This is a genomic window from uncultured Chloroflexus sp. (genome assembly GCF_937951745.1).
Classification (GTDB): domain Bacteria; phylum Chloroflexota; class Chloroflexia; order Chloroflexales; family Chloroflexaceae; genus Chloroflexus.
Genome location: NZ_CALFBQ010000084.1, coordinates 1 through 53363 on the forward strand (window position 1 = coordinate 1; position 53363 = coordinate 53363).

A 53363-nucleotide genomic window follows, 5' to 3' on the forward strand; every position below is an offset into this window, starting at 1 on the left:
TTGGCGCAGACGACCGGTGTCGATCACCCAATTGGCGCGGTCTTCGGGCAAGATGAAGTCGAGTTCGACCATCTGCCAATCGGCGATGGCGTCGGTGGTGGCAAAATCGGCCACGAACAGGGGGCCTGAGGCGAGGAAGGCAGGGATCGTCGGATTCGGGCCAACGGTGGGGGCGGGTGGTTCGGGGGGATACTGCAAAATCGGGCCACCCTCTTCGGCTTGGCTGGGACGGAGGGCAAAAACGAATGCCGTCACCACAGCAATCGCTACGGCGACCAGCGCCAACAGCGGCGTCAGAGTCATTTTGCGAGCCATTGAAACCTCCTCAGAAACGGGTCGTGCATGTGTCCCAAACGAAGAAGCAACCTTACTACGCCCCACGCAAAGCTGCCCGATACAGGGCAGCCAAATCGGCAGCAATCTGCTGCGAGGAAAACTGGCGGGCTAAGGCAACCGCGCGCGTGCTGTGGGCTTCCCATGTCGCCCGATCACGCAGCAACGCCACAATCGCCTCGCCAATGGCCGGGCCAGAACGAGGCTGAACAACCATGCCAGCTTGGGCGGCAGTGACGTAGGCACTAGCGCCGGTGGTAGAGGTCACAACCGGTGGCGTACCAGCAGCGCAGGCTTCAATTACCACCCGGCTAAACGACTCGGCGACCGACGGCACGACCACCACATCGGCCCCGGCGAGATAGGTCAACGCATCGTGATGCGGAATAGCCCCCGTGAGCAATACGTCGGCTGCCACTCCTAACTCAGCGGCGCGGCGGCGCAGGTAGGCGCCATAATCGCCAAACTGCGGTGTTGAGCGATTAGGCCCCACAATCAAGACCTGCGGCGCCAAGCCAGCTGCTCGCATCGTTGGCACCGCCTCGACCAGATACGCAATCCCCTTAAACGGATGCAGACGGTTCAAGCTCACGATAATCGGGCGCTGCGGATCGAGCTGATAACGGGCAACGAGCATCGCCCGGCTACGCGCACGAACATCCGCTAACGCCTCACCGGCTGGTGGAAAGCTATCGGCGGTAATGTTATAGGGAATAGCCGTCACCTTTGCCGGCGAAGCACCACGACCAATCGCCAACTCGCGAATCTGGGGCGAGTCGGCGCGGATCACCAGCGCACGGCGAAAGACATACGGCAAGACAGCACGCACAGCCCGAAAGCGGGCATAGCCATAATCATACTCTGGTTCGGCCATCACATCGGCGCCGGGCAACGTGACCGCAAGAGGCGGAGTTTGATGACCAGCCAACGCCGCAGCAAAACCAAGCGGAAAAGCCGTTTCGATGTGACAGAGGTCAAAAGCAGGAGCAGTTGCAAAAAAGCGGCGCAAGCCAACGATCGCACTGGCTAGGTAGGGGTAGGGAAAAATCGGGGCTAAGGCTCGATTCGCCACCTTGATAGGGAGCAGACCACTTGATGGCAGACGATGCACCACGATCCCATCTTCGATCACTCGAGTGGGACGACGCTGGTTGGTCGCCAAACTCAACACCTCAGCTTCTATTCCAAGCTCGCGCCAAGCCTGAATCACTTCGGTGTGAATTCGGTTCCCCATGGCCGCGCTATCGTAGCGGGGCAAAATGTACAAGATGCGCATATTGGATTCCATAGCCGGGTACATTCTACCATGAGAGTGACGTAAGCGAAGTCAATTTTGTTCCCGCGGTCATACGAACAGATTGCAATAGACGAGGCGAGTCGGCGGTGAAGGCAGGATCAACCTCAAGAGGAACAGCATGACCAGCGTAAGGATGCGCGCTTGCAGCACAGATAAAAGCAGCCATCTGCTCGTGCTCTTGCCAACACAACGATAGCGAGCAGAAGGAACCCGCTTGCCTTCCCCGCATTGGTCAACGAATGACTGCGCGCCCAGTGAGTCGCCGGTATCATTGCGAGCGCAGCGCGGATCGCTCGGTCGCTGTACGCTCGCGATCGACCAGCCGGGGCGGTAGTACAAGACCGCTGGCACAATCAATGGGATGACCAGACCCTTCGTAAGGGCCATCACCGGCAGCGCACACCACAGTATCTCCTACCCTTGTTGGGACAGAGGGACAGATGAACGCGGCTTACGCAGCGTAAACATCACGTACAGCGGATCAGTACGATCGAAGCGCTCTTCGAGCGGATGGACAATCCACGCGAGGAGCAGGTCTTTCAAGATAAACGTGCGCCAAAAGCGGGTCAAGCGGGTCTCGTGATAGCGCCAATTAAGGATCGAGCGACCAAACCCGCGCAGCGGGCTGATCTGCAACCCTGCCGGCTGGACATACACGCGCTGAATATCGGCGTCGTTGTAGAAGCGGAAAAAGGAACCGGGCTTCCCTTCTTGGACAAAGGCGTTGCGCGCCACGCGCTTAAAGCGCCGAATACCCTCGAAGAAACCGGTGCGTTCACCACTCGTGTAAGGGATGGTAATTACGGCAATGCCATCGGGCGCAAGCACGCGGCCAATCTCACGACCAACCGCTTCATCATCGGGGATGTGCTCGAGCGTGGAAACGGCGGCAATACGGGCGACTGAGTCTGAACGAAACGGCATTGCCGTTGCACTGGCCACAATCGGGAAAAACCGGCCATCACCGGGGCGAGCGGTTGCAGCACGTTTGGCTTGCTGCCAACGCACGCGATCGGCGTCGAGTTCGAGCACTACGACATCAAGCCCCTCTTTGGCCAGCATATGGGGAAATGACGAGGTACCGGAACCAATATCAACCACGAGATCGCCACGGCGAACATCAAGTGCCTTGGTCGCCCACGGATATTCGATCAAGCGCCAGAGGCTAAAATCGTTCACTGTACGACGCAAAATGCGCCATCCGTTGAGCGCCACTTCATACGCAATACATCGAAGGGCGCTTAGTCGAACCGGTTGTTGTTGAGAGCGATTCATGCACTTCACCACATGATGTTCATAGCCGCCCATAACGCGGCACCACAGTATAGCATGAGGTATTGAGGGGGGAACAACGAATGGTCGGGGCGAGATAGCCCCACCCCCGGCCCCCTCTGCCCCATCTGCCCCGGCCCCGCTGCCCCGCTGCCCCCTTGCCCCCTTGCCCCCTCTCCCACGAGGGGAGAGGGGGGATAGCCCAATCTCATCGCATCAGTCGCGAACGAATCCCTCTCCCACGAGGGGAGGGGGGGATGGTCTAGGTAGGGCGGAATGTATTCTGCCCCCGGTCAACCGGTTAGACGCGACGAGTACTCTCTCCGCAGTTCTCTGAGATGGGTTGGCAACTCTTGCAGAGAAAAAGTTTCTTACCATGGTTATGCTTTCGCAACGCAACTTCATTTCCAAGGAAGCAAATACCTCATTCCCAACAGTCAAAACCGCTTTGAGCATACCTTGTCGGCAAATTGCTCAAACAATCAAATGATTGACTATCATGCTACAATCAGAGTCGATCATGCGTCTTTGGGCAAGCTCTGGGTTTAGTTTTCTTGTCCACGTAGTTTGCAAACGGAACTACAGATCAGCCGGCAAGAGGGGTTGTTATGACTGTTGAGATCACCCGCGCAACGATCGACCGCTACAACCGTCCCGGCCCGCGTTACACCAGCTACCCCACTGTTCCGCACTGGAATGCCAATTTTACCGCCGATGACTATCTTGCAGCACTGCGCGATGTCGCCGCTACCCCTGATCCGATCAGTGTGTACGTCCATCTGCCCTTCTGCGCCGAACGGTGTGCCTACTGCGGGTGCAATGCGACATCAACCAAACGGGCCGAAGTGGTGGATCACTATCTTGACCGGCTCGAACGTGAGCTGGCGATGGTAACAACCACGCTCGGTACGGGGCACCGGGTAGTACAATTGCATTGGGGCGGTGGCACGCCCAATTTCTTGAATGAAGCACAAGCACGCCGTTTGATGGGTCTGCTGCGCGCCGCCTTTACCATTGACTCTGAGGCGGAAGTAGCGCTAGAGGTTGATCCGCGTATCAGCAGCCGCGAGCAGGTTTTCCTCTTCCGCGAGCTTGGTTTCAACCGAATCAGTTTCGGAGTGCAAGATATTGCCCACGATGTGCAAGTAGCGATCGGGCGAATCCAGCCGCTCAGCCAGACCGAGACGGTAGTGCTGGCGGCGCGCGATGCCGGCTTTGCCAGCGTGAATATCGATCTGGTCTACGGCTTGCCCTACCAGACGCCGGCCAGCTTTGCAGCGACGTTGCAGGCGATGATTGATCTGCGGCCTGACCGGATTGCCTGTTTTAGCTATGCGCACCTGCCGCAGGCGCGGCCAAACCAGAAGTGGGTCGATGCGCGCCAGTTGCCAACCGGCTACGACAAGTTCCAGCTCTTCCGGCAAGCTATTGACGCTTTCACTGCGGTAGGATATGAATGGATCGGGATGGATCACTTTGCGCTGGCCGATGACGAATTGGCGGTAGCAGCGCGCGAGCGGCGGTTGCAGCGCAACTTTATGGGCTACACGGTGCTGCCGGCGCCGCACCAGATCGGCTTCGGCATGAGCGCAATCGGTGATTTGGCCGGACGCTACGCGCAGAACGACGCTCATCTTGGTCATTATCAGCGGGCAATTGACGCTGGCCATTTGCCAATTACGCGCGGTATGCGGCTCAGTGACGATGATCTGATGCGGCGGAAGGCGATTATGCATCTAATGTGCAATCTTGAGGTGCCGTTTGATCTGGAATTGCCGCCGCACGGGCAACGGCTCGGCGAGGCATTGGCCGCCGAGATCGAACGGATCGCGGCCTTCGCTGACGATGGGTTGGTTGAGGTAGAATCGCGCCGCTTGCGCGTCACCGAGCGCGGCAGGTTCTTTGTGCGGAATCTAGCGATGGAGTTGGATCGCTATCTACAACAGGCGACGGAACGGCCGATCTTTTCGAGCACGGTATGAGGAGTAGCGGGTATGATGGCAGCATACGACAGTGTCGTGATCGGGGGCGGCATCGGCGGGTTGGCGGCAGCCTACACCCTGTATAAACGAGGGTACCGAGTGCTGGTGATCGAAGCGGCCAACCGGGTTGGCGGCGTGATCCACAGTGTCACTACTCCAGAAGGGTTTACGCTCGATTGCGGGCCAAACACGCTGGGCACGAAAGATGTGCGGTTGTGGCAAGAGTTGATCGATCTTGGCTTACACGAGCGCATCACACCGGCAACGCGCTATGGCAAGCGACGGTTCATCTTGATCAACGGCAAGCCGGTTGAAATCCCCAGTTCACCAGTCAGTTTGGTGACAACGCCGCTCCTCTCGTGGCAAGGCAAGTTGCGCGTGCTCGCCGAACCATTCGTCAAGAACGCACCGACCAGCGCCGACGAGAGCGTAGCCGCCTTTTTCAGCCGTCGGATCGGCCAAGAAGCCACTGCACGGCTGATCGATCCATTTGTGGCCGGAGTCTACGCTGGCGATCCGAATCAACTGTCAGTAGCGGCCGTCTTCCCCTCGTTATGGGAAGCGGCTCAGCGTGGCGGCAGTATCGTGCGTGGGATGCTCAAGCGCCCGAAGCAGAAACCGGCGGTGAGTGAACCCAAGATGCGTAGTCGCACCTTCAGCTTCCGGGCCGGTTTGGCCGAGTGGCCACGTGGGTTAGCCCGCGCACTTGGTACTGGTACCGTGCTCACCGGGCGAAAAGCAGTAGGCCTGCGCGAGCGTGACGGTTTTTGGGAGGTGACAGTTGACGGAACCGGTGCGATCGAAACGATCACTGCCCGCAGTGTAATCATTGCCACCCCCGCCTACGCCGCCGCCGAGCTAATCGAGTCGCTCGACTCGAACGCTGCTAGCGCGCTGCGCGGTATCCCGTATGCACCGGTAGCCGTGGTGCATCTTGGCTTCCGCCGTGAGCAACTCTCACGCGAGCTACACGGGTTTGGCGTACTCGCTCCTTCCAGCGAACGGCGACAGTTCCTCGGCATTCTATGGGCTTCCAGCCTCTTCCCGCACGTCGCGCCGGCTGATCGGGCGCTGACGATTACGCTGGCCGGAGGTGCGATCCGGCCTGAATTGGCCGAGCAAAGTGAAGAAGCTCTGATTGAAGCGGCGATCCGTGACAATCAGCAGGTGCTAGGCATCAGTGGCCAACCGCTACTGACCCACGTCACGCGCTGGCGCTATGCGATCCCACAGTACACCTTCGGCCATCGCGAACGAATGGCGGCGATCGAGCGGCTTGAGCAACGCTGGCCAACCTTGCAGTTGACCGGCAGCTACCGCGGTGGCGTCGGCGTACCCAAGACATGGGCCACCGGCGTGCAAGCTGGCGAGCGGGTGGCAGCCGCGCTTGATGCACAAAGCGCCACCCCTACCACCTTCGAGCAGACGCGCGGGTAAGGTGCAACCTAAGCATGCGTTATGGAATGCGGCAGGGCAACTGCCGCATTCCATCGTCGCGGCGGTAGTTACTCTGCTGTACCCTCTAGTGACGGTTCACGCTACCCCAACGACTGTCCCTCGCTGTCTCACCAATGCAGTACAATACTAACATTCATTGCCAAAAAAGCCGGCTTCTAGGAGAGGGACAATGGACAGACATGACCGCATCGCGGGCGGGTTGTACGGTCTCTTGATCGGCGATGCGCTAGGGGTACCTTACGAATTCCACCCACCCACAGCTCTCCCGCCACCCAAACAAATTGACATGCAACCGCCGGTTGGCTTCCCACGCAGCCACCCCAACGTCCCGCCGGGAACGTGGTCGGATGACGGGGCCTTAGCCTTGGCCTTGCTTGACTCATTGCTCACGTGTGACCGGCTCGATCTCGAAGACTTTGCGCTCAAACTACGAAAGTGGTATGAACAGGGCGCGTATACCCCCGACGGCATCGTCTTCGATGCCGGCATTCAGACCGTCAAAGCAATTCAGGCATTGCAAAGCGGCATTCCGCCATACCGGTCAGGGCCGGCAGGCGAACACGACAATGGCAACGGTTCACTTATGCGCGTATTGCCATTGGCGCTCTGGCATACCGGCGATGATCGGGCACTGGTAGCCGATGCACACATGCAATCGTTGCCAACCCACGGTCACCTACGGGCACAAATCTGTTGCGCATTGTACTGCTTGTGGGCACGGTACGAGCTAGCTGGCGACGAGGCAGCGTGGTCAACGGCGAGTGATCGATTGCGCGACATCTACGGCAACGGGCAAGCGCGAATCGAGCTTGAGACGTATGTGCGGCCTGATGATCCCTTGCCGGGTGAAGGCAAGGGATACGTAGTCGATACACTCCGCTCGGCACGGTGGGCAGTTATGCAAGGTACCAGCTTCGAAGCGGTGGTACGGGCAGCAATCGGGCTTGGCTACGACACTGACACCACCGCTTGCGTCGCGGGCGGGATTGCCGGTATCCGCTACGGCCTCAGCGGCATCCCTGAAGGCTGGCGACAACAACTGCGCGGGCAGGAATTGGTGCAAGCATTGCTGGCACGGTTATGGCAACACCATGGGTAAAGGGCAGGCATACGCGCCCCCTACCCGGGCCGGCTTAGCGTTTTCAGCTGCAAACTCAACTGCTGATGGATCACTCGTGCAATCTGCATGGCCCCATCGCGTGGGACAGCGTGTTTGAGACGCTCAACCGTTGCGGCATAACGGGCCGGGTCTTCGAGACTGCTGACTGCGGCGATAATCCGCTCGTTGGTAGGACAAAAGAAACCCAGCTCGTAATTTAGCACAAAATCAATATTACCGTGCTCTTGAATCCCAACCGCTTCGGTCACGATCACCGGCTTACGCATTACCAAGGCTTCCATCAACGTACCGGGACCAGCCTTCGTGACCACCACATCACTCGCCGCCATCAGCTCTTCCATATTGTTCACAAAACCAAACAGATGGGTATGCGGCAAGCGCGGCCCATGACGCAGCTCTTCGTACAATGCACGATTCTTCCCAGTGACAACGAGCAACTGCTTATCAGGCATCTGCTGCTCGAACGTCTGCACCAACTCACCGAGCCGGCCCGACCCCACGCCGCCGGCAGTCAGCAAGACAGTGAAGCGATCGGGATCAAACCCCAACGCGCGACGCACCGTAGGCGCATCACGATTCTCGGCGGCAAACTTGGGATGCACTGGAAAGCCGCAACGCTGCAACTGGCTCGGCTTCATACCGCGCTTGTGCATCAGACGGTAGGCCTCATCGGTTGGGGTCAGAGCAAGATCAACGCCGGGATAGCTCCATGCCGCATGGAGCGTAACGAGATCAGTCACGACGGTCACGACCCGAAACGCATTCTGCCGGCGCCGACGGGCTGCGCAGACGAGGCGATGCACTAACGGATGGGTGACAACCACCAGCCGTGGGCGACGTTCGGCCAGCAGGCGTTCGAGATTCTGGCGGGCAATCAGATAAACCACCCGCGAGAGAAAGCCAACGGTTGAGCGCGAATTGGTCAATTGAAACGAGAAATTGTACAGTTTCAGCCAGCGAGTCGAGAGCTGGTCATAAAGACCGGGAGCGCTGCGCACACCGGGCACATTCGTGGCCTGCAACAGATCTTCAATAGCCCACGTCATACTCCCGCCCGACAACTGTTCAAGCGCCGCGCTAATCGCCACTGCTGCGCTGCGATGGCCGCCGCCGGTATCAGAAATCGCAAATAGCACATCAATCGGTTGCCGGTTCATAGGTTTCTCAATCATGGCGATGTTGATCAAGATCGGCAATCACTTTCTCAGCAATCTCAAGAGCTGCCCGTGGCCGAGCCGCCGCCTGCGCGCACTGGCGCATTTCCAACAACATGGTTGGATGGTTGAGCAGATTGAGCACGGCCCGCGGCGTCGATTCGCACATCCGCAATTGGATGCCGCTGCCGGTGCTGACCACATAATCGGCATTCCATTCCTCGTGGCCGGGGATGGGGTCAATAATCACCATCGGCGTCCCCCGCGCCATCACCTCGCTGACAATCAAGCCACCCGCTTTGGTAATCACCACATCGCTCGCCGTAATCAGATCATCGACGTAATCGATAAAACCAAGCACACGCAGATCGACATTCGGGGTCGAAATAAAATCGCTCAGTGACTCAACCAGCGTGGTATTGCGGCCAGCCACCACCACAAGGGTCGCCTTGAGTTCACTTTGCATTAAGCCGCTGACGATTTGACGCACGTGATCATCATCAACCCCACCGCCAAACAAAGTTATAACGGTCGTATCAAGCGGCAAATCACGCCGACTGCGCGCCTCGCAGCAGTCGTTTGGCTGGGCAAATTGGGGATCGATCGGAATCCCGCTCACCACGATCTGTTGCGGACTGATCCCGCGTTCAATCAGTTGCGCACGGGTCTGATCATCACCGACAAAATACCCATCAATCTCGGTGTACGTCCAGAAGGTATGAGCCGCATAATCGGTAATCACGCAATAGACCGGCTCGGTCAGGCGTGCGCTACGTTTATAGCCGACAAGCAGCTCCATCGGCAAGAAGTGAGTACAGATAATCACTTCTGGTTGAAACGCGCGCAGCACCTCTTTGAGACCATTGGTGCCGATGCTTTCAACCAGTTTACGAATATTGTTCGTAATTTCAGATAAATTCGGATCGGCGTTGGTCTGGGTATAAAAATACCCCCATATCAGCGGCGCCCGGTCGGTCAATTCAAGGTACGAGCGCGCATAAGCGAGACGGAACAGGCGCGAGGTATGATCAAGCACATCCTCAACCCGCACCTCTCCCGGCTGGCGACGGCTAAACGCAGCGGCCAACGCTTCGGCTGCGCGTTTGTGGCCTGTGCCCACCGATGCGTGCAAAATCAAGACTCGCGGCATAACAGTATCTCCGGCGAGGCGCCATCTCGGCGCGCAGGTAGTTGCTCACTTAACGGTATGGTACCATGTTTCGCCGCTATGTGTGGCGAGGAGCCACACCGTTAGTTGACACCCCCGTCGGGGTGTGGTACGATGCCACTACCTTTAATACAGCCCTGTGAGGCTGTAAAGGAGCATGTATTGATGAACCAGAACGCGACCCGGCCTGAAATGCCGTTATCCCTTTGCCCCGCCGCGGTGGGCAAGGGTTTTTTTGTTTGCGCAGCCCGCCGTATGCGGCAGTGCGGAGGAAGGCATGAGCAACGAGAAACAGATTCTGTCAGCCGACGAGATTCGGAGAGCGCTAGTACGAATCGCCCACGAGATTGACGAGCGCAACGGTGGTCTGCGCGACGTGGTGATCGTGGGTATTCGCAGTCGCGGGGTCCCGCTTGCCGAGCGGATCGCCGCTGCGATCGCCGATTTTGATGGCACGCGCGTGCCAGTCGGCCAACTTGACATTACGCTCTACCGCGACGATTTGAAGCTGCGCGGCCCGGCAGCGCGCGTGCGTAAGACCGATCTGCCGATTGACATTACCGGCAAGACGGTGGTGCTGGTGGATGATGTCCTCTTCACCGGACGAACTGTACGGGCCGCACTCGATGCAATTGCCGATCTGGGCCGTCCAGCCCGGATTCAACTGGCCGTATTGATCGACCGCGGCCACCGCGAATTGCCAATCCGGGCCGACTTCGTCGGCAAAAATGTACCAACCTCGCTGTCAGAGCGGGTCATGGTGCGCCTGCGCGAAACCGACGGGGTTGATGAAGTTGTGATTCAGCGAGGTGCAAGCAATGAGTGAACTGCGCCGCCACGCGATCGATCTCGATGACTTTAGCGCCGCCGAGATCGAAGAGATTTTAGAGACTGCCGAAAGCATGCGCGAAGTGCTTGGGCGCGAGATCAAGCAAGTGCCGGTGCTGCGCGGCAAAACCGTTGTCAATATGTTCTTTGAAGAGAGCACCCGCACCCGCATCTCGTTCGAGCTAGCCGCCCGCGCATTATCGGCCAACGTCGTCGCATTCACTGCTCGCGGCAGCAGCGTCGAAAAGGGCGAGTCGCTAGTTGACACCGTGCGCACGTTACAGGCGCTCGGCGCTGACATGATCGTCATGCGGCACAGCCAATCGGGCGCACCCTATTTAGTGGCGCGCCATTTTCGCGGCTCGCTGATCAATGCTGGCGACGGACGCCACGCCCATCCGACACAGGCATTGCTTGACCTGTACACAATGCGCAGCCGGCTCGGCCAGATTCGTGATCTCCATGTGGTGATTGTCGGCGACATTTTGCACAGCCGGGTGGCTCGCTCGAACTTGTGGGGCTTGACTCGGCTTGGCGCGCGAGTAACGCTCTGCGGCCCACCGACTCTGATCGGGCCGGCTGCGTTCTGGACGGCAACATGGCCAACGATCCGCATTGTTCACGAGCTTGACCCGATTTTGCCCGAAGCAGACGTGGTTATGGCGTTACGATTGCAAAAAGAGCGCATGCAGAGCGGATTGCTGCCGGCACTGCGCGAATATACCCGAGTCTACGGGCTCACCGTCGAACGATTGGCCCGCCTGCCCAAGCACGCGATTGTGATGCATCCCGGCCCGATGAACGAAGGCATCGAGATCTTTCCTGAAGTCGCAACGGCATCGTCGGCAGCGATTGAAGAACAAGTCACCAACGGCGTCGCCGTGCGGATGGCGCTGCTCTACCGAATGGCCGGTTAAGGGGGATACAATGCGGTATCTGATCAAAAATGGCACGATTATCGATCCGGCTAACCGGGTGGCGACGATCGGCGATATTCTGGTTGCAAACGGCAAAGTGGAGCGTTTGTACGATCTCGCCGACTTACATAGCGAACGCGAGCCGCTCGGGCCTGATGTGGAAGTGATTAATGCGCGCGGCTGCGTAGTGGCACCGGGGTTTACCGACCTCCACACCCATCTGCGCCAACCGGGTGAAGAGCACAAAGAGACGATTGCCAGCGCCAGCGCCGCGGCAGCGGTCGGGGGGTTCACCACTCTCTGCGCGCGCCCAACGACGCGCCCCATACCCGACAATGCCGCCGCGATCCGGCAGTTGCGCGAATTGGCTGACAGTTATGGCAGCGTGCGGATCGATCTGATCGGCGCGTTGACGCTGGGCAACGAGGGGCGCGCATTGAGCGAGATGCGTGAACTGGCGGAAGCCGGCTGCATCGCCTTCAGTGATGGCGGGCGCACGATTACCGATGCGGCGCTGATGCGCAATGCGATGGCTTACGCGGCGGCCTTGGGATTGCCAGTGATGGTGAGCTGCCAAGATCCGCATCTCGCTGCTGGCGGCGTCGCTCACGAGGGTGCGGTGAGCATCCGGCTGGGGCTGCCCGGCATCCCCGCTGCCGCTGAAGAGGCGATTGTCGCCCGCGATATTGCACTGGCTGAAGCAACTGGCGCGCATCTGCACATCAGCCGGGTTAGCACTACCGGCAGCGTGGCGCTCATCCGCACTGCCCGCGCGCGTGGCGTGCGGGTGACCGCCGAAGTGACGCCACACCACCTGACCCTCACCGACCGCTGGCTGCTCGGCTGGCTGGAAGAGCGCCACGAAATCGAGATGGGCCGGCCCGGCGCGCATCCCGATCTCAGCCTGCCGTCGTGGCTCAATCCAGCTTTGCTGCCGCCATACGATAGTTCGACCCGCGTTGACCCGCCGCTGCGCAATATCGAACACGTCGAGGCGTTGATTGAAGGGTTGCGCGACGGTGTCATTGATGCCATTGCCGTTGACCACGCGCCGCACGCGCTGGTCGATCGCGACTGCGAATACGGTATTGCGCCACCCGGTATCAGCGGGCTTGAGACGGCGTTGGCGTTGGCGTTAACTCTTGTGCATCGTGGCGAGATGGACATTGTCAATCTGATTGCCAAATTGACCGAAGGGCCAGCGCAGGTCCTTAATCGATCACCTGCCAATTTACGCCCCGGCGCAACTGCCGATATTGTTATCTTCGATCCTGAACGTAGTTGGGTTGTCGATCCCGATCACTTTGTTTCGTATGGACGGAACACGCCATTGCGTGGCCAGCGGCTCAAAGGACAAGTGATGTTAACGATGGCCGCCGGTAAGATTGTCTTCCGCCGTGACGATTTTGGCCGACAGGCCCAAGCAGCACCACAACCATCACGGTTAGAAGGCATTTTGGAGACGGAGTAACCAGTAAACCCTGCGATACTACGAGAGCATGAACGACGCCGCTGGTTTGCAGCGGCGTCACGTTTTCTCGGTCAAAACCACCGTACCTATCGTCTCGTCTCACGGTGTTGGAAAAATGTTTCATGGTAAGATGCTCGTAGCGAACCTACACGTGACACACCTATAGCTACCAGTTGGAGGGGCTATGAGTAATCCGATCACGATTCTAATTGCTGATGATCATACGATGTTCCGGCAAGGGCTGCGCGAAATCCTTGAGCGTAAAGGCGGCTTTCAAGTGGTAGCCGAAGTGCGCGATGGCGTAGCCGCGGTCGAGGCAGCCAAAACGACCAAACCCGATATTGCCTTGCTCGATGTTTCGATGCCAGTGATGACGGGGATCGAAGCGGCACGCCAGATCGCACAGGTAAGCCCAAATACCCGCTGTGTCGTCCTGACGATGCACCGCGATGAGCAGACCGTACTCGAAGCGTTGCGCGCCGGAGCCAACGCGTATCTGCTGAAAGACGCGGATGCCAACGAATTGATCGAAGCCATTCATGTTGTCTACCGCGGAGAAGCAGCCTTGGCCGGCAGCGCCGCCGCGCGCGTGCTTGATCTGCTGCGGCGCAATGACAACGCGCCGGCGCTCAACGAAGTGTTGACGCCGCGCGAACGCGATATTCTCGCGCTTGTGGCTCAAGGCGACGATAACCGCGCCATCGCGCTTAAGTTGAGCTTGGCTGAAAAGACGGTTGGCAATCGCCTGAGCGAAATCTTCCAGAAGTTGGGGGTGAGTAATCGCACCCAAGCGGCGATCGTGGCGGTGCAACGCGGGCTGGTACCGCCGCCGGAGTTGCGGTAGGGTTGCATTCCCCGCCTTCGGCCCTCAGATTGCAGGCGGCACGGCAAAAAGTGACGCATCAATCGCTAGCCGCGTTGCATTCCCTGCTGCTTCGACCCTCAGATTGCAGGAGCGGAACGCAGCAACGCGCTGCTTTTGCACAAGCGGGAGGGGGTGAGGGTGCAATCTGCCGTGTCTCCCGACCCTACAGGGCCGGGCTAAGGTTACGAAGCCCGCTGCGCGGGCTGGGGATAGGGGCGAGAATGTACCCGCACTTCCCAAAGTTATCTATCGGCGAGGATTTCATTTCATAGACTGGTTGGATTTCACACTAGATTGAGGAATCGTGCTGACACTTACCGGCATACACCACGTGACTGCCATTTCTGCCGATATCCGGCGCAACTATGACGTTTATACCCGTGTGCTGGGGATGCGGCTGGTGAAGCGCACCGTTAACCAAGATGACACGCGCGCCTATCATTTGTTCTACGCCGATGGGGCCGGCACACCCGGCAGTGACTTGACCTTCTTCGACTGGCCGCTGCCGCGTGAGCGGCGGGGGACAAACAGTATCACCCGCACGATGCTGCGCGTCAACGGCGCAGCGAGTTTGGTATGGTGGACTGAGCGATTGCGCGCCGAAGGGGTGAAAACCGGTGATATTATCGAGCGCAATGGCAGATTAACGCTCGATCTGGAAGACCCGGAAGGGCAACGGCTATCGCTCGTCGATGACGGCGGAACGGGTACGTTTGTGCCGTGGGAGCAGAGTTCGGTGCCGCCTGAATATCAGATTCGCGGGTTAGGGCCGGTGATACTCAGCGTGGCGAGCCTCGACCTCACTGACACTATGCTGCGCATGGTGCTGAGCATGCAACCGCAGCGCACCTATCCGCATCCCGACTTCCCCGACGACGCGGTGCATGTCTATACAATGGGCAACGGCGGGCCAGCGGCAGAAGTTCACGTCGTCGCCCAACCTCACTTGCCACCTGCACAAGCAGGAGCCGGCGGCGTTCATCACGTCGCTTTCCGGGTACCGACCTTTGCTGAGCATACGGCGTGGGCGCAGCGGCTGCGCGAATTGGGCATTCCCAACAGCGGCATCGTCGATCGCTACTACTTCCGCAGCCTGTACGTTCGCGAATCGAACGGCATCCTCTTTGAGCTGGCCACCGACGAACCGGGCTTTGCGGTTGATGAACCAGTAGCAGCGCTCGGTGAACGGTTAGCATTGCCGCCATTCCTCGAACCGCACCGGCCAGCGATTGAAGCTGGATTAAAACCATTGGTCGCAAACTGATAAACGCCACAACTGGGAACTTCTCCCCATCACGATGGGAAGACGGCCCCTTGGCCGCCTTTTTGCTTATCGGTATACTAACGATGCAATCGCAAGCATTTTGCTCATCATTGTGGAGGATGCCACATGACGATATTTGTAAATAGCTTGAAAACGGTTGGTCTGCTTGGCCTGCTCACTGGCCTCTTTATTGTGATCGGCGGCGCAGTTGGCGGCCAGCTCGGCATGATCATCGCCTTCGTTTTGGCCATTGTGATGAATATGGGCGCGTGGTGGTTTTCCGACAAACTTGCGCTGAAGATGAGCGGCGCGCAAGAGGTCTCACCAAGTGAAGCGCCCGAATTGCATGCAATGGTTGAAGAATTGTCGCGCCGGGCGGGCATTCCCAAGCCGCGGGTATACATCATCGACACTGATGCACCCAACGCTTTTGCTACCGGACGCGACCCTGAGCACGGCGCAGTGGCAGTGACCACTGGCATTGCCCGCCTGCTCACTCGCGAAGAGCTTGCCGGCGTGATTGCACACGAGCTGGCGCACATCAAGCATCGCGACACGCTGATCTCATCAATTGCGGCGACGATCGCTGGCGCAATTGGCATGTTGGCCGATATGGTGATGTGGGGAATGATTTTTGCCGGTCTTGGCGGTAGTGATGAGGAAGAAGGTGGTGGCATCGCGGGCTTGGTGGGAGGTGTGCTCACTGCGATGCTAGCCCCAATCATGGCTCTGATTATTCAGATGGCAATCTCGCGCTCGCGTGAGTACATGGCTGATGCTGGCGGCGCGCAAATCCTTGGCAATCCGTTACCACTAGCAAGCGCGCTTGAGAAGATCGAGTGGGCGGCTAGCCGGATGCCGATGGAGGAAGCTCGCCCAGCGACTGCACACCTGTACATCGTCAATCCGATACTGGGCGGGCTGGCCGGTCTCTTCCGTACCCACCCAGAGACGCACAAACGGATCTCGCGTCTGCGCGCGATGGCCAATCGTAGTGGCAACCCTGCGCTTATGGCCTAATCAGCTCTCACGTAGCGCGTTACTATAGATTTCCTCCTTCCCCCTTTCAGCAGGCGTCGCTCAATGGTGAGCGGCGCCTGTTTTGCGGTACAATGCTGGCAATAGGCGTTAGACAGTCGTGTTTCACCAACCAACGATGATCAACATTAGCACAGTGCGATTATCTCTAACCAAACATAGCAGACTTCTTATGAAACAACTCCTCCTTATCATCAGCATGTTTGCCGTACTAGTCGGCTGCATGCTGCCGGTCGAGAAACCGCCAGAGTACGTTTTGCCCACAGCTACGCCACTCGCCAGCTCAGGCTCAACCAATGCCCCACCCCGATCACCAACACCAATCACGACAGAGATACCCGAATCGAACAGTGAGATTGATGAGATCGCGCTGATTGATGCCGCTGCTCGCCTGCCGCGTGATCAGATCGAACTCGCTCGCCAACTAGGCACATGCCGCCCAGCGCCAGACGAATGCCCTGACGTTGCCCGTACTACACCGCTTGAGGTGCAAGTTGGCGAGCAGCAAACCTTCTTTGTGACCGACTTTGGCACCAATACACAGTATGAAATCACGGCCGAGCTGCGCTATGCCGGGCCGGTAGTGCTCATGTATGTGGAAACCGGCGTTCCTTACAATCAGCGAGATTTAGAGCGCGCAGCGCGTATCTTTGAGCAAGAGATTTACCCGCGCACTCGCGAAATTTTTGGCAGTGAAGCGCAACCCGGTGTTGATGGCGATAACCGGATCACAATTCTCAATGCTGTCGAGCGCAGCCGCCAAATCCTCGGCTACTACTCGTCGAGCGACTCGCTAACACGCCAAGTCAATCGCTACAGCAATGAGCGCGAGATGTTCTTTATGAACATCGAACTCATGCCGTTCGACAGTGATACCTACCTTGACGTGCTGGCTCACGAATTTCAGCACATGATTCACCAGAACGAACAAGCGAGCAGCGCGCTCTGGCTGAACGAAGGCATGTCGCAATTAGCCGAAGATCTCAACGGCTTTCAGAGTGATGGTTTCATTCCACTGTACCTACGCAATACCGACATTCAACTGACGGGATGGGGCTTTGCGCCGGGCCAATCAGGAGTGCATTACGGTGCAGCCCATCTTTTTATGCGCTACATCTACGCCCAATACGCCGGCAAAGACCAACTGCGGCCACTCATCCGCGCAAACGCGGGGAACAACCTCGAAGCATTCGTCGAACTTGCCGCGCGCACCCGACCTGACATTACCCATTTTCGCCAGATTATGGCCGATTGGGCGGTTGCCAATCTGATCAATAACCCCAAGGTAGGTGATGGACGTTACACCTACGATACCGGCACCGAATTGAGCAATTTGTTGCCGCGCACTGTACGCCCAGACGTAATAGACAACCGCCACAGCGACGACATCGTGCAGTTTGGGGTTGATTATCTATCGTTGCCACGCAATACACGCACCGTCACCTTCCGCGGCGACACCACCGTGCGGATCGCCGGACAGATGCCACGCGGACGCTATGCATGGTGGAGCAACCGCAGCGACGATAGCATTGCAACGCTCACGCGCAAGATCGATCTGCGCGGCGTCAGTTCGGCCACACTCATCTTCGACACGTGGTTCGAGATCGAAGACGATTATGACTACGCTTTCGTCACCGTCTCAACCGATGGTGGTCGAACATGGGAGACTCTACCCGGCAAATGGACAACCGACTATGACCCACAGGGGGTGAATTACGGCCACGGGTTAACCGGGGTGTCGGGTAGACCAGAGGCAAACATAGAAGATGGCCTGCGCGGGCGCTGGGTGAGCGAGCAGATGGATCTGACGCCATTTGCCGGGCAAGAGGTATTGCTGCGCTTTTGGTCGATCAATGATCAAGGGGTGCATGCGCCGGGGATTATGATTGACAACATCGCCATTCCTGAAATCGGCTTCCGCGATGATGTAGAAAGCGGGACGGGCGATTGGGAAGCTGCTGGCTTTGTGCGGATTGACGGCGATCTGCCGCAGCAGTGGGAATTACGGCTGGTGCGCACGGCGGCCAATGGCCAGATCACCGTCGAGGCGTTGGAAGTCAATGCTGATGGCGTCGCGACGGCAACGTTGAACAACGGCGAGCGGGGGGTATTGGTCGTGATTGCGGTCACACCGCATACCGGTGAACGGGCGCGGTACGAGGTGATCTGCAGCGACACCGGGGCATAGCGTGCTATGCCTTTCCGAGAGGCTACAGGTGAGATTTCCACTTAGCATGCGCTGGCTGCTAGCCGCCATCGTCTTGATCGTCGCAGCGGCGGTGATCATTGTTAGCCGTGCCCATCAGCCACGCCGCCTTGCCCCTCTGGTCGCTGAGTTCAGCGGGGGCGGCGCGACGCTGGCGCTCAGAAGGGCGCTGCTGCCAGCACAGACTGATATGCTGCGGATCAGCGTTGCGCCGCTGGCGCTGCCGGCCAGCGCCAGCCTCGACGCAATCACTGCCGAGCTATCCACTGCACTCGCCTACGTCAGCGCACGCACTGCCACGACCCTTTCCGAGCCAATAACGATCACGATTAACACCGAAGCGAATTGCACGTTGCACGGCGTAGCCTACACGCAGAATCGCGAAGTACAAGTCTTTACCTGTGCCGCCATTCCATCTGACCGCGTCGTTGCCATTCTAGCGCACGAACTTGTCCACCAATTAGCCCACGACTACTACGGTGATGCGCATCTCAACAGTGACCCGATCGTACTCGAAGGCTGGGCAACGTGGGGCGCAGGACACTACTGGCTGAGCCGGCACGCCACCTTCCGCGACTTCCTTGGCGGGGAAGCGCCGCTGCCATTGGCAGCCAACCATCTCGGCCGGCCCGTCGCCGAAATGAACACCCTCTACTACCAGTGGGCCAGCTTCGTCGAATATCTGCTGGTCACGTATGGCCGCGAGGCCTTCGACCGGCTTTACCGCAGCGGCAATAGCACACCCGGCAGCGCCGATTATCAAGGCGTCTATGGGGTTGATTTAGCAACCCTTGAAGCCGCTTGGCAGGAGTGGTTACGGTAGCGACAAGCGGGGCACGTCATACCTTGCCCCGCTTCAATGTCAATCACCCGGCATGTGGGTGCGGCGAGCAACGCCATCCTCGATTGCGGCCCGCGCCACCGCAGCAGCGATGGCCGGCACAATCTGGCGATTAAAAACACTCGGCACGATATAGTCTTCGTTCATCTCTTCAGCCGGAATGGCATCGGCCAGCGCATTAGCAGCGGCGAGCCGCATCGCCGAAGTGATTTTACGGGCATTGACATCGAGCGCGCCGCGGAAGATCCCGGGGAAGCTCAGCACATTATTGATCTGGTTTGGCTGATCGCTGCGCCCGGTCGCGACCACCCGAGCATACTGGCGCAGCATATCGGGATCGCCTTCGGGAATGGGGTTGGCCAACGCAAAGACAATCGGATCGGCGCTCATTGACCGCACATGATCAGGGGTGAGGATATTACCCTTTGACACGCCGATAAACACATCGGCCCCGCGCAGAGCGACAGCTAGATCGCCGCGCCGGCGCTCGCGGTTGGTCAACGAAGCGATAATGCGTTGCATTGGCGTCTGGCGGGCATGATCCCCTTCAACCAAGATGCCAAACCGATCCACTGCTGTAATCTCACCGACACCGGCTTCGAGCAGCGTGCGAATAATCGCAGTACCCGCAGCGCCGATACCATTCACCACCACGCGCACATCGGCCAGCGTCTTGCTCACCAGACGCAAGGCGTTGCGGAGGGCGGCCAACACTACCACAGCAGTGCCATGCTGGTCATCGTGCATCACGGGCAGATCGAGGCTTTCTTCGAGCCGGCCCTCGACAATAAAGCAATTAGGGGCGGAAATGTCTTCGAGATTGATGCCGCCGAAACTGGGCGCAATCTGCTCAACCGTCTGCACGATCACGTCAGGATCCTGCGAACGCAGACAAATCGGCACTGCGTCAATATTGGCCAGCTCTTTAAACAGGATCGCCTTGCCCTCCATCACCGGCATGGCCGCTTCGGGGCCAAGATTGCCCAAACCGAGAATGGCCGAACCATCGCTGACTACCGCCACACTGTTCCCTTTCCACGTCAACGAATAAACCTTTTCGGGATCGTCGGCGATAGCGCGGCAGACGCGGGCCACCCCCGGCGTATAGGCCAGTGAGAGGTTATCACGGGTCTTTAGCGATACGCGGCTCTGGGTAGCAAGCTTGCCGCCGAGGTGGGCCAGAAAGACACGGTCACTCACCTGAAGCACTTTAATGTTCGGGAGCGTGTTGATTGCGGCTACCAGTCGCTCGCCGTGCTGTTCATCTTGTACGCGCACGGTGATGTCGCGCACGAGAATGTTGCGTTCGACGCGGACAATATCGATCGCGCCGATGTCGCCGCCGACCTCGCCAATTAGGGTTGTGAGCCGGCCTAACATACCGGGCCGATTCTCAATTTGGCAGCGCAAGGTCAGCGTATAAGCCACCCCAACGGACATACCCTTCACCTCGTTTTCTGGCTGTAACACACAAAAATGCCCGTCACGTTGACAGGCATCACTGCCTTATTCTTGTATAGTACCACAAGTAACAAATGTGGTGAGCAGGTGCTGCAAGCCCGGCAGGGAACGGAGATAGGATTGGGAAGCCCGCTGCGCGGGCCGAGTTGGAACAGCCCCCAAGAGACACAAGAAGCACCAGCGGAATAGCTGTAGAGAGCCACAAAAGGCACAACTTGTACTCTCATTTTCGCGTCTTTTGTGTCCTTTTGTGGCTATTCACAGCTTTTATCGCCGATACTGACGCGGCGCGACACCGACCTCACGCTTGAACGCCTTGCTAAACGCCGCTTCGGAATGATAGCCGACCCGCTCGGCAATCTCGCTCACCCGCATATGGGGATGTTCGGTAAGTAACCGAGCAGCTAGTTGCATGCGCCAGCGGGTGAGATAAGCGATTGGCCCCTCGCCAGTCAGAGCAGAAAAACGAGCGGCAAAAGCCGATCGCGAACAAGCCACGGCCTGCGCTAGCGCAGTAACAGTCCATGGCTGCTGGGGCTGGCTATGGATGAGGCCGAGCGCCTTGCCAATCAGCGGATCGTGCAGCGCGCCAAGCCAACCACAACGCTCGACTCCTTGCAACTCAACCCAGCGCTGGATGATCTGAATAAACAGAATATCAGCCAGCCGGCGCAAAACCACCTCTTTGCCGGGGCGGTCGGCTTCGGCTTCGGCAGCCATCAATGCCAGTACACTGGCAAACGTGCCTGCTTCGCGATGTGGAATATAGACGATCCGGGGCATCTGTTGCAGCAGCGGCAACAGATCGCGTCGCTCAATATCGAACGTCCCGCACAGCACGATCGCAGTTGGTTGATCGCTCCAGCGCATCAATGCGCAGCTTCCCCACTGATCCAGTTCAAGATTACGGAAGAGGGGCGCGGTCGGCGTTTCGCAGAGGGTATGCTCGTCGCCACCGGGTAAGAGCAGCACATCACCCTCACCCACCGGCAGCAAGGTATCATCGCCGGCTAACCGCACATAGCCGTTACCGCGATGCAGCACATGAAAGACTGCGCATGGGTGCGGCGCAAAGTGCAAGCCCCACGGCGAACCAAGCTCAGAACGGCAGTAGACACTGCTGCTGAGGCGTAACGTATCGAGGATGTAGGTGAGTGTATCCATGATGGGTGGACGATCGGCAAAAATATACGGATAGATCAACATAGATCATCCAGTATTGTTCCATTATAGTCTCGGTATAAGCCGTCTGCTAAGGGGAGAAATGCCGATGCATCCACCACCGAAAGGGGCGCAGCCCTTCATCTACACCCTGCTGGTTTTACTACACATCTTGGCCGCGATGACAGCGGTTGGCTTAAACGCCAGTTATGCCATTTGGATTGCCCGCGGTACGCGCAATCCTGCTAGCTTGCCATTTGCGCCGCACGGCGTCAAGTTTATTGATGACTACGTGGCTAATCCCTGCTACCTCATTGGGGCCGTCACCAGCACACTCATGATTGCAGGGGCAAGAGCGTCGTACCATTGTTGTGGATAGCGATCGCACTCTCCCTTGTGGCGAGGACAATGGCGTATGGCCTCTACACCCCCTTGCTCAGCCGGCAAATCAAGATGCTCGAGGCAACGAGTATCAGACACTAGCGCGCCGTTCCAATCAGGTCGGCGTCGCAATGGGCATACTGGTGATCATTATTCCGGCGCTCAAAATCTTTGAACCGCCGTTCTGGTAAGCACACCACAGGAGCAATTGTATGGTAAGCATCCGGATCGTCCATCTCATTTATACCTTCGCGGTTGGACTTTTTGCCGGCCTGCTCTACACCTTCGAGCAAGGCGTGATCCCAACGCTAGCTACGCTGAACGCCACCGAGTACGCACATGTCGAACAGGGTCTGATTCGGGCGCTCGACGCCTTTCCAACAGGTGTTATCGTCGTGGCGAATCTAGCGATGTGGCTACCATTGTACCCGCTCATCCGGCTATGGTCGCAGCGTCACACGACCTATTGGCGACTCACAGCATTGGGATGGGCGCTGTTCTTTTTTGGGGTTGGCGTCTTTACGATCGTGTTAAACGTGCCGATCAACAATGCTGTCTTGGCGTGGGATCAAGCAGCGCCGCCGGCAGATTGGGCACAAGTGCGAGAAGCATGGAATCAATTGAATGCGATCCGGACGCCGATCAACTACGTGAGTTTTGGCTTGTTGATCTGGGCGGCGTTTGGAGAGGGAGAGGCGAGCGGATAAATGAATTCTTCCGTTCGCTAGCTTTTTCAGCAACAGCGCATCCTGATTCTATGTGATTGCTGCGGGTGTTCCATTCGCAGCCACCACTCGCAGAATAGTCATTCACTATGCGCATCCCCCCTCGCCAACCACAGCGCAACTTACGCCAGCAGACCGTGGTACAATGCCGCCAAGACACATACCACAGGAATACGATCATGAATCCTGACATCATCCGTATCATTGTAGCGCTGATCATTGCGGTGTTGCTCCTAGCACAATTTCAGCGCAGCGCTGCCGGTTCGCGGCGGCGGCTCGCGTTTGGGTTAGGAGCAGCAGCGATGGTGGTGATTGCCACGTCAAATATGGTTACGACAGCGCTCTTACCGCTCATGGTAGTGGGTGGCGGATTGGCACTAGCGGCGGTATGGTTGCTCTGGCAGGCATACCAGCGCGGCGAGTTAGAGGATCGCTTTGATCGCGCCCGGCGCTACTTGGAATCGGAACGGCGCCGCTATGATGAACACAAGCGGGGAGGTTCGCGCGATGATTGATCTAGAGATGATTGGCCGGCGAGCGAAGAAGGCGGCGCGTGCGCTGGCAAATCTGGCGACCGAGCAAAAGAATGCTGCGCTCCATGCGCTTGCCGATGGCCTGCTGGCGCGGCAAAACGAGATATTGGCCGCGAATGCGGCTGATGTGGCTGATGCCGAACGGGCTGGCACGCCGCCGGCGATTGTCGATCGGATGCTGTTGACCGAAGCGCGGCTGAAAGCGATTGCTGACGATTGCCGGAAGGTAGCGGAGTTACCCGATCCAGTAGGTGAAATCTTCGATCAGCGCGAGTTGCCGTCGGGGTTGCGCTTGTATAAGCGGCGGGTACCGATCGGTGTGATTGGCGCGATTTACGAGGCGCGCCCGAATGTAACGGTTGACATTGCTGCGTTGTGCCTCAAAGCCGGTAATGCGGTAATCTTACGCGGTGGCAGCGATATTGGGCGTAGCGTCGCCGCGACCACCACTGTTATTGCCGGCGCCTTGAAGGAGGCCGGTCTGCCAGTGTTTGCAGTCCAGAGCATTACCGATCCCGACCGCGAGTTAGTGCGGCAGTTACTGCGGCTGGATCGCTATGTGGATATGATAATCCCGCGCGGTGGCGCTAGCCTGCACCGCTTCTGCGTTGAAAATGCGACGGTGCCGGTGATTGTCGGCGGGATGGGCGTAAGCCATATTTATGTCGAGCCGAGTGCTGACTTTGCCCGTTCGGTGCCGGTGATTGTGAATGCCAAGGTGCAGCGACCGGGAGCATGCAATGCACTCGACACGCTGCTAGTGCATCGTGACGCGGCGACGGCCTTCTTGCCGATGGTCGCTGCGGCATTGGCCCAGCATGGCGTCGAGATGCGTTGTGATCTTGAGGCGCTGGCAATCCTGTCGGATGCGCCCGGTCATGAAGCATGGAACATCAAACCGGCTGAGCCAGCCGATTTTGGGCGCGAGTTTCTTGCTCTGATTGTGGCGATTAAGGTGGTGGGTGATATTGACGAGGCGCTCGATCATATCGCCCAGTACGGTGGTCATTCTGAAGCTATCCTAACCGGCGATCCGATCAGCGCAGCTCGATTTACGCGCGAAGTCGATGCGACCGCAGTGTTTGTTAATGCGAGTACCCGCTTCAACGATGGCGGTCAGTTCGGCTTGGGGGCTGAAGTGGCGATCTCAACCAACCGGCTGCACGCACGCGGGCCGATGGGATTGCGGGAATTGACGACGTATACGTGGATCGGCGAGGGAGATTATTTGGTGCGAGCATGATCAGATTGCGCTTGGCCCACCTCTACCCGGATCACATGAATGTCTATGGCGATCGCGGCAACGTGATCGCCCTGCGCCAACGTTGCCTGCGACGCGGCATTGAGCTAGAGGTTATTCCTGTAAATCCCGGTGATATGATTGACTGGGGATCGGTCGATCTGGCGTTTTTCGGCGGCGGTCAAGATAGCGGGCAGACGCTGATCACAACCGATCTGATCGAGCGGCAGGGGCCGGGATTGCGGGCCGCGATGGAGAACGATCTGGTTATGCTGGCAATCTGTGGCGGCTACCAATTGCTCGGTCACTACTTCCTTACCCACACCGGCGAGCGGCTGCCCGGTTTAGGGGTGCTGGATGTGCATACCATCGCCGGCAAACAGCGGATGATCGGCAACATTGTGATCGAGGTTGATCTAGGACGGGGGCCGTGGCGATTGGTGGGGTTTGAGAACCACAGCGGGCGCACCTTCCACGGGGCAAGTGTCAAACCACTAGGCAAGGTACTAGCCGGCTATGGCGACAACGGCCAAGACGGCTGGGGCGGTGCAATCTACCGCAATACGTTTGGGTGTTATCTGCACGGTGCGTTGTTGCCGAAAAATCCGCAACTGACCGATCACTTGATCAGGCTGGCGCTGCGCCGGCGCTACGGGGCGCAGGTCGAACTAGCGCCGTTGCCTGCCGAACGCGAATTAGCAGCACAGCGCGTGATGGTACAGCGGTTAATAGGGCAGACTTAGTGAAATGGGAGACGGATATACACGGATCAGGCGTAGCATGCCGCTCGCTGGTGTTATTGTGAGAGGGGGTAGCGCCGAAACAAGTTCCCGTTTTCGGCACGTGCTATGCAGGGCGGCAGACGGAATGGGCACGGATTAACGCAGGTGCGACGGATGGAAACGGATTGTCGTTAAGCTACACCGAAGAACGATAAGGTTTCTTTGGAGGAGACGGCATCATGCTCATCACGACCACTGGCACGCCAACCGAAGAAGAAGCTGCGGCGGCGGTTGCAGCGATTACCCTGTTACTGGCTGAAGAGGCGGCGCAGACCGTAGCAATGCCATCTGAACCACCGGCGCGCTGGCGCGATTCGATGCGTTTGATGGTGCAGGGGTTGCAACCAACGCGCGTTCCTGAGACGCCGCGCTGGTCAACCATCGAGCGGCTGCGCCGGGCCGGAAGGGGTGGAATGGGGATTGTGGGACTGTAACCCCCTTCTCCTGCTGGTTCAAGGGCAGACAGAACATCTGCATTCACCAGACAACCCGGCTCTAAAGGGCCGGGCTACCATTACGAAGCCCGCTGCGCGGGCTGATGGCCCTCACCCCCATCCCCTCTCCCACTCTGCAAGCGAGGAGCGATCATTCCTTGCGGTCGAGTGCATAGCTGAGCCAGTGACACGGTACGCCCCCTCTCCCACCGTGAGGTGAGAGAGGGAGCGAGGGGTGAGAGCAAACCATATACACGTATGCGTTCTGTCCACCCCTTTCTCCCACTAGGAGGAGAAGGGAGCTAAGTGAGGCAGGAACTAACTCACCACTGGCAGATCAACAATCTCAATATTCTCCAGACCGCCGTAGATCGTCCACCACGGTTTCGCACCCTTGGCCAGCGTCTCATTCAGCGCGGTAATATTGGCCACGCCGCGATCTTCAAGCCATGCTTCTAGTGCCGCCAACCCCTGCTGGGCATAGACCGGAATACCATCTTGCCATGTTGCACGGCCGCACAACACACCAGCGAAGGGCGTTCCAGCTTCGGCAGCCAACTCGAGCGTCTCGCGGAACACCTCATCAGAGACGCCAGCGCTGAGATAGATGAAGGGTTTGCACGCAGCAGCAGCAGCCTGCCGGAAGTATTCCTTCGCCTCTTCACGGCTATAGGCTTTTTGGCCGCTAAACACGCGCATCCCCTCAACAAACTTCACATTCACGGGCACTTCGACCTTGAGCACATCAACACCATACTGCGGCTTCGAGAACTCGGCCATATAGGCGGTGACATACTTGGGCTTCACCAGCGCAAATTCAAAGCTCTTCTCATCGCCAACCGTGTCATCGTAGGCGATCGGCTCAAGGAAGAAAGGAATATCGTTGGCCGCGCACTCGGCGCCGATCCGCTCGATAAAGGCATGCTTGATCTCGTTAATTGCCGGATCATCGAAAGGATTGTAGTAGAGCAGAATCTTGATCGCATCGGCACCAGCTTCTTTCAGCCGACGCACACTCCAGACATCGAGCAGATCGGGCAAGCGACCACGAACCGAAGCGTCATAGCCGGTCTTCTCGTAGGCCAGCAAAACACCGGTACCGGGAGCGCGCTGGGCAATCGCCGGCAAGCCGTACTCCGGATCCATCAAAATGGCGCTCGCGTAGCGAGTGAGAATGCGCGTGACAGCGGTCTTGAACATTGTCAGATCTTCGTTCGATGCATCTGCACCACGCGCTTTTGCAATCGCCTTTTTTAGCGAACCGCGCTGATCCATCGCCGCCGCTGCAATAATGCCATTGGCGTCAGCACAGGCTTGAATCCCATTAAACTTGCCCCGCGTCATTTTCACTTTAGCCATTGGACAACTCCTTGTTTCCATCATCGGGCAACAACCAGCGTGATCGTCTAGCAGAAGGGAAATAGCTTGCGTACACAGACTGGGAAGGAGCAGAGTGGCAACACCTTTATTATACTCGATTCACTTCCAACGCCGGTAAAATATGGTACAATCGAAGTGTATTTCCCCAATGTGCATGGGAAGAGACACGGGGAGGTTGTATGAAACAGGTGATCGGTGTCTTCACCTTTCTGCTTGGTCTGATTATTGGCTTGATCGGCGGCGCGGCACTGTTAGCATACGCCTATCAAGCAGCCGGACTGTACCCGCCCGACGATGCAACGATCAAGTTCATCGCCCGCGAGCGGGGCTGGCTCCGCGACGATGTGTAGGCAATGGCCGGCGGCGCGGTGAAGGCGATCGCCTTCACCGCTGAGCGGTAAGCAATGTATTGTATTCCCCTTCATCACGTTAGGTCGCACAAGGAGGTGCAATTTGGACAAGATTTGGTTGTCGTACTACGAGCCGAGCGTGCCGCAGTCGCTGACTTATCCTGACATTACGCTCAGCGACATGTTAAACAACAGCGCCAAAACCTACGCCGATCACACTGCTACCAATTTTGTGTTGCGCTATCTGCTGGGCGGGCGATTCACCGTTGGCGGCAAATTCACCTATCGGCAGTTGAACGAAAAAGTTGACCGGATGGCGACGGCGCTTTACCAGCTCGGTGTGCGCAAAGGGGATCGGGTGGCGGTGATGTTGCCCAACTCGCCGCATTACATTATCACCTTCTTTGCCTGTATGCGGCTCGGCGCGATTGTGGTCAACACCAATCCAACCTACACCGGGCGCGAATTGCAGCACCAACTGCATGACTCGGGCGCTGAAACGATCGTGTTACTGAACCTGTTCTGGCCGCGCTTGCGTGAGGTGCGCGCGGAAACGCCGGTCAAGCGGGTGATCGTGGCCCATATCTTTGATACGCTCGGCTTCCCCTCGAATCTGCTGGTGAAGAGTGCGCAAAAGAAGACACCGGAATGGGTTGATGTCATGCCTGAGCAGGACATCTTCTTCTTTCAGCACCTGCTCGAGAAGTACGGCCCGACGCCGCCCAAAGTCAATATCAAGCCCGATGATGTCGCCCTGTTCCAATACACCGGCGGCACCACCGGCCTGCCCAAAGCGGCGATGCTGACCCACCGGAATCTCATTGCTAACACGGTACAAGTAGCAGCGTGGTTGACTCGTGGTGAGCCCGGTGGAGAGAAGATGATGGCAGCCATCCCCTTCTTCCACGTCTACGGGATGACCGTGGCGATGATGTACAGCATCCACATCGGGGCCGAGATTGTGATCGTGCCCAGCCCGCGCCCGATCGACAATGTAATGAAAGTTATCCAGCGCGAGCGCTGCACGCTCTTCCCCGGCGTACCGGCGATGTACATCGGCATTATTAACCACCCGAAGGTCAACGAGTACGACCTGCGCAGCGTAAAGGCATGTATCAGTGGATCGGCGCCGCTGCCGATGGACGTGCAAGAGAAGTTCGGCCAACTGACCGGTGGCCGTCTCGTCGAAGGCTTCGGCATGACCGAGGCCAGCCCGGTGACGCATTGCAATCCGGTCTTTGGCGAGCGTCGTGCCGGTAGCATTGGCATCCCGCTGCCCGATACCGAGGCAAAGGTGATTGATCTTGACACTGGCAAGGAGATTGAACCGGGCAGCGATGCAACCGGCGAGCTGTGCGTGCGTGGGCCGCAGGTGATGAAGGGCTATTGGCAACGGCCTGAGGAGACGGCGCAGACGATCGATGCCGATGGCTGGCTGCACACTGGCGATATTGCGCGCGTGGATAAGGACGGCTACTTCTATATCGTTGACCGCAAGAAGGATATGATCAACGTCGGCGGTTTGAAGGTGCTGCCGCGCGATGTCGAGGAAGTGCTCTTTATGCACCCCAAGGTGATGGAAGCAGTGGTCGTCGGCATTCCGCATCCACAGCGTGGCGATGATACGGTGAAGGCGTTTGTTGTGCCAAAGCCGGGTGAGCAGCCGACCGTTGAAGAGATTAAGGAGTTCTGCAAGTTGCACCTTGCCCCGTATAAGGTACCACGCGAGGTTGAGTTCCGCACCGAGCTGCCTAAGACGCTGGTCGGCAAGGTGTTGCGCCGTGTGCTGGTCGAGGAAGAAAAGGCCAAACAGAAGGCGGCGATGGCGACTGCGTAAAGTGGGTTATCCCAACCCCCTCTCCCGCGTGGCAGAAGAGGGGGTTGGGTTGGATAGCCACGAACACTCTCAAAAACAAACTATTGTTGTGCATTTTGCGTCTTTTTACGGCACCCGGCCCTCAAGGGCCGGGCTATCCGTACTAAGCCCGCTGCGCGGGCTGATGGCCCTTTCCCCCTTGCCCCCTCTCGCTGGGAGAAGATGCCTCCACCCCCGGCCCCTTCCCCCGCTAGAGGAGGGGAGATCAGGAGAAGGGTGTGAGGAATAGGAAAAGGGCCTCGCTCCCGCCTCCTCATTCCCAACCCTTTGCGCTCTTTACGCCTTGGTGTTTCACGCCTGTGCGAAACTAGACGGCTGTCCGGCTCTACTGCGCCTTTGCCGCCTCTGCAGCTATGTCATTGGCCTTCACCTTCGGCCCTTCCCCAGCTCTCGGCAGGCAAGGAATGATGTTTAGCGCGGCTCGTCCGTTTCCCTGCTACAATGAGCAGTGATGGCAGGCCTACAGCGGCAAGGAGAAGAATATGCTGACCCCTTTTCAAAACGAACCGTTTGGCAATTTTGACAGCGGCGACCGGCGCGCGGCGATGCAGCGGGCGATCCGGCACGTCGCTGGACAACAGGGCGCGACATATCCGCTGGTGATCGGCGGCGAACACATCGTGACCGAGCGCAAGCTTGCTTCGATCAACCCGGCTGAGCCGAAGAAGGTGGTCGGCTACGCCAGCAGCGCCTCGCAAGAGCAGGCCCATCAGGCAGTACTCGCGGCTGACGCCGCCTTCCGCACTTGGTCGCGCACACCGGTGAGCGCGCGGGCGCAGGTCTTGTTACGCGCAGCGGCGATTATGCGCCGACGGAAAGAGGAACTGGCGGCGTGGATGATGTACGAGGTGAGCAAGAATTGGGTCGAAGCCGATGCTGATGTAGCCGAGGCGATCGATTTTTGCGAGTGGTACGCGCGGCAGGCGTTGATACTCCAAGGTGAACGACAACCGCTCGTGCCCTACCCCGGCGAATTTAACGAGTTGCGCTATATTCCGCTGGGGCCGGGGTTAGCGATTCCGCCGTGGAATTTCCCCCTCGCGATTGCAACAACGCTGACGGTGGCGCCGATTGTGGTTGGGAATACGGTGGTGCTCAAGCCGTCGCCGCGTGCGCCGGTAATGGCGAACTTGCTGGTGCAGATTTTGGAAGAGGCTGGCTTGCCGCCGGGAGTCGTCAATCTCGTCACCGGCGAAGATGCGGTGATCGGTGATTTTCTGGTCGACCACCCGCTAGTGCGCTTCATCGGCTTCACCGGCTCAAAGAATGTCGGCCTGCGCATCCAGCAGCGCGCCGCCATACGCCAACCCGGCCAACATTGGCTTAAGCGTCCGATCCTTGAGATGGGCGGGAAAGATGCCATTATCGTCGATGAGACAGCCGATCTTGAGGCGGCGGCAACCGGGATTGTTGTGAGCGCCTTTGGGTTCCAAGGCCAAAAATGCAGCGCCTGTTCGCGGGCAATTGTGATTGATCAGGTCTACGATCAGGTGTTGCAGCGGGTGATTGAGAAAGCCAAAGCGTTACGGCTAGGCAATCCGACCAAGCCAGAGACAGATATGGGTGCGGTGATCGATCAGCGCGCCTTCGATTCGATCAGCCAGTATATCGCGATTGGACAAGAAGAGGGGCGGTTGGTGGCCGGCGGTGAGGTGATCGACCACGAATTGGTGAAAGACGGTGGTTTCTTTATCAATCCTACCGTGTTTGCCGATGTGCCTCCCCACGCTCGTATCGCGCAAGAAGAGATTTTTGGGCCGGTGCTGGCCTTCATCCGCGCCGCTAACTTCGACGAGGCGTTGGCCATCGCGAACGATACTGAATACGGTCTGACCGGCGGCCTCTATAGCCGCAAGCTCGAACGGCTCGAACGGGCGCGTGAGGAGTTCCATGTCGGTAATCTCTATTTCAACCGCAAGTGTACCGGCGCGCTGGTGGGGGTGCAACCGTTCGGCGGCTTCAATATGTCGGGCACCGACAGTAAGGCCGGCGGGAGCGATTATCTGCGGTTGTTTACCCAACCTAAGGTAATCAGTGAGCGGTTCTAGGACGAAGCAAAGGTGTGGTAAAGCCGGACGGCTGTCTGGTGCCGCAAAGGGGCAGGGGTGGGGGTGATTTGAGAAGGTAAGAGCTAACCTCGAAGGGCTATGCACACGTGTGGCAGAAAGATTCTCAAAACAGCTTTGCGTCTTTGCGTTTACAAACATATTAAGGCACAACCATGATCAGAATCGGTTGCGCGGTGTGGGCCTACCCCGGCTGGATAGGCGACTTATTCCCGCCGGGAACGCGCAGCAGCGAGTTTCTCAAGCTGTATAGCCGGCAGTTGACGACCGTGGAAGGTAACACCACCTTCTACGCGACGCCGTCGCCGGCAACCGTAGCGCGGTGGGTCGCCGAGACGCCGGCCAGCTTTCGCTTTTGCTGCAAATTGCCGCGCGAGGTGAGCCATGCCGGGCCGCTGGCCGAGAAGTTGTCGCAGGCGCACGCCTTTGTCGAACGGATGCAAGGGTTGGGGGAACGGTGCGGCCCGTTCTTTCTGCAATTGCCGCCGGGGTACGGCCCGGCTCGCCGCGCCGATCTCGAGCGGTTTGTGGCCGGTTGGCCGCGCGAAGTGGAACTGGCAATCGAGGTGCGCCACCCCGACTGGTATTTACCAGTGGCGGAAGCGCCGCTAATGGAGTTGCTGGAGCGATACCGGATCGGGCGAGTAATCATGGACGTGCGCCCGATCCGGAACCCGAACGATCCCGGCGGAGTATTACTAAATGATGCCCGTGAGCGCAAGCCTGACGTGCCGTTACGCCCGCTGCGCAGCCGCGGGCCAACACTGGTGCGCTACATTGGCCATCCCGATCTGGCGCGCAATGCGCCCTTTTTAGATGAATGGGCAGCGCGGATCGCCGAATGGGTCGTGACCGACTCCAACATCTACCTGTTTATGCACTGCCCTGACGAAACGCAGTCGCCGCATCTGTGCCGCCAGATCGCGGCCCGGCTACGTGGGTTGGGAGCGCCAGTGACCGCAGCGGGGGATCGTTCACCTGAAGCACCAGAGCAGTTGGGGTTGTTTGGGTAAGTTGACGCATTCCAAGGCGACGCAGTAATAACATCGGGACGACGTATGCGTCGACTTCCCCCGGCGAGCGCTGCGCGGGCAATACCTGCACTGACTGAATGGATGGAGCGACACTGATGCATCTTACCAGCTTGTTTGGGCGCACGTTGCGCCAAGCGCCCGCCGAAGCCACTTCAGTAGCAGAACAATTGTTATGGCGAGCCGGCATCCTGCGCACACTGAACGCCGGCGCGCCGGCGTTGTTGCCGTTGGGCAGCGCGGCGCTGCGGCGTTTGGCAACGCATCTGACCGCAGCAATGCACGCTGGCGGCGCGCAAGAGGTGACGCTGCCAACCACCACCGTCGAACCATGGCTAAAGACGATTATTGCGCTGGCCCGGCGTGACATCGACTCGTACCGGCAATTGCCGCAGACGATCTGGAGTTGGCGGCGGCGGAAGCGACCAACCCGCAGCCGGTCCACCTTGCTGGATTTGCCGGTGTCGGCTACACTGAGCTGGGCGGCGCTGGCGCTTGATGCAGCGCAGACGCAGAGCTTGCTCACTGCTGCCCGCGCGCAGCTTGGCGAAGCGTTGCACCAGTGCGGGCTTGGCAACATTGCTGACGCCTTGCTTGCCACCGGCGCAACCACGCTTATCGTTGACAGCCAAGCCGCACCGCAAGCCACCCTCGATTGCCCGACATGCGGCTGGCGTGCGCCGCTCGAACTGGCCCCATTGGCGCCACCGCCACCCTACACCGGCCCAACGCCAGCGATGAGTCTGGTCGAGACGCCCGGCACGAATACGATCGCGGCGCTGGCCGAATATCTCGGCATCCCGACAGCTGCCACGGCCAAGGCCCTCTTCTTTTACGACCAGCGCAGGCAACGGCTGGTGTTCGCCGTAGTGCGCGGCGACCGCGAAGCGAGTTTGACCAAGCTAGCTGCGGCGATCGATGCCGGCGACCTTGTGCCGGCCAGCGCTGAGCAGATTCAAGCCTGCGGCGCGACGCCCGGTTACGCTTCGCCAGTAGGGTTGCGCGAGGTGCTGGTGGTGGCCGATCTGAGCGTTTGCAACGGCGCGCCACTGGTCGCCGGCGCGAACCGGCCCGGCTACCATCTGCGCGACGTGGTTTACGGGCGCGACTGGCAAGCGACGATTGTCGCTGACATCGCTCAAGCCGCCGCCGGCGACGCTTGTCCACGCTGCGGCGCGACGCGCAGCGAAGGGCGCGGCGCAGTCATCGGCGCGATCAGCGAACCGCAACCTACAGATCTACTAGTGCAAGACGCTGATGGTCAAAACCGGTCATTGCACCTTGCTGGAATCGAACTCGACCTCGAACCGCTGCTGCACCTCGCCGTCGAGCAGCACCACGACGAACGCGGCATCGTTTGGCCAGCGGCCATCGCGCCGGTGGATGCGCATCTGGTCACGTTAGGCCGGGGTGAAGCAGTGGCAGCCGCAGGGCAAGAACTAGCCGGCGAATTGCGCGCCGCCGGGTTGGCAGTGCTGCTCGACGACCGCGACGAGCGGGCGGGGGTGAAGTTAAACGACGCCGATCTGATCGGTGCGCCGTGGCGGGTGGTGGTGAGCGAAAAACTGCTGGCCGCCGGGCAGGTCGAAGTGCGCCGACGCACCGAGGCTCAAGCGACGGTGATCGCACGGGCAAAGGTGGTAGCGTGGTTGCAGGGCAGAGATTCTGCGTAAACTGATGATCATCTCGACATCAGGTACGAGCATCGGCAGACGGGCGCGAAGCCTGACAGCTTATGCCAGACCAGCCCAAGCTGCTGGCAATGCTACAAGTTGCTCAATACCGCCAACAAGCCTCGTTCTGCTAGTGATAAGCAGTGTCAAGCTTGCGCAGAGGGGCATTTCTGCGCTGACGTGACGAACTCCTGCATTTTGGCGCTATCCTGCTCCCAATAGGAGCAGCCCGATTTGATTCTGCCCGGCAATGGTGCTGAGCGAATCGACAAAGGTGTCATTCAAAATGCGCGCCAGCCAGCCGACCTCGGGACTGATGATCAAGCGCTCTCATGAGCTGGCGGGGTGAACGGAGCGCGCGTTGGCGGTCTATAACGATTGAGGTCGCTGATCCAACCGTTTAATTCCCAAACACCCCCACATTGCAACGGCAGCGAGCGAGTATGGGTATGACATGCCGAACCACGTCGCTCATCAAGAACGAGCAGAGTTTGGTGCATAGAGATTAGAGGGTATGTCCTCATGAACTCTTCAACCGCCATCCAACCGTTGCCTGAACCCGCTTCGTGGCTGGAACGGCCACGCCAGCACGGGCTGACCTTCAACCGCGCCGTGCTGCTGGCGCTGATGGCGCTCTCCGCCAGCTTGCACTTCGCCAATATCCAAGCAATTGGCGACGCCAATGCGTACTATACGGCGGCGGTCAAGTCGATGCTGCAATCGTGGCATAACTTCTTCTTTGTCGCTGCCGAACCGGGTAGTTCGGTGACGGTTGATAAGCCGCCGCTTGGCTTGTGGATTGAGGCTACTTTTGCGCTGGCGTTGGGTGTGAACGGGTTTGCAGTCAGCTTGCCCAACATCCTCGCCGGTATCTTTGGCATTCCGCTGCTGTATACACTGGTCAAGCGCCACACGGGGACGCTAGCCGGTCTCGTCGCCGCCACCGTTCTTGCGATCACGCCAGTGGTGATCGGTACCGATCGCAATAACACGATGGATGGGAGCTGGTTTTTACGCTGCTGTTGGCAACGTGGTCATTCATCACGGCCACCGAGAACGGTAAGCTGCGCTGGCTGTTGCTTGGCGGCGGGCTGATGGGATTGGGGTTTAATATCAAGATGCTGCAAGTGTTTTTACCGCTGCCTGCACTCTACGCCCTCTATTTCTTTGGCACAAGTAAACCATAGCGGCAGAAGATCTTCCAGCTTGGCGTCACGACCGTCTTGCTGCTAACGGCGTCGCTATTGTGGGCCATCATTGTCGATCTAACGCCGGCCAGCGCCCGTCCTTACGTCGGCGGCAGCCAGCGCAATAGCGTGGTCGAGTTGATGATCGGCTACAACGGGATCAACCGTCTGCTGGGGATGCAGCGCAATGCGTCGGGCGCACCACCGGCAGGCATCACCGATTCCAGTAGCTACCACCCAAACCAATCGCCGGATAATCCTCCGTATCCTCCTTTTGCCCAACCGCCGCCGGGTGTAGGCGGTGGGCCACCCTTCCCACCAGCAAGTCGCCCAAGCGATGACATATTCGCGCAAGAGATCGGCACGCCGTCAGCCATCCGCTTGTTCGTGCCGCCGTTAGCCAAAGAGCTAAGCTGGCTATTGCCCTTTGGGTTAGTCTGCTTGATCGGACTAACCATTACCGCGCACCCGTCACGGCCATTAGCTGCCGAGCATCAGGCAGTCATACTCTGGGGCGGCTGGCTCTTAATTGGACTGGTCTTCTTCAGCGTCGCCAACTTCTTCCACGATTACTACCTGATCATGTTAGCTGCGCCGCTAGCAGCGGTGATCGGCAGCGGGGTAGCAGTCTGGTGGCGCAAACGGGAACAGGGTTGGGTGCAATGGACACTGGCGTTAGCGGCTGCCGGCACGCTCGCCTTCCAATGGTGGCTGGCGAGGCAATACGGACAAGATGCGTGGTGGCTGCGGCTCGCGGCCATCGGGCTGGCCAGCGGTTTGATCGCTCTGCTAATGGGGCACCGGTGGCTGCGGCAGATGGCGTTCGTGGCAGCATATGCCTTTCTGGTTGTCGCCATGCTCATCACCCCACTAGCATGGTCAGTGCTCACCGTGGCCGAGCAAAATCCGGATGTGGCACTGCCGGGTGCGTATGTCGGATCACAGTTCGGCACAGGTCTCTTGGCACCGGCTGAGGCACCGGCCTTCCCCAACCAACACCCGCCCGATCAGGCCGCCGATCCCAGCACATTGCTGGCCTTCTTGCAAGCCCACACCCAAGGCATTGACTATCTCGTCGCCGTGCCTAGCGCGCAAATTGGTGCGCCACTGGTGCTGGCGACCGGCAGGCCGGTATTGTACATAGGAGGGTTTAGCGGCAGTGATCCGGTGATTGACGCCGAAGGGCTTGCGGAACTAGTCGCAGCAGGTCGGTTGCGTTATGTGCTCTTCGGCGGGCGCGCACAGAGCAATCAGATCAGTGCGTGGCTGCAAACCCGTTGCGCGCCGGTCGCAGGATTCCGCGAAGGGACGCAGGTGTTGTATGAATGTGTGAGGAAATGAGCTGCCTCACCCCCGCTGTGAGGAAAACGCTAAGGCGTAACGATAGTTGGGATGGTGGTCTTCCCCGCGATCGCACTATCGGGGTACGCGATCGAGCGGCCCTCCGGCCCCTCCGCTGGGGAAGGGGGAGATAGGAATAAGGAAGGCTACGCCCACTCTCTATCGCCCCATTCCCACCCCTGCGCGATCTTCGCGACCTTTGCAGCTTTACGTCAACCTCCCTCACCCCAGCGAGCAGGAGGCCCGCGCAATGATCCAATGCTGCGCCACTGCGCCACGCTCAATGCCGGCGATGCACCCGCTCAGGATGGTGGATCAGGGTACCGTTGATATACGCCTGTACCGCATCATCAATCGTGCGTAAAGGCGTACAGATCGCCTGAATGCCGGCAGCTTGCACCCCCTGAAAGGCCGGTTCGCCCATACCGCGGGCCACCACCATCTGGCAATCAGGCACGGCTTCCATCAACCAGTGGTGCGAGCCGTGGTGACAATGGCGGTGATGCTCGTGCACTTCGCCTTCCTGATGATAGTGCCGGCCTTTCGGGCGCGCCTCCCGGCTCACCACCTGCCCTTGCTCAATCGTCACCACCTCATACCATTGGGCTCGGCCAAGATGCGGGCTAATTGTCTGATGGTCATCGGTGGCAAAGGCGATTTTCACGAAGCCCTCCCCGAGTTCTGCTTGCTGGCGATATCTTGCACCCACCCGGTAATCGCTTTCCACACCGGACAACGATCATAGACGGCGCTAAAGAAGACGAGACCGGCCAGCACATACAACGGCCAACCGCCACCCGTCGCAAAAGCCAGCGCCACCAGTACTAACGCGATCGCAATCCGCAGCAGGCGCTCAACCGGCTTCAGGCGCGGCGGCGTCTTGCCTTCCGAGAGCAGGCGAAACATCTCGTTCAGATCGCGCTCTGGCTTAGCGCCAATATGGCGCGAAATCTCTTGGCCATCGCGAAACGCAATCAGGGTCGGGATGCCAAAAATCTTCAACTCGCGCAACAGGTCAGGATGATCTTCGGCGTTAATCTCCCAGAGTGCCACCTTCCCCTGATATTCCTGCGCCAGCCGCTTCAAAATGGGCCGCGTCACCCGGCACGGCATACACCACGGCGCCCAAAAATCCACCACCACCGGCTGGGTATACGCGCGCAATTGGGTTTGAAATTCGGCAAGATTCATCACAGGCTCCTTCATCGTTACCGGCAGAACATGTACCGGTCAACCCTCTGCCAAGGAAGATGCGCAATGCCGCTCTGATGTTACACTGCCTTCATCCTTAATAGGGAATGCGGCAGTTAAACTGCCGCATTCCACATCAACTATGCGTATGTCGCAAGACAAAACCAGCACGAGAGCTGCGCAAACGTTACGACCTTACCGGCCACTCACGGCAATCAACCCGGTAGGCATCGAGTTGCCAATGCTTATGTAACGCATTGACATTCATAGCCAGCGCCTGCGGGCAAAACACTGCCGGTTCCAGCTCATACTCAATCACAAACACCGGCTTGCCAGCGTGCAAGAAGGGCAACAGCAAGTCACACTCGTGGTACGAAAAGCACTCTTCATTGAGCGCCCAATCAAAATAGGAAACTAAGACAGGAATTTGATCGAGATCGTTCTTCAAACCGATCAACAAGCCACGTTGATGGGCTGCTTCGGCGAGAAAGATGTTGTAGTGTTCCTGATCGGCGGCGGTCAACGGGAAGCCGGTATCGTTGGCATACCCATTCACATTATCGGGATCGACGCCATCACACCCCTTACTGACCGCAAGCTCAAGCCGGGCCTGCATGATCGGTGCCAACACATCGATCTGTCGGATATCTAACCACTTCTCGCCGGGCCAGCCAGCCATCTCGTTACCCAACACTGCTGGCGGAAAGAGCGCGGCGTCAGGCCGCCAATCTTCATACGAGCCGGCGCTGAAATAACACATCACAAACACGCCGCGCCGGCGCAGCAGGGCGATGGTCTCGGACGGCGTGTCAAAGAGATCGACGTTGAACACGTCTACATTCACATCGATCTGCAACGTACCGGTGTATTGAATTTGCCAACGTGCTTGCCGCGACAACCGCGCCGGCGGCGTAGAGGTGGGTGCAGTTACCGGTAACGGCGCGCAACCGGCAACGAGCAGCAGGAGCAAGATAATAACTCTCACAACCACCGCCGCCTCACCAGCCCAGCACCAACGCTACCATTCCCAACCCGAACAGAATGGCGCCCACCACTCCAAAGACGATCAGAAATAGGTTGCCTTCGCCCTTGATACTCGCTTGGTCGGGGCGGTTAGGTGAGTAGCGGACAGTGACGATTTGACCAACGGTATGGGCGGGAGGGTTGGAAGCCGTCTTCCCGGTGAAGATCACTTCCTGACCGTTCTGCGTAATAAGGCGCACCACTGGCGCCGCCGCGCCTTCTTCGTCGACCTTTAGATCTATCACGGTGCCTTGAGTTTCAATATAATGCCCCAAGTGATTGCCTTGGTAAAAGACAAAACCAGCGAACAAGAGCATGAAAAACCCCACCACAAGCAGAAACAACGCCATAGATCACCTCGTAGTAGTTGAGCGATTGCCTAGCGCTGGCTATCGTAGCAAACGAAGATTAAGACGAGGTTATGCAGCGCTCTGAATATGTTAGTCACGCGCTACCCGGTAGAGGTTCACGCAATTGCTCAGCATCGATGGTGCAACATCCCGTATGTTACCTTTCTTATACGTATAAATCCTCGGCAATGCGTAGCCGTCTCTCGTTTCGAGCCGGCAAACGCTGATCCAAGCATCTCAAGACCTTGCACGAGCCAGCCGATGTGGGTTAAGCCGAGCCACGCTAAGGCCATGGACAGAACCATGCCATTTGATTAAGCAGCGCAGGAAGGCTTTGTTACGCAGACTTCACTTTCTGAATGCAGCGTGGCGACCACGTATTCGCATTGCCCAATCACTTGCTAAGCCTGATCAAGGCTGCCGCGAAGAGCGGTGATGTCGCCAGCAATCTTATCAGTTGCATCACCAGTGGTGGTCAACTGAAGACGCAAGTAAGGACTCCTCCATCACGGCCAGTGAGGTGGCAATCGGATCAAGACTACGAAAAAAATCGGCTAGTGACCGGCTACGGGATCGTGAACGATCGTATCTGCGTAGCTTGATGAGTGGCAGCGAGATCAAGGCCACCAAAGTGGCATCAATGATGTGAACTGGCCTGCGCCGAACGAAGCGCTGGCTGGGAAGAGGTGATGGTGCGCGATTCGCGCGTAGTAACATTGGCCTGCGTGTCGATCAAGGGACGTGTCTCATCAACCGAGTCGTCGACGGCTTGGATGGCCGTTGTCAGCGCAACAAGCGTGCTGTCGGTTTGGACGAGCAAGTGCTGCCACTGCCCACCCTGCGCTCGTCGTTTACCTCGTGGTATCCAGTAATAGAAAGGATTCGCCAACGCTAACTTCCATAGTGCGTTGCTAGTTGGATCTCGATAGCATCCGGCGTCAACATCCCGCTGATCCCATCTCTATACACGTTCATAATATGCAGGTATTGTTTGCCGCACCGATACATTGCTGCTGGATGCGGCACTACCACTAGCAGATTCATCAAAACACTCTGCCGGTTAAGCTCAAAAGCGGGGAAAAGAGTTCGCCAGCTTTTTGCTGAACCAGCAACTGGTTTGCGTTCGATAAGGTCAACCTAGAGCACGCGCCGAAACATCGCAATGCATACCAATATAGGTTTAGCCAGCATAGAGCACCAAGCTTCTACCCATTGTAAAGGAATATCCTCTCGACACCAAATCGGTAACGTTGACAGCAGTCCAAGCCGATTCTGCAACATACCGCGCAGGAGACTATGGTCATTGTAACGTTAGCCAATCTGCCCACCATGGTAGCACACACCATACACAGAATTATCCCACCTGCGGGTTGTCTCCGCTATACTCTAGCGTAGGCAACCCGCAGATCAATTTAGATCGCGCACACCGCCACAAACCCCTGCCCACGATTGGCAAACGTTACCCGGCCATTGGTCAGCGGGTGGGCCACACCATCAATCGTGACCGTTGCCGGCTGCGCACCATGAATCACCAGCGTGAACGTCTCGCGGGTAAAGGCGGCAAAACCATGACCGTCCACAGCAGCGCGCAGCAAGAGCTGCTGTCCGCGCCGTTCGACCCAGAAGGTGGTGCGGTAGTACGCGCCATGCCGGAAATCGAAGGTGAGGCCATCGTCTTCATGCAGCTCTGACGTGTAGACGCCATCGCGCTGCGGCACAAAGAGGTGCAGTTCGATAGTCGGCGGATAATACCCCATCGTCGAGACCGGCGCTTCCGGCCAGAGCGGAATCACCGCGCCGGCGCGGGCAAACAGCGGGATGCGGTCGAGCGGGGCTGCGGTAACAATAAATTGCTCGCCGGCATGCCATGTGTCGCTCTGCCAATCGTACCACTCCCCCGCCGGCAAATAGAGCTGGCGCGCGGTTGCCTGTGGCGCGTAGACCGGCGCGACCAGCAGATCGCGCCCCACAAGAAATTGGTCGTCAATCTCGCGGGTCAGCCGGTCAGTCTGGTAGGCAAACACGAGTGGCTGCTGCACTGGTTCGCCGATTTCAACGGCGCGCATAAAGGCGGTAGCGAGGTAGGGCAGCAAGCGATAGCGCAAGACGATCGCGTCGCGGGCAATCCGCTCGATCGCCGGGCCAAACGACCAAGCGTATTGGTCAATATGGCCGTAGGCGCTGTGATTACGGCAGAAAGCGGTCAGCGCCGCGCACTGCATCCAACGGGCAAACAGTTCGGGTTGGGTATCACCGGCAAAACCGCCAATGTCGGCGCCGACAAATGCCTGCCCCGATAGCCCCATCCCCATCGCCATCGGCATACTCAGCCAGAGATGATCCCAGCGCGCGCAGTTGTCACCCATCCAGTTAGCGGCATAGCGCTGGATACCGGCGAAGCCGGCCCGCGATAACACGAATGTGCGCTGATTAGGAAACGCTTCCGCCAGCCCCTCAACCGTCGCCATTGCCATCAACAGCGCGTATTGGTTATGATAACGCTCGTGTGGCTCGCGCCCGCCGTTGAAGCGCATCGCGTAGGGCGGAATATCACCGGTAGCCGGCTCGTTCATGTCGTTCCAGATACCGGCAATACCCAAACGCGCATGCTCGGCGGTGAGCTTCCCCCACCACGCCCGCGTCTCTGGCTTGACGAAATCGGGGAAGGCGGTACGGCCCGGCCATACCTGCCCGATGTAGCGATCACCGCTGGCCGTGCGGCAAAAGAGATCGTTGGCCCGCCCTTCTTCGTAGAGCGCAAACTGCGGATCGACCTTCACCCCCGGATCGACGATAGTGATCAAGCGAAACCCCTGCTCGCCCAACTGAGCCGCCAGCGCCGCCGGATCCGGAAACAGCTCCCGGTTCCACGTAAAGACGCGGTAGCCGTCCATGTGTTCAATATCGAGCCAGAGCGCGTCGCAGGGAATGCCGCGCTCGCGATAGCGCGCAGCCAAGGCAAGCACCTCCGCTTGGCTGTAGCGATGCCAGCGACACTGGTGATAGCCCAAAGCCCAGATCGGCGGCGGCGCCAGCCGCCCGGTCAACCACGTAAACCCTTCCAGAATCTCGGCCATCTGCGGCCCGGCGAAGACGTATTCGGTGTATTGGCCACCCAACGCGCAGATACCGTAGGTTTCGGCAGGAGAAAAATCAACGTGCAGGCGATAGCTGTTGTCAAGGAAAAAGCCAGCCGCGTTGCCCTGCTCGTCAAGATGGTAGAAGAAGGGGATCGAGACGTAATAGGGGTCGAACTCGGTGCTGGTATTTTTTGTGCGCGGATCGGATGGATCGCGCCCGGCAGCGAATTCGGCCTCCCCTTGCGGACTGAGCACGTCGTTGTTCCACAGAATAAAATCGCGTCCCTTGCGATTCAGCCGGCCCGTCTTTTCACCCAACCCCAAGAAGGCATCTTCGCGCGCGCAGACACGGTGAAAGGCGAAGGCATCATTCAGCGTGGCATACGCCCACGGCAACCCATCGTGACCGAGCGCAGTCGCCAACACCAGACTGCCATCGCTACGACGAACCGTCAGCGTCAACGGATTGCGCCCAATCACCACCTCAAGGCGCGCATGTCGAAGCACGACAGTGGCATCGGTTTCCGTCACCGTAAAAGACGGCACCGGCGCTGCGTTCAAATCAGCGCAGACCGCGTAGGTTGGATGTTCGTCAAAACTGCCGCCGCGACTGATCTTGAACCGCACAATATCATCACGGATAAACTCAACCCGCAACCACTCGTGGTCGAGCGCCGCGAGCACACCGCGCTCAATGAGCTGCACTGCTCCGAGGCGAGACAGCGGCATAAAATAGCGGGTGTCAGTCAACCCCACCCGCGCCGGGGCTTGCGTCATGGCAGACTCCTCACAGTTCACAACAACGGCATCAACATCCGATTGTAGCATAGCGGCGCAAGGCAGGTATTGGGAACATACCGGCCCAATGAATACAAGGGGGGTATAATATTGGCAAACAGAGCTATCGCGCCGCCACCAACGCTGGCTAAGCGCTAAATATGTGACAGTGATCGACAGACCAGCCTGCGCCAAAAAAGGCTAACCATGGCCATTAACACCGAACATCTCGACAACACGCTACGCGCTCTCGAATCGGCGCTAGCTCACTATCAACAGGCAGTAGCTGAACGAGATGCAGTTGAGGAAGAGATTTTCCGGCTCGCCATCATCAAAGGCTGCGAGCTAGCGCAAGAGGTCTCGTTCAAGCTGCTCCGGCGGTGATTGCGCGACTTTGGTCATAGCAGCCGCAAACTCGACGCAACACCAGTGAAAGAGCTGTCGCGCTTCGCCGCTCAACACAGCCTGCTCTCAATCGCGGAAGTCGAGCGTTGGTTTGCCTATCGCGCCAACCGCAACCACACCGCCCATAACCACGGCGAAGATTTCGTCCAAGCAACACTCGCGATCTTGCCGGATTTCATTCGTGACGCGCGGGCCTTGGCCAAGCGATTGCGCACCGGCACAATGCTTGAAGAGGAAGAATGATACGTGTGCAATATCATCTTGATTTGCCGGAGCGTTATTTGACCAAAGTGTGCGCCATTCTTCACCAATATGTGCCCGATTACGACGTATGGGCATATGGCAGCCGAGTGACCGGCGGCGCGTATGCTGCGAGCGATCTCGATCTCGTGGTGCGAAACCCGCGCGACCTTCTGCAACCGTGCGAGCGGATATCTGATCTGATCGAGGCATTTATCGAGAGCGATCTTCCTATTCGGGTAGACGTAATGGATTGGGCGCGCATTCCAGACTCGTTCCGGCGCGAGATCGAGCACGCATACGTCGTCGTGCAGGAACGTTCGCAAATCAGTCTTAAGGCGGATACCCAACCGTAACCTTGCTTGCTATACTTTTCACAGGTCGAGCGATGGAGCAACAGACATCGCTCGACATGTATCCTCCCAATCCTCACTGTTGCTCCCCATAATCCCCCTACGGCCACCGGCAAGTGGCCGTTGCCACATGTGTATGAAGGGTCGCGGCGGCAAGGCCCCGCGACCCTTACCGCGTTTTTGGGGGACATATCGCGATGAACCTGCGCAATGACAACAATCCGGCCCTAGCAAAAGTTATCGATTGGTTTATGCAGTATAATAGTTACATCGACGCTGCCCTAGCGCAATTGCAAATTGCGCTATACTAGAGACAGAGAAGTCAAACAGGTATGAGGAGTCGGGCGTGTTAACCTCGGATGAGTTGACACCAACCAGCAACGGCTGCACCCAACGCGAGCTAGAACGCTTGCGCCGCGAATTAGCTGAAGCGCAAGCGTTGATCCGTTCGCTGCGCCGCCAACTAGAAAAGACTATGGCCGCCGCGCAAGAAGCGCAGCGCGCCCATGCCAAGATGGTCGAAACGCTCACCGAGACGATGCGCGAAAATACGCTCCTCTGCCACGAGCGCGATATGTGGCGCGCCCGCGCCCAACGGCTCGAAGCCTCGCTCCACGAAGAACCACGCCCCAGTGCGACGATTGATATTAGTTCGTTGGCTGGTCACATTAGCGAAGACGAAGTGAACGCGATCCGCAAAGCGATGGCCCGGCTCCATCACCCCGACGTTGGTGGCGACCCGGAACGGATGAAGGCGTGGAACGCTGCACTCGACCGGCTTTTCCGCCAGTAGCACAAAAGACTGTGGCCATCTTTTTACTGCAGAGGACACAGAGGTTTATGATCCAACCCTTGCGCTACTTGGCGTCCTTTGTCCCTTGGCATTTATCATCCTCTGCGCCTTTACCACCTCTTCGTCTTGATGCTACCCACTCAACCGACCGCTTATGACACCTCTCTCTGAATCGGTCTGGATTCTCGGCGATCAGCTCAGCCCAAATCACCCCGCTTTAGCTACAGGCCGCCGGGTCGTACTGATCGAGTCGTTAGCCCGCCTTAACCAACGCCCTTACCACCGCCGCAAACTCGTGCTGATTATCAGCGCCATGCGCCACTATGCCGCCGAATTGCGCGCCGCCGGCTACGAGGTCGATCTGCGCACCGCATCGGATTTTCTCAGTGGTCTACGCGAGCACGTCGCCACGTTTGGCATTCGCCACCTCATCTGCGTTGCTGCTGCTGAATACACCACTCGCCAGTTCCAACAGAGTCTGGCAGCCGAACTCGGCATTGCCGTCACCATCTTGCCCAACACCCTCTTTTTGGTCGAACGCTATCCACCCGCTCGCCCACCGGGGCTGATGGAGCCGTTTTACCGGGCAATGCGCCGGCAGACCGGCTTATTGATCGAACCGGACGGCGAACCAACCGGCGGCGTATGGAACCTCGACCATGAAAACCGCCGCCGCTACGACGGTCGGCCAGTGCCACCAGCAGCGCGCTTCGCTCCCGATGCAATCACGCGCCAAACCATCGCTGATCTCGCGATTGCTTGCCCGAACGCAATTGGCTCGGCTGACGAGTTTGATCTACCGGTAACGCGGGCACAGGCATTAGCCGCGCTCGACGATTTCATAACCCATCGGTTACCAGACTTCGGCCCGTTTGAAGATGCGATGAGTAGCGAGCACGAGCTGCTCTTCCATTCCCACCTCTCGCCCTTGCTCAACATTGGCCTGCTTGATCCGCTAGAAACGGCGCAAGCAGCGGTTGACGCCTATCAACGCGGCCACGCACCGCTTGCTTCCGTTGAAGGCTTTGTACGCCAAATTATTGGCTGGCGCGAATATATCTACTACCGTTATTGGGAACTGATGCCCGACCTATTGCAGGCCAATGCGTGGGAGGCAGAGCGACCATTGCCGGAATGGTACTGGACGGGCCAAACCCGCATGCGTTGCCTGAACTGCGTGATCGGTCGCGTATTGCGCAGCGGGTACTGCCATCATATCGAACGATTAATGGTACTCTGCAATTTTGCGCTGCTAGCCGGTATTCGCCCGCAAGCGGTCAACAACTGGTTTCTCGAATGTTATGTTGACGCTTATGAGTGGGTCGTAACCCCGAATGTGATTGGGATGGGGTTGAACGCCGACGGCGGACGCACGGCGACGAAGCCGTATATTGCCAGCGCCACTTACATCGACAAGATGAGCGACTACTGCAAGGGATGTTTCTACGACCGCAAAGCGCGGGTCGGGCCGCGCGCCTGCCCGTTCAACACGCTCTACTGGAACTTTCTCATCACGCACGAAGCGCGCCTGCGCGCTAATCCACGGCTTGGCCCGGCAGTGTTGGGTCTCAGCCGGCTCAGCGTTACCGAGCGCGAGGCGATTGTGGCGCAGGCACACGAGCTATTGGAACGGATGGCGGAGTTGTAGTCGGGAAATTCGGCAGCAACATCCATACCTAGCGTGCGGAAGTCAAACTGCCTCAATCGCTAGTTAAGCACGTTCACACGCCTTACCTTAGCAACCCATCCTACTGGTGAACAGAGACTGGGAAGCGATAATGCTGCTTAGTGTGCAGTTGTTTAACCGCCGCAGTCCGTCATACACCCGATAGCACACAATGGAGACTAGGGCGACAGATTTGCCGCCTGCGGTTCGTAGCGTTGCTGCGTGACCGAAGCGGCGGCCACTTGCCGTGCGGTCGCCAGATCGGGCAGATAGCCCATCGCAATCGCTTGCACCAGAATATTGCCCAATGCCGTACCTTCGGTAGGGCCGGCCACCACCGGACGCCGGCAAGCATTGGCGGTTAATTGGCAGAGCAGCGCGTTTTGGCTGCCGCCCGGCTGAGACATACCATCACTTCGCCCAAAAACACAAGCGGGCCGCAGCTTTGCTACGGCCCGCCCGCACAGCAGGAGGGGAGGAGGTGATTGGTGGAGCGAAGGGGATTCGAACCCCTGACCTTCTGCGTGCAAAGCAGATGCTCTACCAACTGAGCTATCGCCCCAAAACAAGAGAGAATAGAGAATGGTCGCTCATTCTCTATTCTCTCGGTGTTGGTGGGCGTAGGTGGACTCGAACCACCGACCTCGATCTTATCAGGATCGCGCTCTAACCGGCTGAGCTATACGCCCTCGCAACGCGAAGAAGTATAGCACAGGCGAGAAGGTATGTCAAGTTTGGCGAAGCGAATGGAGTAAACGCCCTGCCCCGCTCTCCGCTAGGGAGCGGGCCGGGATGCGGGGTGGTAGTTTTCAAAGTTTAAGGTTGACAAAATGATTGAATTAGTATATTCTAACCACGTCGCTTAGTACACTTCAGGAGAGATACAACTCCTATGGAACTGCTGGTCGCTCATGAGATTGGTTATCGCACCGACGGTCGATGGTTGGTGCAGTCGGTTTCCCTCTCGCTCTCTGCTGGCGAGGTAGTGATACTCGTTGGACCTAACGGCGCTGGCAAGAGCACGCTCCTAAGCTTGCTAGCCGGCGACTTATCGCCGACCACTGGTGAGATTTGGCTTGAACGCCATAACCTCAATCGGATGTCGGCATTGGCACAGGCCCAACGACGCGCTGTATTACGCCAGCAAATTATCGTAACCTTTCCCTTTACCGCATTAGAAGTAGCGCTTATGGGCCGTGCACCACACCTACGCGGGCAAGCGGAAAGTAAACGTGATCTTGCGATTGTAGAGGAGGCATTGGCACAAACTGAAACCACATCATTCGCTACCCGGCCCCTGCCAACACTTTCCGGAGGTGAACAGGCTCGGGTGCAGATGGCGCGAGTCTTGGCTCAGACGACACCTATCCTGTTGCTCGATGAACCGACAGCGGCACTTGATCTGCGTCATCAGCATCGCATCTTGCAACTAGCTCGTCGCGCAGCCGATCAGGGTGGTGCCGCCTTGATCGTCCTGCACGATGTCAATCTGGCAGCACTCTACGCTGACCGGATTGGGGTAATGCATCAAGGCCGTCTGCACGCGATTGGATCGCCGTGGGACGTGTTACGAGCTGATTTGCTAAGCGACGTGTACGGTGTACCAATCACAGTACAACCACACCCACGTGCGGCTACGCCACTTGTGCTTAGTTTACCGGAAGATCACACAAGGAGTGCATCGACCCATGTTGCCAAAGTTCGCTAAACTGCTCGTTTTTCTGACCTCGCTAGCGTTGCTCGCCGCCTGCGGCACGAATTCCACTGCAACGGGCCCGACAGCGGCTCCAGCACCAACAAACGTTCCAGAACCGGCTGCTACAACGGCTCCCACGGCAGTTCCAGCGCCAACAAACGTTCCAGAACCGGCTGCCGCATCAACCACTGTAACACCCATCCTACCCGCAACCGTAACTGATTATCAGGGTGAGACAGTAGTCATCGAGTCGATTGATCGGATTGTGAGTCTATCCGGTGATATAACAGAAATCATTTTCACACTCGGTATGGGCGATTCTGTAGTTGGCGTCGATATAAGCGCCACATATCCCGCCGAGAAGACGAAGGCCTTGCCAAGTGTTGGCTATCAGCGCCGGCTCAATGCGGAAGGTATTCTGTCACTGGATCCGACTCTGGTTATTGGTAATGAATTTGCCGGGCCGCCAGAAGCGTTAGCCCAAGTACGCGCAGCCGGTGTACCGATTGCACTCACTGCTAGTCCGCCTACACTCGAATCACCCGCCCAAAAGATCATTTTTGTTGCCCGTGCCCTTGGCATTCCACAACGGGGCTACGAATTGGCCGGTCAGGTTGAGGCTGAGATTGCACGAGCACGCGCCGAAGCTAGTACTCTACCGCGCCAACCACGTGTCCTCTTCCTCTATTTGCGCGGCACCGATGTACAACAGGTAGCCGGTGCGAACACTGCTATTGATGCGATGATTACCGCCGCTGGGGGTATCAACGCTGCCACCGAGGTTGGCATCGTCAACTATGCACCGCTCAGTGCAGAAGTTGTGATTGCTGCTCAGCCTGACATTATCTTGGTTCTCACTAAAGGCCTTGAGTCGGTGGGTGGAATCGATGGTCTCTTAAGTATTCCGGGTCTTGCCGATACCCCCGCCGGTCAGCAGCGGCGTGTGGTCGATTTTGATGATCTCTACCTGAACGGCATGGGTCCGCGCACTGGGCAAGCATTGGCCGATTTAGTTACCGCTTTCCGCAATGCTGTTGTGCAGACGGAGGGATCATGATAGAGACGCATAGCCGGGTCAGCACAACTGTCATCGCTCCAAAATTCGTCGGACGAAGCTGGCTGATCATAACCCTAGCAGTAGTTCTGTTCGGTGCGCTCTTGCTCGGTGTCGGCATTGGAGCCGTCGCCATTCCTCCAGAAGTAGCGTTAGCTATTATCTTAAGCAAGGTCGGCATCAACTTGGATGTAACGTTCACCCCACAACAAATGGCTGTGCTTTGGCATATTCGCTTGCCACGGGTTGTGTTAGGTGGATTGGCTGGTGCAGCATTGGCAGTGAGTGGCGCACTTTTACAGGGGATTTTTCGAAATCCACTCGCCGATCCCGGCCTCATTGGTATTAGCAGCGGGGCGGCGCTCGGTGCGGTCTTTACCATTGTGAGCGGGGTGGCAGTAATCGGCATCTATACCTTGCCAATAGCCGCCTTCCTTGCTGGTACGGCAACCACCTTGCTCGTCTATCAGTTATCGCGCCGCCACGGACGAACTGATGTCGCAATGTTGTTGCTGGTGGGATTGGCCTTGAATGCATTAGCTGGCGCAACTACTGGTTTGCTAACGTATCTTGCCGACGATGCCCAGCTACGTTCAATCGTCTTCTGGACACTGGGCGGGTTAGGTGGCGCGTTGTGGGAAACAGTACTAGCCGCAGCACCGCTGATCTTGTTCGTATTGGCTCTTGCCCCACGCTTGGGTTTCTACCTCAATTTGTTTGCCTTGGGAGAGACTGAGGCCCGTCATCTAGGAGTCAATATCGAATGGATCAAACGCGCCGCCGTCTTGATGGCTGCACTAGCGACCGGCACCACGGTCGCTCTTGTCGGCCCGATTGGGTTCATTGGGCTGATTGTACCGCATATGGTTCGGCTCGCTATTGGTCCTGACCATCGCTGGTTGATTCCGGCCTGTGCGCTCGGCGGGGCGATGCTATTAGTATTGGCCGATTTGCTAGCGCGTACCTTGGCTGCTCCCGCCGAAATTCCGGTCGGACTATTCACCGCCTTTGCCGGTGGTCCCTTCTTTCTAGTTCTGATACTACGCACGCGGCGACAGTACGGATTAAGTTGATAAGGAGGAGTTATGATTACGACCGCTAATCGCATTTATGTCCATCCTGATTACGCTGACCTGTTCGAGGAGACCTTCCGCAATCGCGCTCGCCTCGTTGATCGAATGCCCGGTTTTATCAGTAACCAACTACTTCGCCCGGTCAATCCCGGCGATCCGTACATAGTGTTAACCGTATGGGAGAGTCGTGCCCATTTCGAGGCTTGGGTGCGATCTGATGAGTTCCGGCAGGGACACGCTCGTTCAGGTACGTTGCCCAAAGAGGCGTTTACCGCACCCAATAAGCTTGAACTGCACGAGATCATCATGGATACTACCCGGCCTGATGTACCGGTTGAGCCACGTGGCAAGCCATTTAACGTCCATCACGGATAAGCACGAGTGAATTCAAAGGATCGCTCCATCAAGAGAAGAGGAGTATACCGATAGGATAAGGGCGCACAACGGTGCGCCCTTACGCGAGAAGTTGATGATATGGTGACGCAATATACATCATTTTTGCCACCAAACGTTGCCTTGCAATGCACACCAACTGAACTAGCTTGTCTATTGACGTTAGCCGACTTGGCTGAAGATCAAGCTGTTCTTCGGGCTGATCAGGTGGCCTCCGCACACGAGTTGCAAGGATTGCAACGTCTGTATAAGCGCAATCTAGTCACTATAACCGGTGATGGAACATTATCATTAACGACCAATGGTTGCTTGCTGGCTCACCATCTGCAAATCCGACATCGCCTGCTTGAACGGTTTCTCTGCGATGCACTTGGTGTACCGTGGATATTCGTGCATCGTGAAGCAATGTGTTTAGCCTCAAGTGCCTCACCACATTTTTTTGAGAGGGTGGTCGAATTGACACGGCACGCAACAGTGTGCCCGCATGGCAACCCGATCCCCGGACGCAGCGCACCACTCGTCAACGAACAACGGCTAGCTACCGCGCCGTTTGGTCAGCGCTGTCGACTCGTTCGTATTGCCGAATGGGTCAGCCACGCACCGCACCGCCTCCAACGCCTCTGGAGTCACGAAGTGTTGCCGGGATGCACACTGATCCGCGTGCCCGATCCGCTGCACCGATACGTCGTTCGACTCAATCAACGATCGCTCGTTCTAGGGCAACGAATGGCTGAAGCATTATTTGTAGTGGTGGAATAGTGGTACGGTAAAGAAGAATGCTGCGCCCTGCCCCAACCCGGCGCTTTCGCCCCAAATCTGCCCACCGTGCAGCTCGACCAACGCTTTGCAGATGGTCAGGCCAATACCAGCACCACCGGTTGCACGCATCCGCGCCTTATCCACGCGGTAGAAGCGCTCGAAGAGATGGGGCAGATGCTCGGCAGCAATACCGATGCCGGTATCGCGCACACACCATTGCACAGCATCACCGACCCGCACTGCCTGTACTGTCACCTCACCACCGACCGGTGTGTAGTGCAAAGCGTTGCCGAGCAGGTTGATCAATACTTGCAGCACTCGGTCAGGATCGGCGCTCACCAATGGTAAATCGGCTGCGACCTGCGTGCGTAGCGTCACCCCTTTTTCAGCAAATTGCGCTTCCAAACGAGCCACCGCTGCTGCACTCAACGCTGCCGGTGTAACCGCAGTGAGGTTCAACGCCACCTGCCCCGACTCTACCCGCGATAGCTCTTGCAGATCGCCGACTAATCGGCGCAGCCGATTGACCTCATCAAGCACCAACACCCACGTCCCTTCATCAGATTCGACGACGCCATCGAGCATCCCTTCAACGTAACCGGCAATCGTAGCCAGCGGTGTGCGCAACTCGTGGGCCACATCGCCGATCAAGGCTACTCGGCGCTGCTCTGCGTTTTCAAGGGTGGCGGCCATCGTATTGAATTGCGCTGCTAGCTGGGCCAACTCGTAATCGCCTTGTATTGGCACGCGCTCGCGGTAGTGGCCGGCGGCAATCCGCCGCGCTGCGATGACGAGCCGTTCGAGCGGTTGGGCGACTCGCCGTGAAGCCGCGAAGCTCACCACCACCGCCACTACCATCGCTGCGCCACTGCTGATCGTCAACGCCTGCACCATCGCCTGCGTGAAGATGGCGTTCGTCGCCCGTTCCATCTCGATCATACTGTCATCAGCCGTGGCAGCCCAATGCGGACCCAGCCACGCAACCATCAGACGGTCATGCAGTCCCGGTGCCAAAAGCAGCATCACGCCAAGCAGTGTGATCGCGCCAGCGGCAATCGTCAGTAGATGAGCAATGAACAATCGCCGCCGCAAACCGCCCCGCGCTACCCCTCCTTTCATCGCCGCTCTCCAAACCGATAACCAACACTGCGCACCGTAAAAATAAAGCGGGGCTGGGCCGGATCATCACCCAACTTCTTGCGCAAATTGGCGATATGTACTTCCACCACGTGATCATCACCAAAGAAGTCGCCGCCCCACACCCGGTCGAGGAGTTGAGCGCGCGAAAAGACCCGCCCGGGCGCTGCGGCTAAGACGCGCAATAGCGAGTATTCGAGATGGGTCAATGAGATGAGGTTGCCATCAAGCCAGACCATACGCGCGACTGGATCAATCACGAGCGAGCCATACCTGATCGACTGCTCATCGTCACAACTGAGATGGCGGGGACGGCGAAGCAAGGCCCGCACTCGTGCAACCAATTCGCGCGGCGAAAAAGGCTTCACGAGATAATCGTCAGCGCCAGCCTCTAGCCCGACTACCCGATCAATCTCTTCCGCCTTCGCAGTTAGCATCAAGATGTAGGAATGTGAAAACGAGCGCACCTGCCGGCACACCTCTAACCCATCAAGCTCTGGCAGCATGAGATCGAGAATGATCAGGTCGGGTTGCAGAT

52 protein-coding genes, 2 tRNA genes and 1 pseudogene are annotated in these 53363 nt (G+C 58.1%); 35 read left to right on the plus strand and 20 right to left on the minus strand.

Annotated features, from left to right (window positions below; all coding sequences use genetic code 11):
• The 4 genes and pseudogenes from Q1A59_RS17175 to Q1A59_RS17190 form a co-directional block, all read right to left on the minus strand.
• Positions 1-315: pseudogene (locus Q1A59_RS17175) on the minus strand (hypothetical protein); the annotation flags it as partial.
• Positions 316-370: 55 nt separating this feature from the next.
• Positions 371-1609 (minus strand): glycosyltransferase family 4 protein, encoded by a 1239-nt coding sequence (locus tag Q1A59_RS17180; RefSeq protein ID WP_299645286.1) that lies wholly within the window; start codon positions 1607-1609, stop codon positions 371-373.
• Between the two features lie 69 nt (positions 1610-1678).
• Positions 1679-2017: a hypothetical protein gene (locus Q1A59_RS17185; protein WP_298408455.1), complete on the minus strand. Its 339-nt coding sequence runs from the start codon at positions 2015-2017 to the stop codon at positions 1679-1681.
• A 27-nt stretch (positions 2018-2044) separates the two neighbouring features.
• Positions 2045-2905 (minus strand): class I SAM-dependent methyltransferase, encoded by an 861-nt coding sequence (locus tag Q1A59_RS17190; protein ID WP_298408457.1) that lies wholly within the window; start codon positions 2903-2905, stop codon positions 2045-2047.
• A gap of 605 nt (positions 2906-3510) precedes the next feature.
• Here Q1A59_RS17190 and hemN point away from each other — a divergent pair.
• The 3 genes from hemN to Q1A59_RS17205 all read left to right on the plus strand — a co-directional run bounded on the left by hemN (position 3511) and on the right by Q1A59_RS17205 (position 7441).
• Positions 3511-4884 (plus strand): oxygen-independent coproporphyrinogen III oxidase, encoded by a 1374-nt coding sequence (gene hemN / locus Q1A59_RS17195; protein ID WP_298408460.1) that lies wholly within the window; start codon positions 3511-3513, stop codon positions 4882-4884.
• Between the two features lie 12 nt (positions 4885-4896).
• Positions 4897-6321, plus strand: coding sequence for a protoporphyrinogen oxidase (gene hemG / locus Q1A59_RS17200; RefSeq protein ID WP_298408463.1), 1425 nt, complete (start codon positions 4897-4899; stop codon positions 6319-6321).
• A gap of 190 nt (positions 6322-6511) precedes the next feature.
• A complete protein-coding gene (locus Q1A59_RS17205; protein WP_298408465.1) occupies positions 6512-7441 on the plus strand; it encodes an ADP-ribosylglycohydrolase family protein in 930 nt (309 codons plus the stop codon).
• A 20-nt stretch (positions 7442-7461) separates the two neighbouring features.
• Here Q1A59_RS17205 and Q1A59_RS17210 read toward each other — a convergent pair whose 3' ends face one another.
• Together Q1A59_RS17210 and Q1A59_RS17215 are read right to left on the minus strand one after the other, a co-directional pair.
• Entirely contained in the window at positions 7462-8619 is a 1158-nt protein-coding gene (locus Q1A59_RS17210) for an MGDG synthase family glycosyltransferase (RefSeq protein ID WP_298408469.1), read from the minus strand.
• A 7-nt stretch (positions 8620-8626) separates the two neighbouring features.
• On the minus strand, positions 8627-9766 hold the full coding sequence (locus Q1A59_RS17215; RefSeq protein WP_298408471.1) for an MGDG synthase family glycosyltransferase: 1140 nt from the start codon (positions 9764-9766) through the stop codon (positions 8627-8629).
• Positions 9767-10061: 295 nt separating this feature from the next.
• Between Q1A59_RS17215 and pyrR the strand changes: the two genes are divergently transcribed.
• The 8 genes from pyrR to Q1A59_RS17255 all read left to right on the plus strand — a co-directional run bounded on the left by pyrR (position 10062) and on the right by Q1A59_RS17255 (position 19196).
• Positions 10062-10610 (plus strand): bifunctional pyr operon transcriptional regulator/uracil phosphoribosyltransferase PyrR, encoded by a 549-nt coding sequence (gene pyrR / locus Q1A59_RS17220; RefSeq protein WP_066784946.1) that lies wholly within the window; start codon positions 10062-10064, stop codon positions 10608-10610.
• Positions 10603-11529, plus strand: coding sequence for an aspartate carbamoyltransferase catalytic subunit (locus tag Q1A59_RS17225; RefSeq protein ID WP_298482045.1), 927 nt, complete (start codon positions 10603-10605; stop codon positions 11527-11529). The genes pyrR and Q1A59_RS17225 overlap by 8 nt, the downstream gene beginning before the upstream one ends.
• Before the next feature lie 10 nt (positions 11530-11539).
• Positions 11540-13000 (plus strand): dihydroorotase, encoded by a 1461-nt coding sequence (locus Q1A59_RS17230; protein ID WP_298408481.1) that lies wholly within the window; start codon positions 11540-11542, stop codon positions 12998-13000.
• 184 nt (positions 13001-13184) lie between these two features.
• Positions 13185-13844 (plus strand): response regulator transcription factor, encoded by a 660-nt coding sequence (locus Q1A59_RS17235; protein WP_298408484.1) that lies wholly within the window; start codon positions 13185-13187, stop codon positions 13842-13844.
• Positions 13845-14169: 325 nt separating this feature from the next.
• Positions 14170-15129, plus strand: coding sequence for a ring-cleaving dioxygenase (locus Q1A59_RS17240; protein WP_299645287.1), 960 nt, complete (start codon positions 14170-14172; stop codon positions 15127-15129).
• Between the two features lie 126 nt (positions 15130-15255).
• A complete protein-coding gene (gene htpX, locus Q1A59_RS17245; RefSeq protein ID WP_298408490.1) occupies positions 15256-16149 on the plus strand; it encodes a zinc metalloprotease HtpX in 894 nt (297 codons plus the stop codon).
• A 190-nt stretch (positions 16150-16339) separates the two neighbouring features.
• Entirely contained in the window at positions 16340-18355 is a 2016-nt protein-coding gene (locus Q1A59_RS17250; RefSeq protein WP_298408492.1) for an immune inhibitor A domain-containing protein, read from the plus strand.
• Between the two features lie 28 nt (positions 18356-18383).
• On the plus strand, positions 18384-19196 hold the full coding sequence (locus tag Q1A59_RS17255) for a hypothetical protein (RefSeq protein WP_298408494.1): 813 nt from the start codon (positions 18384-18386) through the stop codon (positions 19194-19196).
• A gap of 39 nt (positions 19197-19235) precedes the next feature.
• Here the strand turns inward: Q1A59_RS17255 and Q1A59_RS17260 are convergent, their stop codons facing one another.
• A complete protein-coding gene (locus tag Q1A59_RS17260) occupies positions 19236-20654 on the minus strand; it encodes a malic enzyme-like NAD(P)-binding protein (RefSeq protein WP_299645288.1) in 1419 nt (472 codons plus the stop codon).
• A gap of 288 nt (positions 20655-20942) precedes the next feature.
• On the minus strand, positions 20943-21881 hold the full coding sequence (locus tag Q1A59_RS17265) for an AraC family transcriptional regulator (RefSeq protein ID WP_298408513.1): 939 nt from the start codon (positions 21879-21881) through the stop codon (positions 20943-20945).
• A gap of 64 nt (positions 21882-21945) precedes the next feature.
• Here Q1A59_RS17265 and Q1A59_RS17270 point away from each other — a divergent pair, with 64 nt between their 5' ends.
• The 6 genes from Q1A59_RS17270 (at position 21946) to Q1A59_RS17295 (ending at position 25931) form a co-directional block, all read left to right on the plus strand.
• Positions 21946-22215, plus strand: a complete 270-nt coding sequence (locus Q1A59_RS17270) for a hypothetical protein (protein ID WP_299645289.1) — start codon at positions 21946-21948, stop codon at positions 22213-22215.
• Positions 22216-22429: 214 nt separating this feature from the next.
• Complete coding sequence (locus Q1A59_RS17275; protein ID WP_299645290.1) at positions 22430-22924, plus strand: DUF1772 domain-containing protein; 495 nt, start codon at positions 22430-22432, stop codon at positions 22922-22924.
• A 197-nt stretch (positions 22925-23121) separates the two neighbouring features.
• Positions 23122-23457, plus strand: a complete 336-nt coding sequence (locus Q1A59_RS17280) for a hypothetical protein (RefSeq protein ID WP_298408521.1) — start codon at positions 23122-23124, stop codon at positions 23455-23457.
• Positions 23450-24718: a glutamate-5-semialdehyde dehydrogenase gene (locus Q1A59_RS17285; protein WP_299645291.1), complete on the plus strand. Its 1269-nt coding sequence runs from the start codon at positions 23450-23452 to the stop codon at positions 24716-24718. The genes Q1A59_RS17280 and Q1A59_RS17285 overlap by 8 nt, the downstream gene beginning before the upstream one ends.
• The gene (locus tag Q1A59_RS17290; protein ID WP_298408531.1) at positions 24715-25458 is read left to right on the plus strand and encodes a type 1 glutamine amidotransferase; all 744 of its coding nucleotides are present in this window, start codon (positions 24715-24717) and stop codon (positions 25456-25458) included. The genes Q1A59_RS17285 and Q1A59_RS17290 overlap by 4 nt, the downstream gene beginning before the upstream one ends.
• A gap of 218 nt (positions 25459-25676) precedes the next feature.
• Positions 25677-25931: a hypothetical protein gene (locus Q1A59_RS17295; protein ID WP_298408543.1), complete on the plus strand. Its 255-nt coding sequence runs from the start codon at positions 25677-25679 to the stop codon at positions 25929-25931.
• A gap of 318 nt (positions 25932-26249) precedes the next feature.
• Here the strand turns inward: Q1A59_RS17295 and Q1A59_RS17300 are convergent, their stop codons facing one another.
• Positions 26250-27290 (minus strand): tagatose 1,6-diphosphate aldolase, encoded by a 1041-nt coding sequence (locus Q1A59_RS17300; protein ID WP_298408554.1) that lies wholly within the window; start codon positions 27288-27290, stop codon positions 26250-26252.
• Between the two features lie 200 nt (positions 27291-27490).
• On the opposite strand from Q1A59_RS17300, the gene Q1A59_RS17305 reads away from it, so the two are divergent.
• The 8 genes from Q1A59_RS17305 to Q1A59_RS17335 all read left to right on the plus strand — a co-directional run bounded on the left by Q1A59_RS17305 (position 27491) and on the right by Q1A59_RS17335 (position 36835).
• Complete coding sequence (locus Q1A59_RS17305) at positions 27491-27661, plus strand: hypothetical protein (protein ID WP_156525280.1); 171 nt, start codon at positions 27491-27493, stop codon at positions 27659-27661.
• A 103-nt stretch (positions 27662-27764) separates the two neighbouring features.
• Complete coding sequence (locus tag Q1A59_RS17310; RefSeq protein ID WP_298482050.1) at positions 27765-29498, plus strand: long-chain fatty acid--CoA ligase; 1734 nt, start codon at positions 27765-27767, stop codon at positions 29496-29498.
• Positions 29499-30019: 521 nt separating this feature from the next.
• The gene (pruA, locus tag Q1A59_RS17315) at positions 30020-31585 is read left to right on the plus strand and encodes an L-glutamate gamma-semialdehyde dehydrogenase (RefSeq protein WP_299645292.1); all 1566 of its coding nucleotides are present in this window, start codon (positions 30020-30022) and stop codon (positions 31583-31585) included.
• Positions 31586-31758: 173 nt separating this feature from the next.
• Complete coding sequence (locus Q1A59_RS17320; RefSeq protein WP_299645293.1) at positions 31759-32616, plus strand: DUF72 domain-containing protein; 858 nt, start codon at positions 31759-31761, stop codon at positions 32614-32616.
• A gap of 116 nt (positions 32617-32732) precedes the next feature.
• A complete protein-coding gene (locus Q1A59_RS17325) occupies positions 32733-34307 on the plus strand; it encodes a YbaK/EbsC family protein (RefSeq protein WP_299645294.1) in 1575 nt (524 codons plus the stop codon).
• Positions 34308-34829: 522 nt separating this feature from the next.
• On the plus strand, positions 34830-35402 hold the full coding sequence (locus Q1A59_RS17330; RefSeq protein WP_298482055.1) for a glycosyltransferase family 39 protein: 573 nt from the start codon (positions 34830-34832) through the stop codon (positions 35400-35402).
• Complete coding sequence (locus Q1A59_RS18195) at positions 35330-35494, plus strand: glycosyltransferase family 39 protein (RefSeq protein WP_366144827.1); 165 nt, start codon at positions 35330-35332, stop codon at positions 35492-35494. The genes Q1A59_RS17330 and Q1A59_RS18195 overlap by 73 nt, the downstream gene beginning before the upstream one ends.
• Before the next feature lie 57 nt (positions 35495-35551).
• Positions 35552-36835, plus strand: a complete 1284-nt coding sequence (locus Q1A59_RS17335) for a hypothetical protein (RefSeq protein WP_299645295.1) — start codon at positions 35552-35554, stop codon at positions 36833-36835.
• 280 nt (positions 36836-37115) lie between these two features.
• On the opposite strand, the gene Q1A59_RS17340 is transcribed toward Q1A59_RS17335, so the two are convergent.
• From Q1A59_RS17340 to Q1A59_RS17365, 6 genes are all read right to left on the minus strand, one after another.
• Positions 37116-37499 (minus strand): NifB/NifX family molybdenum-iron cluster-binding protein, encoded by a 384-nt coding sequence (locus tag Q1A59_RS17340; protein ID WP_299645296.1) that lies wholly within the window; start codon positions 37497-37499, stop codon positions 37116-37118.
• Positions 37496-38026, minus strand: coding sequence for a thioredoxin (gene trxA / locus Q1A59_RS17345; protein WP_298406885.1), 531 nt, complete (start codon positions 38024-38026; stop codon positions 37496-37498). The genes Q1A59_RS17340 and trxA overlap by 4 nt, the downstream gene beginning before the upstream one ends.
• Before the next feature lie 187 nt (positions 38027-38213).
• Positions 38214-39011, minus strand: a complete 798-nt coding sequence (locus Q1A59_RS17350) for an endo alpha-1,4 polygalactosaminidase (protein ID WP_298406883.1) — start codon at positions 39009-39011, stop codon at positions 38214-38216.
• 13 nt (positions 39012-39024) lie between these two features.
• A complete protein-coding gene (locus Q1A59_RS17355; protein ID WP_298406880.1) occupies positions 39025-39399 on the minus strand; it encodes a DUF3592 domain-containing protein in 375 nt (124 codons plus the stop codon).
• 637 nt (positions 39400-40036) lie between these two features.
• Positions 40037-40288, minus strand: coding sequence for a hypothetical protein (locus Q1A59_RS17360; RefSeq protein WP_298406877.1), 252 nt, complete (start codon positions 40286-40288; stop codon positions 40037-40039).
• Between the two features lie 523 nt (positions 40289-40811).
• On the minus strand, positions 40812-43256 hold the full coding sequence (locus Q1A59_RS17365; RefSeq protein WP_299645297.1) for a glycoside hydrolase family 31 protein: 2445 nt from the start codon (positions 43254-43256) through the stop codon (positions 40812-40814).
• 207 nt (positions 43257-43463) lie between these two features.
• Between Q1A59_RS17365 and Q1A59_RS17370 the strand changes: the two genes are divergently transcribed.
• The 5 genes from Q1A59_RS17370 (at position 43464) to Q1A59_RS17390 (ending at position 46695) form a co-directional block, all read left to right on the plus strand.
• Positions 43464-43640: a hypothetical protein gene (locus Q1A59_RS17370; protein WP_298482063.1), complete on the plus strand. Its 177-nt coding sequence runs from the start codon at positions 43464-43466 to the stop codon at positions 43638-43640.
• 45 nt (positions 43641-43685) lie between these two features.
• Positions 43686-43904, plus strand: a complete 219-nt coding sequence (locus tag Q1A59_RS17375; protein ID WP_366144825.1) for a hypothetical protein — start codon at positions 43686-43688, stop codon at positions 43902-43904.
• A complete protein-coding gene (locus tag Q1A59_RS17380; protein ID WP_299645298.1) occupies positions 43901-44257 on the plus strand; it encodes a nucleotidyltransferase family protein in 357 nt (118 codons plus the stop codon). The genes Q1A59_RS17375 and Q1A59_RS17380 overlap by 4 nt, the downstream gene beginning before the upstream one ends.
• 343 nt (positions 44258-44600) lie before the next feature.
• The gene (locus Q1A59_RS17385; RefSeq protein WP_299645299.1) at positions 44601-45047 is read left to right on the plus strand and encodes a hypothetical protein; all 447 of its coding nucleotides are present in this window, start codon (positions 44601-44603) and stop codon (positions 45045-45047) included.
• 154 nt (positions 45048-45201) lie between these two features.
• A complete protein-coding gene (locus Q1A59_RS17390) occupies positions 45202-46695 on the plus strand; it encodes a cryptochrome/photolyase family protein (RefSeq protein ID WP_298406862.1) in 1494 nt (497 codons plus the stop codon).
• 197 nt (positions 46696-46892) lie between these two features.
• Here the strand turns inward: Q1A59_RS17390 and Q1A59_RS17395 are convergent, their stop codons facing one another.
• From Q1A59_RS17395 to Q1A59_RS17405, 3 genes are all read right to left on the minus strand, one after another.
• Positions 46893-47120, minus strand: a complete 228-nt coding sequence (locus Q1A59_RS17395) for an FGGY-family carbohydrate kinase (protein WP_298406858.1) — start codon at positions 47118-47120, stop codon at positions 46893-46895.
• Positions 47121-47199: 79 nt separating this feature from the next.
• Positions 47200-47275, minus strand: a tRNA-Ala gene (locus Q1A59_RS17400).
• A 50-nt stretch (positions 47276-47325) separates the two neighbouring features.
• Positions 47326-47402: transfer RNA gene (locus Q1A59_RS17405), tRNA-Ile, on the minus strand.
• A gap of 203 nt (positions 47403-47605) precedes the next feature.
• On the opposite strand from Q1A59_RS17405, the gene Q1A59_RS17410 reads away from it, so the two are divergent.
• The 5 genes from Q1A59_RS17410 (at position 47606) to Q1A59_RS17430 (ending at position 51688) form a co-directional block, all read left to right on the plus strand.
• Positions 47606-48421, plus strand: a complete 816-nt coding sequence (locus Q1A59_RS17410) for a heme ABC transporter ATP-binding protein (RefSeq protein ID WP_298406855.1) — start codon at positions 47606-47608, stop codon at positions 48419-48421.
• Positions 48402-49466: an ABC transporter substrate-binding protein gene (locus Q1A59_RS17415; RefSeq protein ID WP_298406852.1), complete on the plus strand. Its 1065-nt coding sequence runs from the start codon at positions 48402-48404 to the stop codon at positions 49464-49466. Before Q1A59_RS17410 ends, Q1A59_RS17415 begins: the two co-directional genes overlap by 20 nt.
• A complete protein-coding gene (locus tag Q1A59_RS17420) occupies positions 49463-50536 on the plus strand; it encodes an iron ABC transporter permease (RefSeq protein WP_298406849.1) in 1074 nt (357 codons plus the stop codon). The genes Q1A59_RS17415 and Q1A59_RS17420 overlap by 4 nt, the downstream gene beginning before the upstream one ends.
• Positions 50537-50548: 12 nt before the next feature.
• Positions 50549-50911 carry an antibiotic biosynthesis monooxygenase gene (locus Q1A59_RS17425; protein WP_298406846.1) on the plus strand — a complete coding sequence of 121 codons (363 nt, stop codon included), beginning with the start codon at positions 50549-50551 and terminating at the stop codon, positions 50909-50911.
• Positions 50912-51010: 99 nt separating this feature from the next.
• Complete coding sequence (locus tag Q1A59_RS17430; RefSeq protein ID WP_298406843.1) at positions 51011-51688, plus strand: metal-dependent transcriptional regulator; 678 nt, start codon at positions 51011-51013, stop codon at positions 51686-51688.
• On the opposite strand, the gene Q1A59_RS17435 is transcribed toward Q1A59_RS17430, so the two are convergent.
• Positions 51668-52807 carry a cell wall metabolism sensor histidine kinase WalK gene (locus Q1A59_RS17435; protein ID WP_298406841.1) on the minus strand — a complete coding sequence of 380 codons (1140 nt, stop codon included), beginning with the start codon at positions 52805-52807 and terminating at the stop codon, positions 51668-51670. The two genes, Q1A59_RS17430 and Q1A59_RS17435, sit on opposite strands and share 21 nt — an antisense overlap.
• On the minus strand, positions 52804-53363 hold a 560-nt coding region (locus Q1A59_RS17440; protein ID WP_299645300.1), incomplete at its 5' end, for a response regulator transcription factor. The genes Q1A59_RS17440 and Q1A59_RS17435, both read right to left, overlap by 4 nt.

Excerpts from the sequence above, each read along its gene's own strand:
- Q1A59_RS17180 (WP_299645286.1), bottom strand. The coding sequence starts at position 1,609 with ATGCGCATCTTGTACATTTTGCCCCGCTACGATAGCGCGGCCATGGGG.
- Q1A59_RS17185 (WP_298408455.1), bottom strand. The coding sequence starts at position 2,017 with ATGGCCCTTACGAAGGGTCTGGTCATCCCATTGATTGTGCCAGCGGTC.
- Q1A59_RS17190 (WP_298408457.1), bottom strand. The coding sequence starts at position 2,905 with ATGAATCGCTCTCAACAACAACCGGTTCGACTAAGCGCCCTTCGATGT.
- hemN (WP_298408460.1), top strand. The coding sequence starts at position 3,511 with ATGACTGTTGAGATCACCCGCGCAACGATCGACCGCTACAACCGTCCC.
- hemG (WP_298408463.1), top strand. The coding sequence starts at position 4,897 with ATGATGGCAGCATACGACAGTGTCGTGATCGGGGGCGGCATCGGCGGG.
- Q1A59_RS17205 (WP_298408465.1), top strand. The coding sequence starts at position 6,512 with ATGGACAGACATGACCGCATCGCGGGCGGGTTGTACGGTCTCTTGATC.
- Q1A59_RS17210 (WP_298408469.1), bottom strand. The coding sequence starts at position 8,619 with ATGAACCGGCAACCGATTGATGTGCTATTTGCGATTTCTGATACCGGC.
- Q1A59_RS17215 (WP_298408471.1), bottom strand. The coding sequence starts at position 9,766 with ATGCCGCGAGTCTTGATTTTGCACGCATCGGTGGGCACAGGCCACAAA.
- pyrR (WP_066784946.1), top strand. The coding sequence starts at position 10,062 with ATGAGCAACGAGAAACAGATTCTGTCAGCCGACGAGATTCGGAGAGCG.
- Q1A59_RS17225 (WP_298482045.1), top strand. The coding sequence starts at position 10,603 with ATGAGTGAACTGCGCCGCCACGCGATCGATCTCGATGACTTTAGCGCC.
- Q1A59_RS17230 (WP_298408481.1), top strand. The coding sequence starts at position 11,540 with ATGCGGTATCTGATCAAAAATGGCACGATTATCGATCCGGCTAACCGG.
- Q1A59_RS17235 (WP_298408484.1), top strand. The coding sequence starts at position 13,185 with ATGAGTAATCCGATCACGATTCTAATTGCTGATGATCATACGATGTTC.
- htpX (WP_298408490.1), top strand. The coding sequence starts at position 15,256 with ATGACGATATTTGTAAATAGCTTGAAAACGGTTGGTCTGCTTGGCCTG.
- Q1A59_RS17250 (WP_298408492.1), top strand. The coding sequence starts at position 16,340 with ATGAAACAACTCCTCCTTATCATCAGCATGTTTGCCGTACTAGTCGGC.
- Q1A59_RS17260 (WP_299645288.1), bottom strand. The coding sequence starts at position 20,654 with ATGTCCGTTGGGGTGGCTTATACGCTGACCTTGCGCTGCCAAATTGAG.
- Q1A59_RS17265 (WP_298408513.1), bottom strand. The coding sequence starts at position 21,881 with ATGTTGATCTATCCGTATATTTTTGCCGATCGTCCACCCATCATGGAT.
- Q1A59_RS17270 (WP_299645289.1), top strand. The coding sequence starts at position 21,946 with ATGCATCCACCACCGAAAGGGGCGCAGCCCTTCATCTACACCCTGCTG.
- Q1A59_RS17275 (WP_299645290.1), top strand. The coding sequence starts at position 22,430 with ATGGTAAGCATCCGGATCGTCCATCTCATTTATACCTTCGCGGTTGGA.
- Q1A59_RS17280 (WP_298408521.1), top strand. The coding sequence starts at position 23,122 with ATGAATCCTGACATCATCCGTATCATTGTAGCGCTGATCATTGCGGTG.
- Q1A59_RS17285 (WP_299645291.1), top strand. The coding sequence starts at position 23,450 with ATGATTGATCTAGAGATGATTGGCCGGCGAGCGAAGAAGGCGGCGCGT.
- Q1A59_RS17290 (WP_298408531.1), top strand. The coding sequence starts at position 24,715 with ATGATCAGATTGCGCTTGGCCCACCTCTACCCGGATCACATGAATGTC.
- Q1A59_RS17295 (WP_298408543.1), top strand. The coding sequence starts at position 25,677 with ATGCTCATCACGACCACTGGCACGCCAACCGAAGAAGAAGCTGCGGCG.
- Q1A59_RS17300 (WP_298408554.1), bottom strand. The coding sequence starts at position 27,290 with ATGGCTAAAGTGAAAATGACGCGGGGCAAGTTTAATGGGATTCAAGCC.
- Q1A59_RS17305 (WP_156525280.1), top strand. The coding sequence starts at position 27,491 with ATGAAACAGGTGATCGGTGTCTTCACCTTTCTGCTTGGTCTGATTATT.
- pruA (WP_299645292.1), top strand. The coding sequence starts at position 30,020 with ATGCTGACCCCTTTTCAAAACGAACCGTTTGGCAATTTTGACAGCGGC.
- Q1A59_RS17320 (WP_299645293.1), top strand. The coding sequence starts at position 31,759 with ATGATCAGAATCGGTTGCGCGGTGTGGGCCTACCCCGGCTGGATAGGC.
- Q1A59_RS17325 (WP_299645294.1), top strand. The coding sequence starts at position 32,733 with ATGCATCTTACCAGCTTGTTTGGGCGCACGTTGCGCCAAGCGCCCGCC.
- Q1A59_RS17330 (WP_298482055.1), top strand. The coding sequence starts at position 34,830 with ATGAACTCTTCAACCGCCATCCAACCGTTGCCTGAACCCGCTTCGTGG.
- trxA (WP_298406885.1), bottom strand. The coding sequence starts at position 38,026 with ATGAATCTTGCCGAATTTCAAACCCAATTGCGCGCGTATACCCAGCCG.
- Q1A59_RS17355 (WP_298406880.1), bottom strand. The coding sequence starts at position 39,399 with ATGGCGTTGTTTCTGCTTGTGGTGGGGTTTTTCATGCTCTTGTTCGCT.
- Q1A59_RS17365 (WP_299645297.1), bottom strand. The coding sequence starts at position 43,256 with ATGACGCAAGCCCCGGCGCGGGTGGGGTTGACTGACACCCGCTATTTT.
- Q1A59_RS17370 (WP_298482063.1), top strand. The coding sequence starts at position 43,464 with ATGGCCATTAACACCGAACATCTCGACAACACGCTACGCGCTCTCGAA.
- Q1A59_RS17380 (WP_299645298.1), top strand. The coding sequence starts at position 43,901 with ATGATACGTGTGCAATATCATCTTGATTTGCCGGAGCGTTATTTGACC.
- Q1A59_RS17390 (WP_298406862.1), top strand. The coding sequence starts at position 45,202 with ATGACACCTCTCTCTGAATCGGTCTGGATTCTCGGCGATCAGCTCAGC.
- Q1A59_RS17395 (WP_298406858.1), bottom strand. The coding sequence starts at position 47,120 with ATGTCTCAGCCGGGCGGCAGCCAAAACGCGCTGCTCTGCCAATTAACC.
- Q1A59_RS17410 (WP_298406855.1), top strand. The coding sequence starts at position 47,606 with ATGGAACTGCTGGTCGCTCATGAGATTGGTTATCGCACCGACGGTCGA.
- Q1A59_RS17415 (WP_298406852.1), top strand. The coding sequence starts at position 48,402 with ATGTTGCCAAAGTTCGCTAAACTGCTCGTTTTTCTGACCTCGCTAGCG.
- Q1A59_RS17420 (WP_298406849.1), top strand. The coding sequence starts at position 49,463 with ATGATAGAGACGCATAGCCGGGTCAGCACAACTGTCATCGCTCCAAAA.
- Q1A59_RS17425 (WP_298406846.1), top strand. The coding sequence starts at position 50,549 with ATGATTACGACCGCTAATCGCATTTATGTCCATCCTGATTACGCTGAC.
- Q1A59_RS17430 (WP_298406843.1), top strand. The coding sequence starts at position 51,011 with ATGGTGACGCAATATACATCATTTTTGCCACCAAACGTTGCCTTGCAA.
- Q1A59_RS17435 (WP_298406841.1), bottom strand. The coding sequence starts at position 52,807 with ATGAAAGGAGGGGTAGCGCGGGGCGGTTTGCGGCGGCGATTGTTCATT.